General features: G+C 72.9%; 57 protein-coding genes (1 of these 57 cut by a window edge). 29 read left to right on the forward strand and 28 right to left on the reverse strand.

The genetic code is table 11. From position 1 onward, the window contains the following. Positions 1-113 precede the first annotated feature (113 nt). Entirely contained in the window at positions 114-773 is a 660-nt protein-coding gene (locus Psi01_RS37490) for a TetR/AcrR family transcriptional regulator (protein WP_203879360.1), read from the reverse strand. A 124-nt stretch (positions 774-897) separates the two neighbouring features. After that, entirely contained in the window at positions 898-1,875 is a 978-nt protein-coding gene (locus Psi01_RS37495) for an acetylxylan esterase (protein WP_204068927.1), read from the reverse strand. 169 nt (positions 1,876-2,044) lie between these two features. Here Psi01_RS37495 and Psi01_RS37500 point away from each other — a divergent pair, with 169 nt between their 5' ends. Further along, the gene (locus tag Psi01_RS37500; protein ID WP_204068928.1) at positions 2,045-2,437 is read left to right on the forward strand and encodes a RidA family protein; all 393 of its coding nucleotides are present in this window, start codon (positions 2,045-2,047) and stop codon (positions 2,435-2,437) included. A 32-nt stretch (positions 2,438-2,469) separates the two neighbouring features. Here the strand turns inward: Psi01_RS37500 and Psi01_RS37505 are convergent, their stop codons facing one another. The 3 genes from Psi01_RS37505 to Psi01_RS43810 all read right to left on the reverse strand — a co-directional run bounded on the left by Psi01_RS37505 (position 2,470) and on the right by Psi01_RS43810 (position 5,751). Further along, positions 2,470-3,918 carry an NADH-quinone oxidoreductase subunit NuoF family protein gene (locus Psi01_RS37505; protein ID WP_204068929.1) on the reverse strand — a complete coding sequence of 483 codons (1,449 nt, stop codon included), beginning with the start codon at positions 3,916-3,918 and terminating at the stop codon, positions 2,470-2,472. Beyond that, positions 3,915-4,913 carry a hypothetical protein gene (locus Psi01_RS37510; protein ID WP_204068930.1) on the reverse strand — a complete coding sequence of 333 codons (999 nt, stop codon included), beginning with the start codon at positions 4,911-4,913 and terminating at the stop codon, positions 3,915-3,917. The genes Psi01_RS37505 and Psi01_RS37510 overlap by 4 nt, the downstream gene beginning before the upstream one ends. Before the next feature lie 139 nt (positions 4,914-5,052). Beyond that, positions 5,053-5,751, reverse strand: a complete 699-nt coding sequence (locus Psi01_RS43810; RefSeq protein ID WP_239128317.1) for a DUF1996 domain-containing protein — start codon at positions 5,749-5,751, stop codon at positions 5,053-5,055. Here Psi01_RS43810 and Psi01_RS43815 point away from each other — a divergent pair. Beyond that, a complete protein-coding gene (locus tag Psi01_RS43815; RefSeq protein ID WP_239128318.1) occupies positions 5,725-6,618 on the forward strand; it encodes a hypothetical protein in 894 nt (297 codons plus the stop codon). The genes Psi01_RS43810 and Psi01_RS43815 overlap by 27 nt on opposite strands. On the opposite strand, the gene Psi01_RS37520 is transcribed toward Psi01_RS43815, so the two are convergent. Continuing rightward, a complete protein-coding gene (locus Psi01_RS37520) occupies positions 6,582-7,238 on the reverse strand; it encodes a DUF4142 domain-containing protein (RefSeq protein WP_239128319.1) in 657 nt (218 codons plus the stop codon). The two genes, Psi01_RS43815 and Psi01_RS37520, sit on opposite strands and share 37 nt — an antisense overlap. A 13-nt stretch (positions 7,239-7,251) precedes the next feature. After that, positions 7,252-7,770, reverse strand: a complete 519-nt coding sequence (locus Psi01_RS37525) for a hypothetical protein (RefSeq protein ID WP_204068932.1) — start codon at positions 7,768-7,770, stop codon at positions 7,252-7,254. Positions 7,771-7,923: 153 nt separating this feature from the next. On the opposite strand from Psi01_RS37525, the gene Psi01_RS37530 reads away from it, so the two are divergent. After that, positions 7,924-8,478, forward strand: coding sequence for a sigma-70 family RNA polymerase sigma factor (locus tag Psi01_RS37530; RefSeq protein ID WP_239128320.1), 555 nt, complete (start codon positions 7,924-7,926; stop codon positions 8,476-8,478). Then, positions 8,478-8,690: a zf-HC2 domain-containing protein gene (locus Psi01_RS37535; RefSeq protein WP_204068933.1), complete on the forward strand. Its 213-nt coding sequence runs from the start codon at positions 8,478-8,480 to the stop codon at positions 8,688-8,690. Before Psi01_RS37530 ends, Psi01_RS37535 begins: the two co-directional genes overlap by 1 nt. A 69-nt stretch (positions 8,691-8,759) precedes the next feature. Here the strand turns inward: Psi01_RS37535 and Psi01_RS37540 are convergent, their stop codons facing one another. From Psi01_RS37540 to Psi01_RS37570, 7 genes are all read right to left on the reverse strand, one after another. Further along, positions 8,760-9,578, reverse strand: a complete 819-nt coding sequence (locus tag Psi01_RS37540) for an SDR family oxidoreductase (RefSeq protein ID WP_204068934.1) — start codon at positions 9,576-9,578, stop codon at positions 8,760-8,762. A gap of 117 nt (positions 9,579-9,695) precedes the next feature. Further along, complete coding sequence (locus Psi01_RS37545) at positions 9,696-11,240, reverse strand: nitrilase-related carbon-nitrogen hydrolase (protein WP_204068935.1); 1,545 nt, start codon at positions 11,238-11,240, stop codon at positions 9,696-9,698. A 120-nt stretch (positions 11,241-11,360) separates the two neighbouring features. Continuing rightward, the gene (locus Psi01_RS37550) at positions 11,361-12,026 is read right to left on the reverse strand and encodes a response regulator (RefSeq protein ID WP_204068936.1); all 666 of its coding nucleotides are present in this window, start codon (positions 12,024-12,026) and stop codon (positions 11,361-11,363) included. Next, complete coding sequence (locus Psi01_RS37555) at positions 12,026-13,510, reverse strand: sensor histidine kinase (RefSeq protein ID WP_444980732.1); 1,485 nt, start codon at positions 13,508-13,510, stop codon at positions 12,026-12,028. Before Psi01_RS37555 ends, Psi01_RS37550 begins: the two co-directional genes overlap by 1 nt. Continuing rightward, positions 13,507-13,839 carry a helix-turn-helix domain-containing protein gene (locus tag Psi01_RS37560; protein WP_204068938.1) on the reverse strand — a complete coding sequence of 111 codons (333 nt, stop codon included), beginning with the start codon at positions 13,837-13,839 and terminating at the stop codon, positions 13,507-13,509. The genes Psi01_RS37555 and Psi01_RS37560 overlap by 4 nt, the downstream gene beginning before the upstream one ends. A gap of 334 nt (positions 13,840-14,173) precedes the next feature. Further along, positions 14,174-14,530, reverse strand: coding sequence for a hypothetical protein (locus Psi01_RS37565; protein ID WP_204068939.1), 357 nt, complete (start codon positions 14,528-14,530; stop codon positions 14,174-14,176). After that, positions 14,527-15,240 carry a hypothetical protein gene (locus Psi01_RS37570; protein ID WP_204068940.1) on the reverse strand — a complete coding sequence of 238 codons (714 nt, stop codon included), beginning with the start codon at positions 15,238-15,240 and terminating at the stop codon, positions 14,527-14,529. Before Psi01_RS37570 ends, Psi01_RS37565 begins: the two co-directional genes overlap by 4 nt. A gap of 29 nt (positions 15,241-15,269) precedes the next feature. On the opposite strand from Psi01_RS37570, the gene Psi01_RS37575 reads away from it, so the two are divergent. From Psi01_RS37575 to Psi01_RS37600, 6 genes are all read left to right on the forward strand, one after another. Further along, positions 15,270-15,902, forward strand: coding sequence for a TetR/AcrR family transcriptional regulator (locus tag Psi01_RS37575; RefSeq protein ID WP_239128321.1), 633 nt, complete (start codon positions 15,270-15,272; stop codon positions 15,900-15,902). Positions 15,903-15,907: 5 nt separating this feature from the next. Continuing rightward, complete coding sequence (locus Psi01_RS37580) at positions 15,908-17,167, forward strand: cytochrome P450 (protein WP_239128322.1); 1,260 nt, start codon at positions 15,908-15,910, stop codon at positions 17,165-17,167. 74 nt (positions 17,168-17,241) lie between these two features. Beyond that, positions 17,242-18,096, forward strand: a complete 855-nt coding sequence (locus Psi01_RS37585; protein ID WP_204068942.1) for an SDR family oxidoreductase — start codon at positions 17,242-17,244, stop codon at positions 18,094-18,096. Continuing rightward, positions 18,093-19,442, forward strand: a complete 1,350-nt coding sequence (gene cyp51, locus Psi01_RS37590) for a lanosterol 14-alpha demethylase (RefSeq protein ID WP_275424645.1) — start codon at positions 18,093-18,095, stop codon at positions 19,440-19,442. The genes Psi01_RS37585 and cyp51 overlap by 4 nt, the downstream gene beginning before the upstream one ends. A 19-nt stretch (positions 19,443-19,461) precedes the next feature. Further along, entirely contained in the window at positions 19,462-19,659 is a 198-nt protein-coding gene (locus Psi01_RS37595) for a ferredoxin (RefSeq protein ID WP_204068943.1), read from the forward strand. Between the two features lie 119 nt (positions 19,660-19,778). Beyond that, on the forward strand, positions 19,779-20,330 hold the full coding sequence (locus Psi01_RS37600) for a Cif family virulence factor (RefSeq protein ID WP_239128323.1): 552 nt from the start codon (positions 19,779-19,781) through the stop codon (positions 20,328-20,330). Here the strand turns inward: Psi01_RS37600 and Psi01_RS37605 are convergent. Continuing rightward, on the reverse strand, positions 20,294-21,325 hold the full coding sequence (locus Psi01_RS37605; protein WP_204068944.1) for a helix-turn-helix transcriptional regulator: 1,032 nt from the start codon (positions 21,323-21,325) through the stop codon (positions 20,294-20,296). The genes Psi01_RS37600 and Psi01_RS37605 overlap by 37 nt on opposite strands. A 173-nt stretch (positions 21,326-21,498) precedes the next feature. Between Psi01_RS37605 and Psi01_RS37610 the strand changes: the two genes are divergently transcribed. Then, entirely contained in the window at positions 21,499-21,960 is a 462-nt protein-coding gene (locus Psi01_RS37610; protein WP_204068945.1) for a VOC family protein, read from the forward strand. Between the two features lie 59 nt (positions 21,961-22,019). Here Psi01_RS37610 and Psi01_RS37615 read toward each other — a convergent pair whose 3' ends face one another. Continuing rightward, positions 22,020-22,691 carry a hypothetical protein gene (locus Psi01_RS37615; RefSeq protein ID WP_204068946.1) on the reverse strand — a complete coding sequence of 224 codons (672 nt, stop codon included), beginning with the start codon at positions 22,689-22,691 and terminating at the stop codon, positions 22,020-22,022. Between the two features lie 44 nt (positions 22,692-22,735). Here Psi01_RS37615 and Psi01_RS37620 point away from each other — a divergent pair, with 44 nt between their 5' ends. From Psi01_RS37620 to Psi01_RS37635, 4 genes are read left to right on the forward strand one after another with little or no spacing between them, the layout of a single operon-like run. Beyond that, positions 22,736-24,190 (forward strand): aldehyde dehydrogenase, encoded by a 1,455-nt coding sequence (locus Psi01_RS37620; protein WP_204068947.1) that lies wholly within the window; start codon positions 22,736-22,738, stop codon positions 24,188-24,190. A 19-nt stretch (positions 24,191-24,209) separates the two neighbouring features. Continuing rightward, positions 24,210-24,959, forward strand: coding sequence for an SDR family oxidoreductase (locus Psi01_RS37625; RefSeq protein WP_204068948.1), 750 nt, complete (start codon positions 24,210-24,212; stop codon positions 24,957-24,959). After that, positions 24,956-25,867 carry an NAD(P)-dependent oxidoreductase gene (locus tag Psi01_RS37630; protein ID WP_204068949.1) on the forward strand — a complete coding sequence of 304 codons (912 nt, stop codon included), beginning with the start codon at positions 24,956-24,958 and terminating at the stop codon, positions 25,865-25,867. Before Psi01_RS37625 ends, Psi01_RS37630 begins: the two co-directional genes overlap by 4 nt. Continuing rightward, the gene (locus Psi01_RS37635; RefSeq protein WP_239128324.1) at positions 25,860-26,240 is read left to right on the forward strand and encodes a carboxymuconolactone decarboxylase family protein; all 381 of its coding nucleotides are present in this window, start codon (positions 25,860-25,862) and stop codon (positions 26,238-26,240) included. The genes Psi01_RS37630 and Psi01_RS37635 overlap by 8 nt, the downstream gene beginning before the upstream one ends. A gap of 78 nt (positions 26,241-26,318) precedes the next feature. Here the strand turns inward: Psi01_RS37635 and Psi01_RS37640 are convergent, their stop codons facing one another. Further along, the gene (locus Psi01_RS37640; RefSeq protein WP_239128325.1) at positions 26,319-26,813 is read right to left on the reverse strand and encodes a winged helix-turn-helix transcriptional regulator; all 495 of its coding nucleotides are present in this window, start codon (positions 26,811-26,813) and stop codon (positions 26,319-26,321) included. Between the two features lie 100 nt (positions 26,814-26,913). Between Psi01_RS37640 and Psi01_RS37645 the strand changes: the two genes are divergently transcribed. Continuing rightward, a complete protein-coding gene (locus Psi01_RS37645; protein WP_204068951.1) occupies positions 26,914-28,422 on the forward strand; it encodes an MFS transporter in 1,509 nt (502 codons plus the stop codon). A gap of 16 nt (positions 28,423-28,438) precedes the next feature. Here the strand turns inward: Psi01_RS37645 and Psi01_RS37650 are convergent, their stop codons facing one another. After that, positions 28,439-29,197: a hypothetical protein gene (locus Psi01_RS37650; protein WP_204068952.1), complete on the reverse strand. Its 759-nt coding sequence runs from the start codon at positions 29,195-29,197 to the stop codon at positions 28,439-28,441. A gap of 95 nt (positions 29,198-29,292) precedes the next feature. Here Psi01_RS37650 and Psi01_RS37655 point away from each other — a divergent pair, with 95 nt between their 5' ends. Together Psi01_RS37655 and Psi01_RS37660 are read left to right on the forward strand one after the other, a co-directional pair. Next, entirely contained in the window at positions 29,293-29,814 is a 522-nt protein-coding gene (locus Psi01_RS37655) for an O-acetyl-ADP-ribose deacetylase (protein WP_204068953.1), read from the forward strand. A gap of 179 nt (positions 29,815-29,993) precedes the next feature. Further along, positions 29,994-31,412, forward strand: a complete 1,419-nt coding sequence (locus tag Psi01_RS37660) for a S28 family serine protease (RefSeq protein WP_204068954.1) — start codon at positions 29,994-29,996, stop codon at positions 31,410-31,412. A gap of 46 nt (positions 31,413-31,458) precedes the next feature. Here Psi01_RS37660 and Psi01_RS37665 read toward each other — a convergent pair whose 3' ends face one another. Both Psi01_RS37665 and Psi01_RS37670 read right to left on the reverse strand, forming a co-directional pair. Next, a complete protein-coding gene (locus Psi01_RS37665; RefSeq protein ID WP_204068955.1) occupies positions 31,459-33,834 on the reverse strand; it encodes a putative bifunctional diguanylate cyclase/phosphodiesterase in 2,376 nt (791 codons plus the stop codon). A gap of 110 nt (positions 33,835-33,944) precedes the next feature. Then, entirely contained in the window at positions 33,945-35,333 is a 1,389-nt protein-coding gene (locus tag Psi01_RS37670) for a type I glutamate--ammonia ligase (RefSeq protein WP_204068956.1), read from the reverse strand. A gap of 133 nt (positions 35,334-35,466) precedes the next feature. Here Psi01_RS37670 and Psi01_RS37675 point away from each other — a divergent pair, with 133 nt between their 5' ends. Together Psi01_RS37675 and Psi01_RS37680 are read left to right on the forward strand one after the other, a co-directional pair. Next, entirely contained in the window at positions 35,467-36,693 is a 1,227-nt protein-coding gene (locus tag Psi01_RS37675) for an amidohydrolase family protein (RefSeq protein ID WP_239128326.1), read from the forward strand. Positions 36,694-36,801: 108 nt separating this feature from the next. Next, positions 36,802-37,545, forward strand: a complete 744-nt coding sequence (locus Psi01_RS37680; protein WP_204068957.1) for an STAS domain-containing protein — start codon at positions 36,802-36,804, stop codon at positions 37,543-37,545. 58 nt (positions 37,546-37,603) lie between these two features. Here Psi01_RS37680 and Psi01_RS37685 read toward each other — a convergent pair whose 3' ends face one another. Then, positions 37,604-37,984, reverse strand: coding sequence for a response regulator transcription factor (locus Psi01_RS37685; protein WP_204068958.1), 381 nt, complete (start codon positions 37,982-37,984; stop codon positions 37,604-37,606). Positions 37,985-38,350: 366 nt separating this feature from the next. On the opposite strand from Psi01_RS37685, the gene Psi01_RS37690 reads away from it, so the two are divergent. The 7 genes from Psi01_RS37690 (at position 38,351) to Psi01_RS37720 (ending at position 46,997) form a co-directional block, all read left to right on the forward strand. After that, positions 38,351-39,694 (forward strand): extracellular catalytic domain type 1 short-chain-length polyhydroxyalkanoate depolymerase, encoded by a 1,344-nt coding sequence (locus tag Psi01_RS37690; protein WP_239128327.1) that lies wholly within the window; start codon positions 38,351-38,353, stop codon positions 39,692-39,694. Positions 39,695-39,869: 175 nt separating this feature from the next. Continuing rightward, positions 39,870-40,262: a hypothetical protein gene (locus Psi01_RS37695; RefSeq protein ID WP_204068960.1), complete on the forward strand. Its 393-nt coding sequence runs from the start codon at positions 39,870-39,872 to the stop codon at positions 40,260-40,262. A 1-nt stretch (position 40,263) separates the two neighbouring features. After that, entirely contained in the window at positions 40,264-42,720 is a 2,457-nt protein-coding gene (locus tag Psi01_RS37700) for a DUF4132 domain-containing protein (RefSeq protein ID WP_204068961.1), read from the forward strand. Positions 42,721-42,808: 88 nt separating this feature from the next. Then, entirely contained in the window at positions 42,809-44,569 is a 1,761-nt protein-coding gene (locus tag Psi01_RS37705; protein ID WP_204068962.1) for an HAD family hydrolase, read from the forward strand. Positions 44,570-44,704: 135 nt separating this feature from the next. After that, a complete protein-coding gene (locus Psi01_RS37710) occupies positions 44,705-45,220 on the forward strand; it encodes a sigma-70 family RNA polymerase sigma factor (RefSeq protein WP_239128328.1) in 516 nt (171 codons plus the stop codon). Then, positions 45,220-45,432 carry a zf-HC2 domain-containing protein gene (locus Psi01_RS37715; protein WP_204068963.1) on the forward strand — a complete coding sequence of 71 codons (213 nt, stop codon included), beginning with the start codon at positions 45,220-45,222 and terminating at the stop codon, positions 45,430-45,432. The genes Psi01_RS37710 and Psi01_RS37715 overlap by 1 nt, the downstream gene beginning before the upstream one ends. 137 nt (positions 45,433-45,569) lie before the next feature. Next, positions 45,570-46,997 carry an amidase gene (locus tag Psi01_RS37720; RefSeq protein WP_204068964.1) on the forward strand — a complete coding sequence of 476 codons (1,428 nt, stop codon included), beginning with the start codon at positions 45,570-45,572 and terminating at the stop codon, positions 46,995-46,997. A gap of 2 nt (positions 46,998-46,999) precedes the next feature. On the opposite strand, the gene Psi01_RS37725 is transcribed toward Psi01_RS37720, so the two are convergent. Continuing rightward, entirely contained in the window at positions 47,000-47,272 is a 273-nt protein-coding gene (locus tag Psi01_RS37725) for a hypothetical protein (RefSeq protein WP_204068965.1), read from the reverse strand. Positions 47,273-47,429: 157 nt separating this feature from the next. Between Psi01_RS37725 and Psi01_RS37730 the strand changes: the two genes are divergently transcribed. Together Psi01_RS37730 and Psi01_RS37735 are read left to right on the forward strand one after the other, a co-directional pair. Further along, complete coding sequence (locus Psi01_RS37730; protein ID WP_204068966.1) at positions 47,430-47,963, forward strand: hypothetical protein; 534 nt, start codon at positions 47,430-47,432, stop codon at positions 47,961-47,963. 187 nt (positions 47,964-48,150) lie between these two features. Next, entirely contained in the window at positions 48,151-49,500 is a 1,350-nt protein-coding gene (locus Psi01_RS37735; RefSeq protein ID WP_239128329.1) for a PepSY-associated TM helix domain-containing protein, read from the forward strand. A gap of 12 nt (positions 49,501-49,512) precedes the next feature. On the opposite strand, the gene Psi01_RS37740 is transcribed toward Psi01_RS37735, so the two are convergent. The 6 genes in view from Psi01_RS37740 to Psi01_RS37765 are tightly spaced (each overlapping or abutting the next) and all read right to left on the reverse strand, a layout consistent with a single transcriptional unit that may run on beyond the window. Continuing rightward, on the reverse strand, positions 49,513-50,796 hold the full coding sequence (locus tag Psi01_RS37740; protein WP_204068967.1) for a glycosyltransferase family 4 protein: 1,284 nt from the start codon (positions 50,794-50,796) through the stop codon (positions 49,513-49,515). Beyond that, the gene (locus tag Psi01_RS37745; RefSeq protein WP_239128330.1) at positions 50,793-52,109 is read right to left on the reverse strand and encodes an oligosaccharide flippase family protein; all 1,317 of its coding nucleotides are present in this window, start codon (positions 52,107-52,109) and stop codon (positions 50,793-50,795) included. Before Psi01_RS37745 ends, Psi01_RS37740 begins: the two co-directional genes overlap by 4 nt. Continuing rightward, entirely contained in the window at positions 52,106-53,395 is a 1,290-nt protein-coding gene (locus tag Psi01_RS37750) for a glycosyltransferase family 4 protein (RefSeq protein WP_204068968.1), read from the reverse strand. The genes Psi01_RS37745 and Psi01_RS37750 overlap by 4 nt, the downstream gene beginning before the upstream one ends. Further along, positions 53,383-54,165 (reverse strand): NTP transferase domain-containing protein, encoded by a 783-nt coding sequence (locus Psi01_RS37755; RefSeq protein ID WP_239128331.1) that lies wholly within the window; start codon positions 54,163-54,165, stop codon positions 53,383-53,385. The genes Psi01_RS37750 and Psi01_RS37755 overlap by 13 nt, the downstream gene beginning before the upstream one ends. Beyond that, positions 54,158-54,853, reverse strand: coding sequence for an HAD family hydrolase (locus tag Psi01_RS37760; protein ID WP_204068969.1), 696 nt, complete (start codon positions 54,851-54,853; stop codon positions 54,158-54,160). Before Psi01_RS37760 ends, Psi01_RS37755 begins: the two co-directional genes overlap by 8 nt. Next, positions 54,850-55,432: the end of a 2-phospho-L-lactate transferase CofD family protein gene (locus Psi01_RS37765; RefSeq protein ID WP_204068970.1), read on the reverse strand. 644 nt of this gene lie beyond the right edge of the window; only the last 583 of its 1,227 coding nucleotides appear in the window; its start codon lies beyond the right edge, outside the window — the gene reads right to left on this strand; the stop codon is at positions 54,850-54,852. The genes Psi01_RS37760 and Psi01_RS37765 overlap by 4 nt, the downstream gene beginning before the upstream one ends.

Raw genomic sequence — 55,432 nt, forward strand, 5'->3', positions numbered from 1 at the left:
CGGTACGGCGCGCGGGCCGGGACCGGGTTCGGGGTCCGGTACGGCGCGCGGGCCGGGACCGGGTTCGGGGTCCGGTACGGCGCGCGGGCCGGGACTCCGTACGGCGCCCCCGGTCAGGGCTCGGCGGTGACGCGGGTGCCGAAGGCGGCCTCGAAGACGTCCAGCAGCCGCATGGCCGCCGCCTCCACCTGGGCGGGGTCGCCGCTGCTCAGGCCCAGGACCGGATCGAGCCCCGGATAGGACGGCGCCAGCGCCAGGTGCGGCAGGACCATCAGCAGCAGCGCGAGGCAGGCGTCCAGGTCGGCGTCCGGGCGCAGGTCGCCGGCCTCGCGCGCCCGCTCCAGCAGGGGCCGCAGGTCCCGCAGATAGAAGCGGTTGACCACCTCGCGCACGGCCAGGCGCGCCGAGGGCTCCGGTTCGAGGTTCACCGCCGCCGTCAGCGCCAGCTCCACCGGATGGGTGCGGAAGTACTCCATCCACACCAGCACCAGCTGCCGGTAGGCGGCGAAGAACCCCCGTTCCCACGGCATCCGGGCGATGTGCCGGCCCATGTGCGCCGAGATGCGCGCGCAGGCCAGCTCCGACAGGTGGGTGTACAGGTCGATCTTGTCGGTGAAGTACTGGAACAGGCTGCCCTTGGCCACCCCGGCGTTGCGGGCGATGACGTTGAGGCTCCCGCCGGAGAACCCGTGCGCCGCGAACTCCTCCTCCGCCGCCCGCAGCACCGCCGCGCGCCGCGCTTCGGGAAGCCGTTCCCACGTGGCCGTCGGCACGGCCCACCTCCTCGGGTCCCGGATGACCGCCGATCATCATCATGACCCATGCGCGGCGCGGCCGTCGGCCGGCTTGCGCAGGTGCGGTCTCAGCGGCCGTCGGCCGGCTTGCGCAGGTGCGGTCTCAGCGGCCGTCGGCCAGCTTGCGCAGGTAGCGCAGTTCCTCCTCGCGCTGGAAACCGCCCCCGCCCTCGTGGCCGTTCCACGGCCACACGGTGATCTCCTTGGGCCCCTTCCAGTGGTTGTGGGCTGCGAAGACCGTCGAGGGCGGGCAGACCTCGTCCATCAGCGCCGCCGAGTAGAGCGCGGGGACCTGCCCGCGTGCGGCGAAGTTGAGCCCGTCGAAGTAGGACAGCGTGCGGAAGGCCCGCTCGGCGCCGTCGCGGTGGGTGGCCAGGAAGCGCACGATCTCCTGGTACGGGTCCCTGCCGGTGATCTCCACGGCCCTGCGGAAGTGGGTCAGGAACGGCACGTCGATCAGCGCCGCCCGCACGTCGGGCCGGAGCGCGGCGACCGCCTGGGCGATGCCCCCGCCCTGGCTGCCTCCCCCGACCGCGATCCAGCCCGCGTCCACCGCCGGATGCGTCGCCGCGACGTCCACCCCGCGCACCGCGTCGGTGAACACGCGCCGGTAGTAGTACTCCTCGGGGTCGAGGATGCCGCGCGTCATCACGCCGTGCGCCTCGGCGAAGCTCCCGCCGTGCGGGTCGCCCGTGACACCCGGCCGCTGGTCGTTCTGACCGCCCTGCCCGCGGGTCTCCACCACGAGTACGGCGAAGCCCGCCGCCGGCCACATGAGGTGGTCGTGCGGGAAGCCCCGGCCGCCGCTGTAGCCGATGTAGTGCACCAGGCACGGCACGGGAGCCTCCGCCTTCGGCGTCACCAGCCAGCCGCCGATCCGGTGACCGCCCCAGCCCGCGAAGGAGACGTCGTAGACCTCGACGGCCGTCAGAGCCGTGTCGTACGGCGTGAACACGGGGTCGAGGCCGAACGCGTCCGCCTCGGCGAGCGTCCCGGCCCAGAAGTCGTCGAAGTCGGCGGGCTCGTCACGCTGCGGGAGGTAGTCGCGGAGGCTCTCCAGGGACAGGTCGAACAGGGGCACGGTGTCTCCTCGTGGGTGGGGGCCACTCGCCGCGATGCGCTGCGATCAAGTTCGATACCTTACTTCCGTGGTCCCCAGTGATCACTTCCCGCTCCCGGTCCCACGGGCCCGCACCGGTTCCGGGCGGCGGGACCCGCCGTTCCCGATCCTGTGACCGGAAGGACCACTCGTGAGCACCGTCGACTTCCCCGTCCCCGCGACCAGCGGCTACAGCACCGTCGCGAGCGTCGCCCCCGGCAGCCGGCTCGTCTGGACCTCGGGCCAGGTCCCGATCGCCCCGGACGGCACGGTGGCGCCCGCGGGCGACTGGGAGGCCCAGACCCGCCAGGTCATGGAGAACGTCGGGGCCGCGCTCGAAGCCGCCGGCGCCACCTGGGACGACGTGTTCAAGCTGACCATCTTCGTCGTCGACACCTCGGCGCTGCCCGTGGTACGGGCCGTACGCGACGAGTTCGTCAACACCGGACGGCCCCCGACCAGCTCGCTCGTGCAGGTCGCCGGCCTCTTCCGGCCGGACATCCTGATCGAGGTGGAGGCGGTCGCCGCCGTCTCCCCCGCCTGACCGGCGCCACCAGGCCATCGCTCCCCCTCTCATCAGCCCATCCTCAACGCGAGCGCCGGGCACATCTCCACCGACCGGCGGGCCAGACGCAGCAGCTGCGGCGGTACGGCCTCGCGCGAGAAGACCGGGAACCCGTGCTCGTCGAGCCGGACGAGGTCGGGGGCGAGCTTGGCGCACAGGCCGTGCCCCTGGCAGCGGGTCCAGTCGATGGTCAGCCGGATCTCGGGTTCCTTCTCCTTCTCCGGGAGCGGGAGCACCCCGGTGATCGGGCGCCCGCAGGTCCCGCGCAGCAGGTGCTCCTGAACGTCGTCGGGGAAGGCGGTCAGGGCCGACAGCACGAACTTGGACGTGCCGTCGGGGTGGAAGCACGCGCCCCTGCCCCGGACGGCGGCCGCCCTGCGGCGCAGTTCCTCCAGTGCGGCGGCCGACCCGTCGACGAGGTCGCCCATGGTGCGGGCGAGGTCCGGCAGGCCGAGCCGGCAGGGCCCGCACTGCCCGGACGACTCCGCGGCCAGATAGCGCGCCACCCGGAGCGTCTCGCCCAGCGGGCAGGTCTCGTTCCCGAGCGGCACCATGATCCCCGCGCCGAGGCTCCCGCCCGCGTCGGCGATGCCCTGCCGGGACACCGTGGCCAGGGCCGCGGCGTCCGGATGGATCCACGCGCCGTGGTACCCGCCGATCAGCACGCCGTCGCCCGACGTCGCCCGGCAGGCGTCCATCACGGCGTACAGCGGAGTCCCCGTGGCCACCTCCATCACCGCAGGGTCGCCCGCCGCCCCGCCCACGGTGAGCAGGACCGTGCCGGGCTCGCGTGCGGTCCCGACGTCGGCGTAGCTCTCAGGTCCCAGGGTGGCGAGCACCGCGAGCTGGGCGAAGGTCTCGGCGTTGGACAGCAGGGTGGGGCGGCCGTCCACACCGCTGTCGCTGGTCCTGGTCTTGCGGCCCGAGGGCCCGCCGCCCTGCCCGTTCACCGCCCTGACCAGGGTGCTGCTCTCGCCGGAGATGAACCTCTCCTTGATCCCGACCACGCGGACCTGGTCGCCCGCGCCCCGCTCCTCGATCGCGGCGGCCACCGACGCCTCGCCGAGCCCGCCGGCGGCGGTGGCGACCACGACCTTGCGCGCGCCGAGCGCGCCGGCGGCGATCAGGGCGCCCTCGATGACCAGGTGCGGGGTCCGGGTGAGCAGCATCGCGTCCTTGCTGCTGGCCGGCTCGCCCTCGGCCCCGTTGACCAGGACGACCGGCTCCGTGCGGTTGGCGCTCACCGCGCGGACCTTGCGGGCGAAGGGGAAGGCCGCCCCGCCCCTGCCCCGCAGGTCCACCGAGTCGGCCAGCTCGGCGAGCTCCTGGGCGTCCATCCGCGGTCCCGTGCCGTGCATGGCCCGGTGGGCGGACAGGTTCATCCTCCTGGTCTCGTCCAGTCCCGCGGTGAGCCTGGCCGGTCCCAGCCGCTTGATCGGGGGAACTCTGTAGGGAATCATCCGATCCCTCCTATCCGGCGGACGTCCGCCAGGCTCTCTGTTCCGTTCTCTGTTACGTCGTCGGGCACGACCCGGATTTGCGGGATCTGCGCCGCGTCGTCGGGCACGACCCGGATCTGTGGCGCGTCGTCCGGCACGACCTGGATCTGCGCCTCGTCGTTGGGCACGATCCGGATGCCGCGCTCTCTGCGCGGGACGCGGCCGACGATGCTCGTGGGCATGTTCGCGGATCCGCCCGCGGCCGGGGCCAGGTCGTCGGTCCCGGTCCGCGCCGCCACGGCCTCGACGGGCCGCCTGAGGTCCTCGGGCCGCTCGGCCGCGACGATCCGCTCGGCCGCGGTCTCGGCGAAGGCCGGTGCCTGCCTGGGCCGCAGGGCGCTGGCCACCCTGATCAGCAGCGCCACGCCGACCGCGACCAGGCAGAGCACATAGCTCCAGGTCACCCACGAGGCGGGTGACCGGCCCGCGCCCAGGCCGTGCATGATCGCCGGAGGCCACGCCAGGTAGGCGGACCCGTGCAGGACCCGCCATACCCACGGCCTGCTGGTCTCGGCGAAGCCGGCGCGGGCGATCCCCGTGGCGAAGATCAGGATCATGACGTCGGAGGCGAAGGTGCCGAGCCCCAGAACCACGGTGGTTCCGGGCATCGGCACCACGGCGGCCATGGCCGGGGCACGCCCCTCCGAGATCTTCATCAGTATGTGGGTCGCCAGGAACGCCATGCCGACCATCGCCGTCGCCCGGTGCAGGAGCTGGGTCCTGACCCTGCCCATGGCGGGCAGCACGACCCGGTCCGCGGACAGCAGCCCGAGCGCGACGGTGGCCGTCAGCGAGACGAGCGCGAAAACGCCGGCGAAGAAGGAGAGGAATCCCCACAGTCTCCCGGTCATCTGCGCGCCCGCCTCGGTCCGGGTCAACATCAGCAGCCCGACCGTGACCACGGTGATCCCCGCTCCGACCGCGATCCGGGTGAGCCGCCGGTCGAGGTAGGACACGGGCTCCTGACGGGAGTGCCGCGCCTGGCTGCGTCCGGGTCTCTCCGTATCGCGCGGGGTGTTTTCCATGGTGTTGCGCACAATGCCTCCTCATCGTCCAAGCGGAGAGGGTGCCGCTCAGGGGATGGAGAAGACGCCGTCAGCAGCGACGGCCTCGGTTGATGCAGTCCACCGCGAACCGCATGAGCCTGTCGGGCATCACGTTCGCGAAGTCGGCGTGGTCGGTCACCGGGTTGTGGAGCTGCTCGGGGAAGGCGTCGAGTGCGAAGGACGGCGTGCGCGGCGTGGAGTAGGCCAGGGTCATCCGCAGCTGCGGGATGGGCCGCGTGCCGGCCGGGCAGGCCCCGTTGCCGTCGGGGAACAGCACGTGGGTGCGGTGGTTGGCGCTGTCGGTGTTCTGACCGTCCCAGCAGCTCGGGAAGTCCAGGATCCGCATGACCAGACTGCCCCGGGGGCAGAGCGGATACTTGTCGGTCAGCACCCGGTTGGTGAACCCGCTGCAGGTCCACTGGGCGCGGGCGTTGGCGCCGCCGTTGGTCGCGGCCTTGGCGTCGCCGGTGATCATCCGCAGGAACCGCGGCATCGCGGTCACCCTGGCCACCGGGTTGCCCCGGAACTGCATGGTCGCCACCCGGGGGGTCAGGATCCGCCCGACGTTGCCGTCCGCGTCATCGGTGTTGACGTCGACCGTACGGTCCCTCAGGACAGGCCAGAAGTAGGTCGAGCGGTCGCCGAAGGCGCACGTGGTCCCCGCCGCGGCCAGGCTGGCGTCGGTGGAGAAGGCGTCGGTGGACAGGTTGCCGACGTAGTCGTGCTGGTGGTGTGCGCCGTTTCGCACACCCGGCGCGACGATGAAGTTGTCGGGGTTGCGGTGGCCGTTCTCGTTCCTGCCGCACCGCGAGACGAAGGTGCCCCTGGAGCCGCCGCGCTGGAAGCGGGGCGCCTGGAGGTTCGGCTGCACCTGACGGATGTCGACGAAGTCCTGCGGGAACGGGCCGAGGTCGGCGCACGCCTCTTCCTCGCCCTGCTGGCCCTGGTCCTGGCCCTGACCCTGCTGGTCCGGGTTCTGGTTCTGGTCCTGCTCACCGGGATCCTGCGGCGCCGGGTCCTGCTGGTTCCGACCTTGCTGGTTCTGCTGGTTCTGATCCTGCTGGCCCTGGTTCTGCTCCTGGCCCTGCTGGTCCGGGTTCTGTCCCTGCTGGTCCTGGTCCTGCTGCCGGCCCTGTGCCTGCTGGTCCTGGTCCTGCTGCCGGCCCTGGTCCTGCTGGTTCTGACCCTGCTGATCCTGCTGGGCCTGCTGGTCAGAGTTCTGCTGACCCTGGTCCTGCTGCTGGTTCTGCTGACCTTGATCCTGCCCCTGCTGGTTCTGCCCCTGCTGGCCCTGTGCCTGCTGGTCCTGGTCCTGCTGCTGGCCTTGGTCCTGCTGCTGGCCTTGGTCTTGTTGCTGGCCCTGGCCCTGCTGATCCTGCTGGTTCTGGCCTTGCCGATTCTGCTGATCTTGTTGGTTCTGCTGGTTCTGGTTCTGCTGGTTCTGCTGCTGCCCCTGCTCGGCAGGGTCGCAGTGGTCGGCGGCAGCGGGACCCGCTCCGCTCAGGACTCCGGCGACCAAGGTGAAAGCGATCACCGGGGTGTACAGCCGTTTTATCCGTTTCATGGATCTGTCTCTCCTCACTGTGGCGCGGGTGGTTGGGGAAGGGCCGTGTAGTCGACGAGACCCGTGCTCTCCAGCAGGGTCATGTGCTTCATGACCACCTCCACCGCCCGCTGGGCGAAGGATCGGACGAGGTCGTTTCGCGTGCCGGCGCGTACGGCGGCGACCACGTTGAAGACCTTGCCGTGGGCCTGGCGGAGCCGGTCGGCGAAGGTCCGGTCGTAGTCGGCGCCGGACTTGGACGACAGTTCGGCCATCCAGCGCCGCTGGTCGGCGCTCGCCTGGTCGGGCAGCTTCACGTCCAGCTGGGCCGCGACCGAGCGGACCTGCACGTCGAGCTTCTGGTGGTCGGTCACCAGATGCATGCCGACCTCCTTGACCCGCTTGCTGCCGGCCCGCTGCTGGGCCTGCTGGCCGGTGGGGATCTCCCACAGGCCGGCCTGGCGGACCTTGACCAGGAAGTCCCGGTCGGCCGGGCTGAGCGGGCCGTACTGGGTCTGGGTCCAGCCCTGGGGGGTGGCCGCCTGCGAGGCGGGCAGCCCTCCGGACGGGGTGATCAACACGACCGCCAGACCGGCGACCGCCAGGAACGTCCCGAACAGCAGCAGCTCTCCGTTGCCGACACGGCCGGGCAGTGATCTGCGCATCACCCGTCCCGGCAGTGATCTGCGCATGGTCCGTCCCGGTTCAGTAACCGTCCGGAGCCTGCGGTTCCGCACCATCCGGCGCCTGCGCCTTTCTGCCGTCCGGGGCGCTCGCGAACCAGGTGCCTCCCGCACCGTGGCCCTTGGCGTCCCCGGGAATCTGATCTCCGGAGAATCGGTAGAGGGGCCAGCCACCCAGGGTGACCTGCATGGTGCCGTCCGGCCGTTCGGTCGTGCTGACGAGGCTCTCGTCGATGCCCTCGACCATGACCTGGTCGGGGGTGGTGACGGGCGGCCACTTGGCCGCGCACTTCCCGTCGCAGTTGGACACCGACGGCTTGTCCCTGTCGAAGCGGTAGAGCGTGCGGCCCTCGGCGTCGATGACGGTGCCGAGGTCCGAGGCCTGCAGGAAGGCGTGGCCCTCGTGCTCCTTCACCGCCTCGGAGGTGGCGTAGGCCTGGCCGGAGGAGTTCTGGGCGGAGGTGGCGTCCATGCCGCATCCGGTGAGGGTGACGAGGGCGAAAACGGTCCCGGCCAGCCAGGGGGCGTACCGTACTGCCATGATCGTTCCTTTTCCCAAGAGCCCGCAGGTGCGGGCGCACTTGGTGGGAGGTACGCGCCCATCTCAGAGGTGGTTCACTACAAGTTCGGAGATAGTTAGAAATAACTGGAGTTGCGAGAGTTGCACACGGGACCATAACGATGGTGTAAAGATGTGCTCGTGCCTCGTCATCTCGACAGCCGGTACGAGAGCGCGGAAACCGACGATGATGATGTCCTGATAGAGGTTCTCTACCAGGAGTTCGGTGCTCCTCTGCTCCGGCATGTACGCAAGGCCACCGGCAACGATCTGCAGTGGGCCGAGGACGTCGTCCAGGAGACGATCGTCCGGGCCTGGCGAAACGCGGGGAGATTGCACCGGGAACCAGGCCTTTTGTGGGCCTGGTTGCTCACAGTCGCCCGCCGCATCGTCATCGACGGCCGCCGCCGTAGGGGGGCTCGACCTCAGGAGGTCGAACCCGCCGACGCGGACGCCATATCCGTCCCCGACGGATCGGAACAGGCTCTGGAGGCGATGCTCGTCGCTGAGGCTCTTCGCGATCTGTCCCAAGAACATCGTGAAGTCATCGAGCACACTTACCTACGGGACCGTACGATTAGTGAAGCGGCGGAGATCCTCGGGATCCCGCCGGGCACGGTCAAGTCCCGGCTCTACTACGGGATCCGTGCTCTCCGGAGGATCCTGAAGGAGAGAGGTGTGGCGAGCTGATGTCCCCCTCCTCACGCGACGTGCATGAAGACGTGGCGGCATACGCCCTCGGCGTGCTCGACGAAGAGGACCACGAGGCGTTCGAACGCCATCTCATGTCGTGTGAGGCGTGCCAGGTCGAGCTCCGGGAACTGAGCGAGGTTCCCGGCCTGCTCGACGCGGTGCGGCGGGACCGATCCAACTCCCTCGACGACGACCGGACGTCGCGCTGACGTCCGGGTCCGCACCCGGCGCCACTGCGGAGCCGCCTGGACGGCGGCCCGCCGCGCCCCGGTCCCCGCTCAGCCCTCGCGCCACTCCCCCGAGTCGAGGGCGCCGGCCGCCTGCGGGCCCATGAGGACCAGCCCCCCGTCCACGAACAGGGAGGCCCCGGTGACATACGACGAGGTCGGGCCCACCAGGAACGCCACGGCGGCGGCGACCTCGCGGGCGTCGCCGGGCCGGGCGATCGGATAGCCGGGACGGCTGCCGGGCTTCGGCGGCTGGTCCTCCTGCCCCGTCATCGGGGTGGCGATCTCGCCCGGGGCGACGGTGTTCACCGTGATCCCGTGCGGGGCCAGCTCCAGCGCCAGCACCCGGCTGAGCATCCGCAGGCCCCCCTTGGCCGCGCAGTACGGCCCGGCGCCGACGCGCGGATACTGCTCGTGGACGCTCGTCACGTTGACGATGCGGCCTCCCCGGCCCGCGTCGACCATGCGCCGCGCGGCCCGCTGGGCGCACAGGAAGGCGCCGTCGAGGTCCACCGACACCACCGAGCGCCACTCCGCGAAGTCCATCTCCAGCAGCGGGCGGCTGCTGCCGGTCCCGGCGTTGTTGACCAGGACCCCGAGCCCGCCCAGTTCCTCGGCCAGCTCGTCCACCACCCGACTGGCCCGCTCGGGGTCGGTCAGGTCATGGCGGCGTACGGCCGCGGCCCGGCCGCGGCCGCGCACCAGCTTGGCGGTCTCCTCGGCGCCGGACTCGTCGGAGTGGAAGGTGATCCCCACGTCGAAGCCCTGCTCGGCCAGGGTCACCGCGGTCGCCTTGCCGATGCCGGAGTCCGCCCCGGTGATGATCGCGATCCGGTCGTATCCGGACTCGGAGATCGGTGCCTCGCTCATGCTCGTCCTCTCCCGAAGGATCCCTCGCCCGGCGGGGACTCCCCCGTGGCCTCGTCCTGCCCGGGCCCCTGCCCGTCCCGGCCCGCGACGAGCGGGTATTACCCGCGCCCGCGGCCGTCATGCGGTCTCCGGGGACGCGCCGCGGAGCGCCGGTCCCGTCCGGGGGCGGTCCCGCCCTCCCCGGAGCGCCCATCCGGCGAGGGCCGCGGCCCCGGCCAGGCAGGACCAGGCGAACCAGTCGCCCCAGCCGGTGTAGGGGGTGCCGGCTCCGCCGACCGGTACAGCCGCCGTGACGCTCACGACGGCGCGGCCCCCGGCCGCCCGCTCGGCCAGGACGCGCCCGTACGGGTCGCTGACCGTCAGGTTCCCGTCCGCCGCGCCGCGCACGACCGCGAAGCCGTTCTCCACGCCGCGCGTCACCGCGATCCGGGAGTGCTGCCAGGCGTCGAGCCCGAAGTCCCAGGAGGGCACGAGCATGACCGTGGCGCCGCTCTGCCGGTTCTCCCTGGCCAGGGCGGGGAAGTCCAGGTCCTTGCAGATCGCCACTCCCGTGTCGCCGAGGACGAGGGCCCGCTCGCCCGGCTCGTACGGCTCGACGCCGGGCACCATGTGCCGCTTGCGGTAGACCTGCGGCCCTCCCCCTCCGGCGGGGAAGAGCATGGCCGTGTTGTGTCCGGTGTCGGTGACGATCACTCCGGCGACGATGTCCGTCCGGCGCTCGCGGGCCAGCGCGCCCAGCGGCCCGGTGATCTTCGGCAGGTCCGCCGCCTCGGTGACGAAGACACCCTCCGCCAGCACGGCCACGTCCGTCTCCGGAGGCAGGGCGCGCAGGCGCGCCAGCATGTCCCGGAGCTTCCCGGCTCCCTTGGGCGTGTCCACCGGGGCCCAGTCCCCGTGCTGCCCGGCGGCCAGCAGCGCCACGTTCCGGTTCGGGCCCGCGGGGGCGGCGAGCCGTACGGTCCCGTATGCCACCACCGCGGCGAGCAGGACCAGCGTCGTGAGGCCCACGCCCAGGCGCGCGCGTCCGCCCGTCCCCGGCGCGAGGATCGCGGCGACGGCCGCCGGGACCGCCGTCAGTGTGAACGTGATGCCCCACACACCGGTGAGCGAGGCGAGCTGGAGCACCGGCAGCACGTCGGCCTGGGTGTAGGCCAGGCTCCACAGCGCCCCGTCCGGCCCGAGGACCGAGACCAGGTACTCCCCGCTCACCCACACCGCGGGCACCGACACCGCGGCCGCGACCGGCCTGCCCCGCCCCAGCAGAACCCGGAAGAGGAGCACGGCCGCGACCGCCAGCAGGGCCGGGAGCACCACGCTGAGCAGCGCCACCGGCAGCGGGACCGCCAGCCGGTCCCGCTGCAGGCTCCACAGGTTCAGCCCACCGGCGCCCCAGGCTCCGAACGCCGCGACGGCCGCGACGGGCGCGGAGACCCGGGGCGCGAGCAGCAGCACCGGCAGGGGCGCCAGCCAGGTGAGCCACGGCAGCGGGGTCAGGCCGGTGCCGTAGAACAACAGGACGGCGGTGGTGACGGCGGCGGCGAGAACGACCGGCAGCCGCATGCCGGCGGGAGGGGGCGGTACGGCGGGCGGCGCGGGAACGGGAGAGGGCGGGGAGGGCACGGAGCGAAGGGGGGACTCGGCGGGACCGGGCGGCGGGTGCATCGGAGCGCTCTCCTCACAGAGTGGCCTTCGGGCCCCTCGGAGGGGCCCCGGGCCGGGACGGGCTTCGAATGCTGCCCGTGAGTAGCGCTCAGGGGATCGCCGCGAGGAGTGAACCCGTCCTCATTCCCAGGAGTGAGCCCCCGCCACGACGAGTCCCGACTCGTAGGCGAAGACCACCGCCTGCGCCCGGTCGCGCAGCCCGAGCTTGGCCAGCAGGTTGCTGACGTGGGTCTTGACGGTGTGCTCGCTCACGTACAGCGCCGCCGCGATCTCGGCGTTGGACATCCCCCGCGCCACCCGCTCCAGCGTCTCCCGCTCCCGGGCGGTCAGCTCGCCGAGCCGGGCCTTCAGGCGCGGTACGGCGCCGCCCCGCCGTACCAGATCGGAGATCAGCCTCCGTGTCACCGTCGGGGCCAGGAGCGCCTCCCCCGCGGCGACCACGCGGACGGCGGCTACCAGCTCGTCCCGGTGGGCGTCCTTCAGCAGGAAGCCGCTGGCCCCGGCCCGCAGCACGGCGTAGACGTACTCGTCGAGATCGAACATGGTCAGCGCCAGAACCCTGGCGTCGGTGCTCTCACAGATCCGGGTCGTCGCCTCGATCCCGTCCATGCCCGGCATCCGGATGTCCATCAACACCACATCCGGCCGGAGCTCCACCGCCCTGCGAACGCCCTCGGCCCCGTCGGCGGCCTCCCCGACGACGGTGATGCCGGGCTGGGCGCCGAGGATCAGGGAGAACCCGCCACGGAACAGATCCTGGTCATCCACGACGAGTACGCGCACCATCAACGATCCCCTCCCCTCCACCCCGCGGCATCACGACGACCGCGGCCCGCTTCCCTTCGAACGGCCTCAACCGGCAGCTCATCCGGCGGAGACCCAACCATCGGCGTCCCATCCGGCACCATCCCGACCCGCGCGGATTCACCCGGCATCCTCCCGACCGGCACGGGCCCGATCGGCAGTGTCGCGGCGACGGTGAACCCGCCGCCCGTCTCCTCGCCCCGCCCGGAGTTGTCCCGCCCGGAGTCGCTCCGCCCGGAGTTGTCCCGCCCGGAGTCGCTCCGCCCGGAGTTGTCCCGCCCGGAGTTGTCCCGCCCGGAGTTGTCCCGCCCGGAGTTGTCCTGCCCGGAGTCGCTCCGCCCCGGACCCGTCCAGAGTGTGCCTCCGCATGCCGTCACCCGCTCCCGCATGCCGATCAGGCCGTGGCCCGCCGCACTCCCCTCCGGGGCCGGGCCGCGGCCGTCGTCGGTCACCTCGATCCGCAGGCTCTCCGGCGACCAGCGCAGCCGTACCCACGCCGTGGTGGCCCCCGCGTGCCGGAGCGTGTTCGTCAGCGACTCCTGGACGAGCCGGTAGGCCGCCATGTCGACGTCGGCGGGCACCGGCCCGGCCTCGCCCGAGGACTCGACGACCACCTTCAGCCCGGTGTCCCTGACCCGCTCGGCCAGGCGTCCCAGCTCACCGAGCCCCGGCGGCGGCGCGAGCCCACCGGGAGCACCGGCGCCGCCCCCGTCGCCGTCGCCGTCGCCGTCGCCCGACCGCAGCGCGCCCAGGACTCGGCGGAGCTGGCCGACCGCCTCACGGCCGGTCCGCCCGATCGCCTCGAAGGCGGCCTCGGCCCGGTCCGGGTCGGCCCGCACCATCAGGGAGCCCGCGTCCGCCTGGACGACCATGATGCCGACCGAGTGGGTCAGGACGTCGTGCATGTCGCGGGCGATGCGTGTGCGCTCGTGCGCGGCGGCGGCCGCCCGCTCCTCCTCCAGCCGGCGGGCGCGCTCCTCCAGCGTGGCGATCTCCGCTCTGCGCGCCCGCGCGCCGGTCCCCAGCGCCCAGGCTGCGGCGAAGGCCATGCCGACGTATCCGAAGGACTCCGGCGGCTCACCCGGCAGCACGAGGGACACCACCAGCAGCCCCGCGCCCGCGACCCCGCTCAGCAGGCGCACCCACCGCGTGCTGAGCGCCGCCACCGTGTACGCCCCCACCAGCGCGCCGTACGGCAGCGGCGGCAGCGCCTGGACCATCGCGAGCCCGGTCGTGGCGGCGCACACCGCCGAGGCGGTCAGGACGGGCGCCATCCTCCGCCACAGCAGCGGAACCGACGCCCCCAGGGCCAGCAGCACCACCCCCGGCCCCCCACCGGCCCAGCGCAGCCCGGACCAGAGCGTGGCGACGGCCACCGCACCGGTGATCACGACATCGACGACGACCGGCGAAACCCCCCGGAACCCGGCGATCCACCGTGCCCAGGCGTCACTCCGCCTGATCAGGCCACCTTCACCGAGTGGTCGCCGAAGTCGGCCACCACGTCCAACGTCCCGCCCAGGGCGACGACATAGGAGCGCAGTGTCTCCAGACCGCCGATCTGGCCGTGTTCGATCTGGGACACACGTGCCTGGGAGACGCCCATGCGTTCGGCCAGCAGCTTCTGGGAGACGCCCAGACGCTTACGCATCTCGGCGAGCTGGGTGCCGCGCAGTTCCGCTCGCAGCTGTTCGCGGCTGGCCTCCCGAGCCGCGACGCGCTCCGGGGAGTCCCATTCGGAGTCGATCTCGCGGATCTCGGCCTTGGTATCGGACCACTTCACGAACTGACTCATCGGCGTTCCTCCTTGTCCTTCTCTGCGAGATATGCGGCATAGCGCTCCTCCGCCAAGGAGATCGCCGTGCGGTACCACCGGTTCCATTCTCCCGCTTCGTCACCGGCGACCAGCACGATCGCCTCTCGCGCGGGGTCGGACACGAAAAGCAGAGGGCGAGCTCGTCCAGCGCTTCTTCGATCTTCTCTGCTGCGGCCGGGTCGTTCTCGCAGATGTCGAGAAACCAGGCATTCACATCACTGTGCGGCGTGATTTCCCAAGCCGTGCCGCCAATATAACAAATCCTTATATAAAGGCGAAGCCCACACGATCGGCCGTACCGCCGAGTCCTGCCTCAGTGTTCCCCCACTGAGCCGGGACCGGCCGGGGAGGTGCCGTTCGGCAGGGGGGTCGTCGTGCGTCGTTCGGCGCGGAGTCCCCGGATCGTCCCGCCCGCGTAGCGGAGCAGGCCGTACCGGTCGGCGCCGGGCCGCAGCAGGGCGCGTACGGTCCAGTGGAAGGTCTCCAGGCACTCGCGGTCACGGCGGCGCTGCCACGCGGGGTCGACCGCGATCACCTTCCGGCCCGCGCCGGCCAGGGCGGCGGCCGCGGCCGACCCCGCGCACCTCGCGCACCTCGCGCACCTCGCGCACCTCGCGCACCTCGCGCACCTCGCGCCCACGATCACCGCGTCGGCGCGCTCCCCGTTCACGGCCACCGGGTGTCGAGGACGTCGAACTCGTTGGGCAGCCCGAGCCGGGGTGCTGGATGAACAGCGGCTCGTCGTTGGTCACGTCCGCGGTCCCGGAGGCGACGATGGCCGGGGCGAGGAACCGGCAGTGCAGCATGTCGTCGGTGAGGACGGTCCTGCCGCCGTCGCTGAGGTGGGCCTTGATCTGCGCCCACGTCTCGGCGGCCACCTCCTGGGGCGTGCAGTCCCTGGCCTTCTTGCCGTTGAAGTTCCCGGCCGTGGACCAGTCCGAGGTGATCGTGGACAGGCAGTCGCGGACCGTGCCGTCGCCGTACGCGGTGAAGTCTGAAGTCCCGATCCCAGAACTGCGCCTGGCCGATGGAGGTGACCGCCCGGCCCGAGTCCATGCAGTTCACGTGGCCGGGGGTGAGCGGCAGCCCCTTCTTGAGGAAGGACATCAGGCCGTTCATCCAGTCCTGGCGGAGCTTGGCGATGTCCGCCGGCTTCGGGTCGGCCGCCACGACGGCGGGGCTCGTCAGCTTCGCCGCCTGTTCCGACGGCATGGAGACGATGAACCAGTCGGCCTCGATCGCCCGGCTCGCGCCGCCCGGACCGCGCGCCGTGGCGCCGGTGATCCGCCCGCCGGAGACGTTCAGCGCGTCGACCGTCCAGCGCTCAGCACCGCGACCCGCCTGCCCTCCGTCACGCGAACCGAGCAATCGCTTGTGCATAGAGGGTGTCCGAACTAATGTCTGGACATGTGTCCGGAAAGTTGGTTGCAGAGCCCACCCGCCGCCGGCTGACCGAGCGTCAGGCGGACACCGTGCGGCGGCTGACCGAGGCGGCCGTCGAGGAGGTCCGGGAGACCGGCTTCGACGGGCTGACCGTGCGCAACGTCGCCCGCCGGGCCGGGGTCGCGCCGGCGACGGCGTACACCTACTTCGCCTCCAAGAACCACCTCGTCACCGAGGTGTTCTGGCGGCGGCTGAGCGCCCTGCCCCCGGTGGACGCGGCCGACGCGACGGGTACGGCCGACGCCGTGGACGCGGCCGACGCGGCCGACGCGGCCGACACCGTGGCCGGCGCGCGCGAGCGCGTGGTCGCCGTGCTCCGCGAGATCACCCTGCTGGTCTCGGACGAGCCCCGGCTCGCCGCGGCCTGCACGACCGCGATGCTCGGCACCGACCCCGACGTCCAGGAGCTGCGTGCCCGCATCGGCCTGGCCATCCGCCGCCGCCTGCGGGCCGCGCTCGGTTCGCGGGCCGAGCACCGGACGCTGAACGCGCTGGAGTTCGCCTACGCGGGCGCGCTCCTCCATGCCGGGATGGGCTACACCTCCTACGGAGAGATGGCCGACCGCCTCGCCGACATCGCCGACCTCATCGTGAGGTGACCACCGTGGACTCCCCCCGAAGCACGCACGACTCCCCGCAGAGCACGCACGACTCCCCTCTGGGCACGCACGGGCAGGTCGCGTACAACCCCTACGACTACGCGATGCACGAGGACCCCTATCCGACGTACGCGCGCCTGCGGGAGGAGGCTCCGCTCTACCGCAACGACGAGCTCGGGTTCTGGGCGCTGTCCCGGCACGCCGACGTGGCGGGCGCCTTCAGGGACCACGAGCGCCTCTCCAACGCCAACGGCGTCTCGATCGACCCGAGCGCCTGGGGCCCGCACGCCCGTCGCACGATGTCCTTCCTCGGCATGGACCCGCCCGGGCACACCCGGATGCGGTCCCTGGTCTCCAAGGGCTTCACCCCCCGCAGGGTCCGCGAGATGGAGGACGAGATCCTGCGCCTGACCCGCCGCCATCTCGATCCCGCCCTGGAGAAGGGCGAGTTCGACTTCGTCGCCGACGTCGCGGGCAGGCTTCCGATGGACGTCGTCTGCGAGCTGATGGGCGTGCCCGAGGCCGACAGGGACGAGCTGCGGCGCCTGGCCGACCTGGTCGTCCACCGCGAGGAGGGCCTCAACGACGTCCCGCCCGCCGGGATGGAGGCCTCCCTGACCCTCGTCGGCTACTACCAGGACCTCGTCGCCGAGCGCCGCCGCAGGCCCGGCGCCGACCTCCCCTCCGCGCTGCTGACCGCCCGGGAGGGCCGTGACCGGCTGAGCGAGGAGGAGGTCATCGCCTTCCTCTTCCTCATGGTGGTGGCGGGCAACGAGACCACCACCAAGCTGCTGGCCAACGCGCTCCACTGGGCCCGGCGCAACCCCGACCAGCTCGCCGGGCCCATGCGGGACCCGGCCCGGGTCGGCGACTGGGTGGAGGAGACGCTCCGCTACGACGCCTCCAGCCAGATGATCGCCCGCACCGTCACCGAGGACATCGAGCTGTACGGCCGGCCGGTCCCCGCCGGCGACCGGCTGCTGCTGCTGATCGGCGCGGCCAACCGCGACCCCCGGGTCTTCCCCGATCCGGACGCCTACGACCTCGATCGCGACACCTCCCAGATGGTCAGCTTCGGCGGCGGGCGGCACTTCTGCCTGGGCGCCAACCTGGCCCGGCTGGAGGCGCGCGTGGCGCTGACCGAGTTCGTCCGGCGGGTCGGGGACTACGAGGTGGACGAGGACAACGCCGTGCGCGTGCACTCGGTCAACGTCCGCGGCTTCGCCTCCCTGCCCGTCTCCGTCACCCTCCGCACCCCGTCATGAGTCACCCCCGCCCCCTGTCATGAGTCACCCCCGGACCGCGCCGTGAATCACATCAGTGTCTGGAGAGCGCGCACATGCCCCGATTCGAACCCCATCCGCACCGCCGCCCCGCGCTGATCGCCGGGGCCTCCTCCGGGATCGGCGCCGCCACCGCCGCCCTGCTGGCCGCCGCGGGCCACCCGGTCGCCCTCGGCGCGCGGCGGGCGGACCGGTGCGAGGAGATCGCCGGGACCATCCGCAAGGACGGCGGCGAGGCCTTCGCCTACCCCCTGGACGTCTCCGACTCCGGCTCGGTCGCGCGCTTCGTCTCGGCCGCCGCCGCCGCGCTCGGCGACCCCGAGATCGTCGTCTCCGGAGCCGGGGACCTGGGCGCCGAGCGCGTCCACGACCTGGACTCCGAGGACTTCGCCGCCCAGCTCCAGGTCCATCTCGTGGGCGCGCACCGCCTGGTCTCCCACGTCGTGCCCGGCATGGTCGCGCGCGCCCGGGGCGACATCGTGCTCGTCTCCTCCGACGTCGTACGGGCCCCGCGCACCCGCATGGGGGCGTACGTCGCGGCCAAGAACGGCGTGGAGGGCATGGCCAGGGCTCTGCAGATGGAGCTGGAGGGCACCGGGGTCCGGGCCTCGGTCGTCCGTCCCGGCCCGACCATGACCGGCATGGGCATGGGCTGGGACGCCGAGACGACCGGGGAGGTCCTGGAGGAGTGGGTGCGGTGGGGGCTCGCCCGGCATCCGTACTTCCTGCGGCCCGAGGACGTCGCCGCCGTGATCGCCGCCGTCGTCGCCACGCCGCGCGGCACGCACCTGACGCTCGTCGAGGTGCAGCCGGAGGCGGCCGTCGTGAAGCCCGCGGCGGCTCCGGCTCCCACCGGGCCGGGAACGGCCGACGCCCCTGCCCCCGCCGGAGCCGGAGAGGAGCGGGCGTGACGAAGGCGATGAGACAGCCCGCCGTCGTCTCCGGAGGCCCCGACCACCTCGAGGAGCTCCGTACCGACCCCATCGCCCTGATGCGGCGGGTCCGCGAGGAGTGCGGCGACGTCGGGGAGTTCCGGCTGGCCGGCCGTCCCGTGGTGCTGCTGTCGGGGGCGGAGGCCAACGAGTTCTTCTTCCGCGCCCCCGACGAGGACCTCGACCAGGCCGAGGCCTACCCCTTCATGACGCCGATCTTCGGCGAGGGGGTCGTCTTCGACGCCACCCCCGAGCAGCGCCGCGAGGCCCTGCACAACCAGGCGCTCAAGGGCTCCTTCCTCAAAGGCCACGCCGCCACGATCGCCGCCGAGGTGGGTCGGATGGTCGCCGGATGGGGGGACGAGGGCGAGATCGACCTGCTCGACTGGTTCGCCGAGCTGACCATCTACACCTCCTCGGCGTGCCTGATCGGCAAGCGGTTCCGCGAGCGGCTCGACCGCCGTTTCGCCGAGCTGTACCACGACCTGGAGCGGGGCACCGACGCGCTGGCCTACGTCGATCCGTACGCCGACATCGAGAGCTTCCGCCGCCGCGACGCCGCGCGCGTGCAGCTCGTCGCGCTGGTGCAGGAGATCATGGACGAGCGGGCCGCCGCGCCGCGCCCGCCGCGGGAGGAGCGCGACCTCCTCGACGTCCTGATGTCGATCCGCGAGGAGGACGGCTCGGAGCGGTTCCCGGCGGACCAGGTCACCGGGATGTTCATCTCGATGATGTTCGCCGGACATCACACCAGCTCCGGTACGGCGGCCTGGACCCTGATCGAGCTGCTGCGCCACCCAGGCGTGCTGCGCGGGGTCGTCGGGGAGCTCGACGAGCTCTACGCCGACGGCTCGGAGATCAGTTTCCAGGCCCTCCGCGAGATCCCCCGGCTCGAATCGGCGATCAAGGAGGCGCTGCGCCTGCACCCGCCGCTCATCCTGCTGCTGCGCGTGGCCAAGTCCGACCAGGAGGTGCTGGGGTACCGGATCCCGGCCGGGACGATGGTCGGCTGCAGCCTGGCGGTCTCCAACCGGATCGCCGGGGACTTCCCCGACCCGGACGCCTTCGACCCGGCGCGCTACGCCGTACCCCGCGAGGAGGACGTGCTCAACCGGTGGACCTGGGTGCCGTTCGGCGCCGGGCGGCACCGCTGCGTGGGCGCGAACTTCGCGATGATCCAGCTCAAGGCGATCTTCTCGGTGCTCCTGCGGGACTGGGAGTTCTCCCTCGCCCAGGACCCGGACTCCTACCGCAACGACCACTCGAAGATGGTCGTGCAGCTGGCCCGCCCGTGCGCGGTGCGCTATCGCAGGAGGCGGCCGTGACGGATCCCCGGAGGCTGCCGTGAGGGTGGAGGCCGATCTCGACCTGTGCCAGGGACACGCGATGTGCGAGCTGGAGGCGCCCGACGTCTTCGAGGTCCCCCGGAAGGGGAAGGTCCGGATCCTGGACCCCGGGCCTCCCGAGTCGCTGCGCCGCGAGGTCGAGGCGGCCGTCCGCTACTGCCCGACCCGGGCGCTGCGGCTGGTTCCGGACCCCTGATCCGAAGCGCCGACCCCTGAACCCCGCCCCCCGAACCCCCGCCCCCGAACCCTCGAACCCCCCAAGCCCTCGAACCCCCCAAGCCCTCGAACCCCCCGAGCCCGTGGAGAGGAGACCCCGTGCCCGCCTTCGACCGTGACGAGCTGGACGAGATGGTGAACCGGTGGCTGGAGGCCAACCGGCGCTGCGAGGAGGCGGGCGACTGGCGCCCGCTGGCCGATCTCTACACCGAGGACGCCACCTACGGCTGGAACGTCGGCCCCGGCCAGGACTTCATGGCGGTGGGCCGGGAGCAGATCCGCGACCTGGCGCTCGGCTCGGAGATGGGCGGCCTGGACGGCTGGTCCTACCCGTACCAGAGCATCCTCGTCGACGACCGCAACGGCGAGGTGGTCGGCTTCTGGAAGCAGGTCGCCGACGCCAGGCGCCCGGACGGCGGCGCCTACGAGGTGGCGGGCATCGGGGGCAGCTGGTTCCGGTACGGCGGCGGCTTCCGGTGGTCCTGGCAGCGCGACTGGTTCGACATGGGGAACGTCACCTCGCTGTTCGTGGAGATGATGAAGGCCGGTGTCCTGTCGGAGGGCATGAAGCGCCGCCTCGACCGGGCGGCCTCGGGGGAGCCGGTCCCCGGTTACTACCGGCGCGGCGAGACCCCGGTCCCGCTCTGGTGATCCTCGCCGGCGGTCCCCTCCGGCGGGATCGCCGCACCGGCCGCCAGCAGCCTCTCCGCCAGTACGCGGCAGCGGCCGCCGAGCTCCGGAGGGTCGAGCACCTCGAAGTCGTGCCCCAGCAGGACCACGTGCATGAGCACGAAGTCGAGGCTGCCGGCGCCGCTTAGCACCTCGCAGCGCCCGCTCCCGCGTTCCCGTACGACGGCCGCCGACGCCGGGACCTGCGCGCGCACCGTGTCGGCCGGCGCGTGCACCAGGAAGCGCGCCCGGTGCGGGTAGACCCGGCTCGCCACGCTCTCCTGTACGTACGCCGCCGCGTCGGGCGTCGCACGCGGGCGGAAGCGCCAGGTCCGCGCGGAGACGCCGGTCATCCGGTCGACGCGGAAGTTGCGCCAGTCGTCGCGGTCGAGGTCGTAGGCGAGCAGGTACCAGCGCCGGTCGGAGGCGACCAGGCGGTGGGGCTCGGCCCGCCGCTGCCGTACCTCGTCCCCGGACGGATAGCCGAAGCCGATCTCGACCTCGTCACGGCAGGCTCTGGCCAGCGTCATGAGCGCCTCGGGGTCGACCGGCGTACGGCCTCCGCCGAAGGACTCCACCGAGCCGGAGAGCGCGCGCACCTCGTGCCGCAGCCGGGTGGGCAGCACCCGGTCGAGCTTGGTCAGCGCCCGCAGCGCGGCGTCACCGGCTCCGGCGACCGCGCCGCCCGCGCCGGCGAGCAGCGAGACCGCGGTGGCGATCGCCTCCTCGTCGTCGAGGAGCAGCGGCGGCAGGTCCTTGCCCGGGCCGAGCCGGTAGCCGCCGCCGACGCCCTGGCCGGCGTGCACCGGATAGCCGAGCGCGCGCAGCCGCTCGACGTCACGCCGTACCGTGCGAGGCGTGATCCCGAGCCGGTCGGCGAGTTCGGGGCCGGTCCAGACCCGGCGCTGCTGCAACAGCCCGAGCAGGGTGAGCACCCGCTCCGTCGTACCCAGCTCGTCACCGCTCGCCGCGTCCACATCACCAACTCTGCCAGAAATAGCGGACCGTTCCTGTCCGCCTGGAGTGTCAGGGTGGTTCCGCGGGCACGGAGGGGCTCCACTGGAACCAGGCGCCCGGAAGCGGACGCTTGGAACCGGGCGCCGCGCGCCCCCTGCCCGCACACGGAACCCGATACGAACGGAGCAACCCGATGAGCCGTCACATCCAGGTCACCTTCGACGCCCACGACCCGCGGGCGCTGTCGGCCTTCTGGCGCGACGTACTGGGCTACGTCCACCCCGGCCCGCCCGGAGTCGACCTGCCCGAGGGGGCCGACCCGCTGGCCGCGTGGGACGACTTCCTCGCGCGGGCCGGCGTACCGGAGGATCAGCGCAACGCGGCGTCGGCCATCGAGGACCCGGAGGGGCGGGGCCCGCGGCTGTTCTTCCAGCGGGTCCCGAAGGGCAAGGTCGCCAAGAACCGCGTCCACCTCGACGTCCGCGCGGCTCCCGGGCTGCAGGGAGAGGAGAGAATGGCTGCGCTGGAGGCCGAGTGCGACCGGCTCGTCGGGCTGGGGGCCAAGCGGGTGCGCCGCCACGAGCCCGAGCCCCCGATGAGCGCCGGCTTCATCGTGATGACCGACCCCGAGGACAACGAGTTCTGCCTGGACTGACACGGCCCGGCCGAGGCGACTGACGCGACCCGGCCGAGCTGGTCGTACGGCGGGCGCGGTCAGGCGGGGACGTGCGGGGTGCCGTCGCGCATCGGCGGGAAGCGGAAGAGTGCCGCCGTGGTGCCCCGGGTCATCCGGGTGATCTCGGCCTCCCCGACCGGCTCGGTCTCCTCGTCGATGACGACCTCCCAGCGGCAGTGCGGGACCCGCCCGGCCGGGTCCCGGGGCGGGCGGTGCACCGGGCGGATGCGGGCGCGCGGGTTGACCGCCTGGGCGGTCCAGTCGAAGGTGCCGTCCTCGATGTGGTGGCACATCCCGCGGATGGCGCGCTCCCCGAACGGCTCGACGTCCAGCAGCGCCCCGCACGTGCGGAGCTGGAAGAAGCCGTGGGTCTCGGAGACGAGCTCGTACTCCACGTCCATGTAGTGCTGGGCGAAGCCGGGGTCGAGCTGGAGGCACTTGAAGATCGCCGAGACCCCGTTCCCCTCGATCTTCATGATCTCGCGGATCCGGTCCGTGTAGATCGGGCTGGCGCCGCGCCACTCCTCGATGGCGATCTCCTCGACCGCCTTCTGCCCGTACCGCAGGCCCACCGCGGTCAGGGCCGCCCGGTCGAGCAGGTGGACGATCAGCCCGTACTCCCGGACGAGACGGACCAGGGCCTCCTTCGACAGATCCTCGAAGCGGAAGCCTGGATCGAATTCTCCGGAATAGTCCTTGCGTTCCGTCATGGACCGAACTGTAGTCTGGACATGTGTCCAGAACAACCGATCGCTTGCTTGGCAATCCCTCGCCGCTGCTGATCGACGGGGAGCTCCTCCCCGCCTCCCGGCGCTTCGCGACGGTCGATCCGGCGACCGAGGAGGTCCTGGGCGAGGCCGCCGACGCCGCCCCCGCCGACATGGACCGGGCGATCGGCGCCGCCCGCCGCGCCTTCGACGACTCCGGCTGGACCACCGACCCCGGCCTGCGGGTGCGCTGCCTGCGCCAGCTCGGCGAGGCGCTCACCCGCCACTCCGACGAGCTGCGCGAACTCACCGTCTCCGAGGCGGGCGCCCCGCGGTTCCTGACGTACGGCGCGCAGCTCGACGCCCCCGTGGCCGACCTGGCCTGGTTCGCCGATCTGGCCGAGCGCTACGAGTGGGAGCACGACCTCGGGCGGGCCGCGCCCATGGGCATGACCAGCGACCGCCGCGTCGTGCGCGAGCCGGTGGGCGTGGTCGGGGCGATCACCCCCTGGAACTTCCCGCACCAGATCAACCTGGCCAAGCTCGGCCCGGCGCTCGCCGCGGGCAACACGGTCGTGCTCAAGCCCGCTCCCGACACGCCCTGGTGCGCGGCGGTGCTCGGCGTCCTCATCGCCGAGGAGACCGACATCCCGCCCGGCGTCGTCAACGTCGTCACCGGCGCCGACCACACCCTCGGCGCGATGCTGTCCGCCGACCCCCGGGTGGACCTGGTCTCCTTCACCGGCTCCACCGCGACCGGGCGGGCCGTCATGCGCGACGCCGCCGAGACGGTCAAGAAGGTCTTCCTGGAGCTGGGCGGCAAGTCGGCCTTCATCGTGCTCGACGACGCCGACCTGCGCGCCGCGTGTTCGTACGCCGCGTTCGCCGGGATCACCCACGCCGGGCAGGGCTGCGCGATCACCACCCGGCTGCTGGTCCCCCGCGCCCGGTACGGCGAGGCCGTGGAGATGACCGCCGCCACGATGGCCAAGCTCGGCGCCGGGGACCCGCGCGACGACCGCACGGTCTGCGGGCCGGTCATCTCCGCCCGGCAGCGGGAGCGGATCGAGGGCTACCTGGAGCTCGCGCGCGCCGAGGGCGGCGCGTTCGCGACCGGGGGCGGGCGGCCGGCGGACCGGGACAAGGGCTTCTGGATCGAGCCGACCCTGATCACCGGGCTGGACAACACCGCCCGCACCGCCAGGGAGGAGATCTTCGGCCCGGTGCTGGTGATCATGCCGCACGACGGCGACGACGACGCCGTGCGCATCGCGAACGACTCGCCGTACGGGCTCTCGGGCGCGGTGCACGGCGGCGACCCGGAGCGGGCGCGGGCGGTGGCCCGGCGGCTGCGGGCCGGGACCGTCAGCGTCAACGGCGGGGTCTGGTACGGCGCGGACGTGCCGTTCGGCGGCTACCGGCAGTCGGGGATCGGCCGGGAGATGGGCGTGGCCGGGTTCGAGGAGTACCTGGAGACCAAGGCGATCGCGGAGGGTGCATGAGCCGGGAAGGGGAAGCCGGATGAGCCGGTTCGAGGGCCGCTTCGAGAACAAGGTCGCGATCGTCACCGGCGCCGCGCAGGGCATCGGCGAGGCGTACGCGCGGGCGCTGGCGGCCGAGGGCGCGAGCGTCGTGGTCGCCGACGTCAGCGAGAAGGGCGCGGCGGTCGCCGAGGAGACCAAGGGGCTGTACGTCCGCACCGACGTGTCCGACCCCGAGTCGGTCCGGGCCATGGCCGCCGCGGCGGCGGAGCGCTTCGGCGGCGTCGACTGCCTCGTCAACAACGCGGCGATCTTCGGCACCATGCGGCTGGACTTCCTGTTCACCGTGGACTGGGACTACTACAAGCGGTTCATGGCGGTGAACATGGACGGCGCGCTGCTGTGCGCCCGCGCCGTCCTGCCGTACATGCAGGAGCGCGGCGGCGGGGTGATCGTCAACCAGTCCTCCACCGCGGCCTGGCAGTACTCCGGCTTCTACGGCCTGGCCAAGGCCGGGGTCAACGGGATCACCCAGCAGCTCGCCCACGAGCTGGGCGGGATGAACATCCGGGTCAACGCCATCGCGCCCGGCCCGATCGACACCGAGGCCAACCGCGCGGTCGTGCCGGAGGGCATGGTGCGCAAGATCGTGCGCGACAAACTGGCGCTCAAGCGGATGGGCACCCCGCAGGACCTGGTCGGCATGTGCCTGTTCCTGCTCTCGGAGGAGGCGTCCTGGATCACCGGGCAGATCTTCAACGTCGACGGCGGCGAGGTGTTCCGCTCATGACCGCCGCACCCGCGCCGCACGGGGCGGCGGAACCTCACCAGCCGCCGGAGCCCCGCGAGCCGTCGGGACCGTACGGCTTCATCGGGCTGGGCCAGATGGGCGCCCCCATGGCGGCGCACCTGGCCGGGCGCGGCCTCGTCGTGTACGACACCCGCCCGCAGGCCGTGGCCCCGCTGGCGGACAAGGGCGCCCGGGCCGCGGCGGGCCCCGCCGAGGTGGCCGCCGCCTGCCCGATCATCTCGATCATGGTCCGGGACGACGCCCAGGTGGAGGAGGTGGCGGCCGAGATCCTCCCCGCGGCGGCTCCCGGCACGATCGTCGCGATCCACTCCACCATCCACGCCGGCACCGCGGTACGGCTCGCCGAGCGGGCGCTGCCGTACCGGATCGACGTCGTGGACGCGCCGGTCAGCGGCGGCTTCATGGGAGCCGAGGCGGGCACCCTCGCGGTGATGGTCGGGGGCGCCGAGGAGGCCTTCGCCCGCTGCCGGGAGCCCTTCGGGGCCTGGGCCGACCTCGTCCTGCACATGGGGCCGGTCGGCGCGGGCACCCGGGCCAAACTCGCCCGCAACCTGCTGCACTTCACCGCGTTCGCCGCCGCGGCCGAGGCGCAGCGGCTGGCGGAGGCGGCCGGGGTCCCGCTGCGCCGGCTCGCCCGGGTGGTCAGGCACTCCGACGCCGTCACCGGCGGCCCCGGCTCGATCATGCTCCGCTCCACCACAGCGCCCCTCGATCCCGGTGACCCGCTCCACGCGGTCATGGAGAATGTGCTCGCACTCGGCGAGAAGGACCTGTCCCTCGCCCTCGACCTGGCCGCCGAGCAGGGCGTCGACACGCCCCTGGCCCGGCTCGCGCTCGACCGCCTGGCCGAGGGCCTCGGACTTCCCCCAAGGAGGCACGGTGAGTGACGAGCGGCGGCGGCGCGGGCTGGAGATGATGCGCCAGGTGTACGGCTGGGAGATCGGCGACGCCCCCGGCGACTTCTTCGGCATCACCGTGGACCACCTGTTCGCCGAGATCTGGACCCGTCCGGGCCTGTCCATGCGCGACAGGCGGCTGCTGCTCATCGGGGTGCTCGCCGGTCAGGGGCTCAACGACGTCCTCGACATCCAGATCCCGGCGGCCCTGGCCAACGGCGAGCTCTCCCCCGCCGAACTCCGGGAGATCGCCGTCTTCCTCACCCACTACGTCGGCTGGCCCCTGGGCGCGCGGCTGAGCGTGCAGATCGACACCCTCATCGCCAAGTACGAGAAGCAGCGCTCGCTCGACCCGGACGACTGAGGCCCGGACGACTGAGGCCCGGACGACTGAGGCCCGGACGACTGAGGCCCGGACGAGATCGGCGCCGGGGGTACCGGGTCAGCGCCCGCCCGCCAGGACGTCCCTGGCCAGGGCGTCCCGGGCGGCGCTCTCCCGCTCGGCCGCCTCCTGCTCGGCAAGCGCGCGGGCGTCGTAGGCCGCCCGGGCCGCCGCGATCTCGTTCTGGTGCTCCTCGGTCCAGGTGACCAGGGTGCGGATGGTGTCGTGCAGGGTCGCCCCCAGGGGCGTGAGCTCGTAGTCCACGCGCGGCGGCACGGTCGGGTGCACCGTACGGCTGACGAGGCCGTCGCGCTCCAGATGCCGCAGCGTGCGGGTGAGCATCCGCTGGCTGACCCCGTCGATCTGGCGGCGCAACTCGGTGAAGCGCAGGCTGCGCCGGTCGAGCAGGGCGATCACCAGCAGCGACCACTTGTCGGCGATGCGGTCGAGGATCTGCCTGACCTCGCAGTCCTCGCGGGTGTCCCACTGCAGGACGTCGTAGTCGTCGCCGGTATCCCCGCAGTGACCGAGGAACTTTGAAGTGCCGTCTTCCACGCTCACCGATGGTGCCTGACGATGCTGCTGGTTACAAGAGGGAACCGGCGCACATTTGAGAACCGAGCCGGTCCCGCGTTCTCCCGAGAGGAGTCGGCTCATGTCCACATCGAGCGTCCGCATGGACGGGCGCGCACGGGGCGTGCTGGCGGTGCTGTGCGGGGCGATCTTCCTGGAGGGGATCGACGTGGCGATGCTGAACGTGGCGCTGCCGTCGATCCGGGCCGATATGGGCCTGTCCACCGGGATGCTCAGCGGCGTGGTCAGCGCCTACGTGCTCGGCTACGGCGGGTTCATGCTGCTGGGCGGGCGCGCCGCCGACCTGCTGGGCCGCCGCCGGATGTTCCTGTTCTGGCTGGGCGTCTTCCTGGTCTTCTCCGGTCTGGGGGGCTTCGCCACCGAGGGGTGGATGCTGCTGGCCGCCCGGTTCGTCACCGGGGTGGCGGCCGCGTTCATGGCCCCGGCCGGGCTGGCGCTGGTCACCGCCAACTTCCCCGAGGGCCCGCAGCGCGTCAGGGCGCTCGGGTTCTACGCCGGGACGGCGGCGGGCGGCTTCTCACTCGGCCTGGTCGCCGGCGGCCTGCTGGCCTCGTTCGGCTGGCGGTGGGTGTTCTTCGCCCCGGTCATCCTGTCGGCGGTGATCCTGGTGGCGGCCGTCGCCCTGGTCCGGGACGACCGCCCGCAGCGTCGTCCGGCGGGCGGCTTCGACCTGCCCGGCGCGTTCACCGTCACCGGGGCGATGCTGCTGCTGGCCTACGGAGTGGTCCGCCTGGAGCACCCCGGCGACGGCCGGGGCGGCACGGTCGCGGCGTTCGCCGGCGGGCTGGCGCTGCTGGCCGCCTTCGTCGCGATCGAGCGGCGCTCGGCCGCCCCGCTGGTGCGGCTCGGCATCCTGCGCACGGGAGCCCTGGCGCGCACCAGCCTGGCCGCGCTTCTGTTCATCGGCGCCTTCGCCGGGTTCCAGTTCCTGGTCACGCTGTACCTGCAGGAACTGCGCGGCTGGAGCACCCTGGAGACCGGCCTGGCCATGCTGATCGTCGGCGTCGACACCGTCCTGGCCCCCACTCTGACGCCGCGGCTGGTCGGCCGCTTCGGCAACGGCAGGGTGCTGTTCGGCGGGCTGGCGCTGGCGGCCGTGGCCTACGCGCTGTTCCTGCCGATGGCCCCGGACTGGACCTACGCCGCCATGCTCCCGACCATGGCCCTGCTGGGACTGGCCTTCTCGCTGGCCTACGGCCCGCTGACCATGGCGGCCACCGACGGCGTCGCCGAGCACGAGCACGGCCTGGCCGGCGGCGTGCTGTACACCGCCATCCAGTTCGGCACCGCCCTCGGTCTGTCGGCGGTGACCGCCGTCAGCGTGGCGGCGCTCGGCGGCGACGGCTCACCGGAGGCCCGGCTCGACGCGCTCCGCGCGGCCCTGGCCGTACCGGTGACCGCGGCGGTCCTCAGCGCGATCGTGGCCGCGTACGGCCTGCGCGCCCGCGGCAGGAGCGCCGCGCCCACCGGAACCGAGGAGCCCACCGGAACCGAGGAGCCCACCGAAGCCGGAGCGACCGCCGGAACCCCGGGGGCCGCCGGACCGGAGTCCGTCCCCACCTCCCGCTGACCCGCAGGCGGGCGGGTCAGCAGACCCCGCGCAGGCTGCAGACCTTGGCCGCCATCTTCCTGGCGTCCTTCGTCTGGACGCGGAAGTCGGAGCTGCGCACCTTGCCGTACTCGCCGGCGCGCACGTAGATCGCCAGGGCGCGGCCCTTGCGCACCACGACGGTCCGCTCGCCGCCGATGGCCGGAGCGCCGTCCGGGCCGTAGGCCTGGACGGTCACCCGGGCGGCCTCGTCGCCCGCGTCGACGGCCTGCGCCCTGACCTTGAAGATCGGCGGGCCGTCGACGCGGTCGCACCTGGCGACCTGCGCGAGGAGCCCGGCGAAGGCCTTGTGCGCGGCGCCCGCGGAACGGAAGACGACCAGTTGCTCGGACTTGTAGAACTCCGGGGCGGAGTAGGTGAGCGTCCGCGCGCTCACCCGGCCCGATCCCACGGAACTGCGCAGCCCACAGGGGTTGAGCACGAAGTTCTCCGTCCGCCGGTCACTGATCGTCCACTTTTCCTCCTCCGGGTACTTCACCGGCTTGCGAGCCTGCGCCTCGTACAGCAGGAAGCCGCGCGGCAGCTTCCCCGCGGCGCCGCTCGCGCCCTGCTCCGCCTGTCCCGCCCGGTCCGCCTGTCCCGCCCGGTCCGCCTGTCCCGCCTGGCCCGTCCCGGCGTGCGCGGTGCCGCCCGCGAACGTCCCGGCCACCAGCGCCCCCGCCACGGCCATCCCCGCCAGGCGCACCGCCCGCCCGGTCCCCGTCGTACCGCCGCCGCTCAGCTTCTTCAGTGACATCCCCATGCATCATGAGACACACGCCGGGGGCGGAAGGTTCGCCTCCGGCGGGATTTCCGGCGGGTCGCCCGCTCCCCCGCTGGCAGACTCTCCCCATGGAGATCAAGCTGATCCAGGGCGACATCACCGAGCAGGAGATCGACGTCATCGTCAACGCCGCCAACTCCTCCCTCATGGGGGGCGGCGGGGTCGACGGGGCGATCCACCGGCGCGGCGGCCCGGCGATCCTCGAGGACTGCCGCAGGCTGCGCGCCTCGCACTACGGCCGGGGCCTGCCCACCGGCCAGGCCGTGGCCACCACGGCCGGCGATCTCCCGGCCCGCTGGGTCGTCCACACCGTCGGCCCGGTCTTCTCCCCCGCCGAGGACCGCTCGGAGCTGTTGGCCTCCTGCTACCGGGAGTCGCTGCGGGTGGCCGACGAGCTGGGCGCGAGCGGCGCGGCCTTCCCCGCGGTCTCCACCGGGATCTACGGATGGCCGATGGACGACGCCGCACGCATCGCCGTCGGCGCCGTGCGCGCCACCGCGACGCGGGTGGCCGAGGTCAGGTTCGTGCTCTTCTCGGCGCACGCGTACGCCGCCTTCGAACGCGCGCTCGGCGAAGCGGGATCCCCATGATCGGGGCGACCCGGAGATCTCCTCAAGCGATCTCCTCAAACGCGACAGAGGTCACTAAGGTGGCGGCGAGGCACTCGCTTCCCCGTCGTCGCCGGAACGCCGGACCCCGTCCGCGCCGGAGCCCGCTTCTCCCGGCGTGACCCGCGAGCCCGCGGCGACGCGACCACCCCTCAGGAGGCATGATCGTGCGAACCCGGGTGATCCCCGCCCTCGTCCTGTCCCTGCTCACCGCCGGCTCCCTCGCCCTGCCCGCAGAGGCGCAGGTCCAGCCGGCCCCGCCGTCCTCCGCGGCGGCCGAGGACACCCTGCTGGCCAAGCTCAAGGCGATACCCGGCCTGAGCGTGGTCTCCGAGACCCAGCCGACCGGCTACCGCTTCTTCGTCCTCACCTTCACCCAGCCCGTCGACCACCGCGACCCCGGCAAGGGCACCTACCAGCAGCGGCTCACCCTGCTGCACCGGTCGGAGACCGCTCCGACGGTGCTCTTCACCGGCGGGTACGGCCTGGCCGTGAACCCGGCCCCCTCCCGGACCGAGCCGACGCGCCTGCTCGACGGCAACCAGGTCTCCGTCGAGCACCGGTTCTTCCGCTCGTCCCGGCCGGACCCGGCGGACTGGCGCGACCTGACCATCTGGCAGGAGGCCAGTGACGAGCACCGCATCGTGCGGGCGCTCAAGACGATCTACTCCGGCAAGTGGATCCAGACGGGCGCCAGCAAGGGCGGCATGACCTCCGTCTACCACCGGCGTTTCTACCCCGGCGACGTGGACGGCGTGGTGGCCTACGTCGCGCCCAACGACCGGATCAACCCCCTCGACGGCGCCTACGACGCGTTCTTCGCCCGCGTCGGCGACGCCGCCTGCCGTACCGCGCTGGACGACGTGCAGCAGGAGGCGCTCAAGCGCCGCGACCGCCTGGTGCCCAAGCTGGAGGCGTACGCCGCGCAGAACGGCTACACCTTCACCCGGACGCTGGGCACCGCCGACCGGTCGTTCGAGATGACGGTGCTGGACACGGTGTGGGCCTTCTGGCAGTACTCCACCGCGGCCGACTGCGCGAACGTGCCGCCGGCCACCGCCACCGACGACGAGCTGTACGCCTGGATCGACTCGGTCGCGGGCTGGTCGTTCTACACCGACCAGGGCATCGAGTACTACACACCGTACTACTACCAGGCCGCCAACCAGCTCGGCTGGCCCGAGCTGCGCTTCAGGCACCTGCGCGGCCTGACCCGTTACCCCGGCCTCTACCAGCCCAACTCGGTCCTGCCGGCCGAGCTGCGCTCCCGGCACGACGCGCTGCCGATGCTGGACGTGGACCACTGGGTGCGCTGGCGTTCCAGCCGGATGATGTTCGTCTACGGCGAGAACGACCCCTGGGGCGCCGAGCGGTTCACCCCCAGCAGGAACGACTCCCACCTGTACGTCGCGCCGGGCGCCAACCACGGGGCGAACATCGCCGCGCTGACCGAGGCCGACCGCCAGGCGGCGACGGCGACCCTGCGCCGCTGGGCCGGGGTGACAGACGCGCCGCCGGCCATGCGCAGCGCGCCTTCGATCCCCGACGACGACATGCTCCCCGACCGCCGGACGTTCTGAGTCCCGGTACGGACGCCTCCCGGCCCGCCGGACCTTCCCGGCCCGGTCAGGCGACCTGCTGCCACGGCGTGACCGCCAGCAGGCCGTCGACCTGCCGGGCGGCGACCGGCGGCGAGAACAGGTAGCCCTGCGCCTGCGGACAGCCCATCTGCTGGAGCAGGGCCGCCTGCTCGGGGGTCTCCACGCCCTCGACGATGACGTTCAGGCCGAGGCTGGCCGACAGCTCCACGATGGCCTTGGTGAAGGCGCGCATCTGGTGGTGGTCGGCGTGCCCGGAGGGCGGGAGGAACGACTTGTCGATCTTGAGGATGTCCACCGGAAGCGTGCGCAGGTACGACAGCGACGAGTAGCCGGTGCCGAAGTCGTCCAGGGCGACCCGCACCCCGTGCTCGCGCAACGTGGTCAGGGCGGCGATGATGCGGACGGTCTCGGCCGGCGTGGTGGCCAGCAGCATGCTCTCGGTGATCTCCAGCACCAGCGCGTGCTCCGGCAGCCGGTGACGGGCCAGGATGTCCAGCACCGTCTCGGCGAAGTCGGGCTCGCGCAGCTGGCGGCCGGAGATGTTGACGGTCACGGAGACACCGTGCTGCTCGTACCAGCGACCGGCGTCGGCGCAGGCCTGCTCCAGCACCCAGGTGCCGATCGGCACGATCAGCCCGCTCTCCTCGGCGATCGGGATGAACACATCCGGCGGCACCGGCCGTGAGCCCGGCGGGCTCCAGCGCAGCAGCGCCTCGACCTTGCGGATGTCCCCGCTGGCCAGGTCGACGACCGGCTGGTAGTTCAGGACGAGCTCCCCGGCGGCCAGCGCCCGGCGCAGGCCGATGGTCAGCCGGGTGCGCTCCAGGCGGTCCTCGCGCAGGTCGGAGGTGAACAGCGCGTACTGGTTCTTGCCGGCGTTCTTGGCCGCGTACAACGCCAGGTCGGCATCGCGCAGCGCCTCCGACGGGGTGGCCACCGCCAACCCGGCCAGCACGCCGATGCTGGTGGTCAGGTGCAGCTCGTGACCGTCGAGGAGGTACGGCGCCCGCAGCGCGGTCAGGATGCGCTCGGCCACGGCGACCGCGTCCTCGACGGCGGCGTCGGGCAGCACCAGCGCGAACTCGTCGCCGCCCAGGCGGGCCAGCGTGTGGCCGGCGCCGCCGGCGACGTCCTGCAGACGCGCGGCCACGTGGGTGAGCAGTTCGTCGCCGACCGGGTGGCCGAAGCTGTCGTTGACGTCCTTGAAGCCGTCCAGGTCCAGCAGCAGCAGCGCCGGGGGCCGCAGGCCGGGCAGGGCCATGCTGGGGATGATGGCGTGCTGCAGGGACTGGCCCAGCAGCGTGCGGTTGGCCAGCCCGGTCAGCGGGTCGTGCAGGGCGTTGTGCGACAGGCTGCGCTGCAGGACCTCCTGGCGGCGCAGGGCGGTGCCCAGCTCCTCGGCGCGCTCCTCGGCCAGGCGGGCCACGATGCTCAACCTGGCCACCAGCAGGACGGCCAGCACCACGGTCAGCCCGATGATCCCGAACGCGTCGCGGGGCCGGAAGGTCATATCGAAGAAGAACCACTGGCCGAGGATCGAGGTCAGCGGGCTGAGCAGCGCGAGCCCCAGGAAGACGGTCACCCTGGCCCTGCTGGAGACGGCGCCGGCCCGCAGCCGTCGCGCGTGGGCCATGGACGGGTGCATGACCGCGACGGCCACCAGGACCGACCAGCCCAGCCAGCCGATCATGGAGACGGCGCCGTAGTCGCGGCCCTCCGCCTGGTCGAGCAGATAGAGGCTGTCGGCCATGAACACGCTGAGGTAGGCGAGGTTCAGCAGGGCCAGCCAGGGCGCGCGGCCGTTGTCGAGGGTCAGCCTCATCATCAGCCCGATGATGAACAGGTCGATGACGGGCAGGATCAGCGCGAAGGGCAGGTCGACGCCGGTGTACACGCTGCGGTCCAGGGCCGGCTCGATGATCAGGCTCCAGATCGGCATGGCCACGCCGACGGTGATGATGCCGGCGTCCAGCAGCGCCGTACCGCGCGCCCCCTCACCCCGCAGGCTCAGGGCGACCAGCGCGGCCAGCGACACGAGATAGGAGATCAGCGTGCCGACGTTGTAGAGGGTCAGCAGCAGGGGGACCTTCAGCCATACCCAGCCGACGCCCCAGCCCACGGCGGTCGACACCCACGCGAGCATGAGGGCCAGGCGGATCAGCCGCCAGGGCCGCAGATCGGCCAGGCCGTACCGGCTGACGGCGTTCAGGACGGCCAGCGCGCAGACGCCCTGGAGCGTGATCCACGACAGGATCTCCAGCACCGGCGACAGGCCGGCCAGCACCGGCGTCAGGACGGCCAGCAGGCCCCCGAGCAGCAGATAGACCAGCCAGCCGCGGGGATGCCCGGCGAACCGGGGGCAGGCGGAGACGACGGCCGTCATCGGCCGGGCTCGGCTCATCTTCCCCCCGTTTCACTCATGCTGCGCCGATGAGTGGTACGCGCGTCCTATCGACGCGCGACGGGAGGTCATGAGCCTTTTCCGGATTCCCTTTTCCGCGCCCCGGCCCGTCAGTAGCGCCAGCGGCTGCGCTCGACGATGTCGCCGGGCTCCGCGCCGTCGAACAGCGCGATCTCGCCCCGGCGCACCGTCACCACGGTGTCCGCCATCTCCGGCCCGAGCGCCTCGCCGAGGACCCGGTCGTTCTCGAAGGCGGCGACGGCCTCGGCCAGCGTGGCCGGCAGGGCGGCGATCCCCCGCTTGCGCCGGGTCTCCTCGTCCATGGCGGCCGGGTCCGTCTCGACCGGGTCGGGCAGGCGCGATCCGGCCGCGACGCCGGTACGGCCGGCGGCCAGCAGGGCGGCGACCAGGAGGTACGGGTTGGCCGCCAGGTCGACGCACTTGACCTCGATGTTGGCCGCCCGGTCGCGCTCGCCCTCCGAGCCGGTGACCAGGCGCAGCGCCGCCTCCCGGTTCTCCCGGCCCCAGCAGGCGAAGGCGCCGGCCCAGTGCGAGGGCACCAGCCGCAGGTAGCTCGCGACCGCCGGGGCGCCGACGGCGAGCAGGGCGGGCAGCCGCTCCAGGATCCCCGCCGCGAAGCCCTCGCCGTCGCCGGTCAGGCCGTACGGGCCCGGACCGCCGGACATCAGGCTCACCCCGTCGCGCCACAGGCTGAGGTGGACGTGACCGCCGTTGCCGACCCCGCCGGCCAGCACCTTCGGCGCGAACGTGGCCCGCATCCCGTGCCGTGCGGTGACCGCGCGGACGGTCTCGCGCACCAGCACCGCGAGGTCCGCCGCGCCGACCGGGTCGGCCGCGGCGACGGAGACCTCGTACTGGCCGGCGGCGTACTCGGGATGCAGCTGGTCGACGGCGACCCCCTGGGCGGCCAGGGCCGTGAGCACCTCGCGCAGGTAGCCCGCCAGCTCGGTGAGCCGGGTCATGCCGTAGGCCGGACCCCGGGACGCGGGCACGAAGTCGTCGCCGGTGCCCAGGGAGACGCACCACTCGATCTCGAACGCCGCGCGCACCGCGTAGCCGTCCCCGGCCAGCCGGTCGGCCTCGCGCCGGGCCAGGCCGCGCGCGTCCAGCGGGTGCGGCCGGCCCTCCTGGTCGTAGCGGTCGGCCGGGGCCCAGGCCCAGCCGGGGGAGGCGGCCAGGCGGATGAGCCGGCCCAGGTCCGGGTACAACCGCAGATCCCCGACCGGCCCGCCGGCGTACCGGCCGGACACGATCGAGTCGTCGAGCAGGAAGGCGTCGAACACCGGCGAGGCCCCGACGCCCCAGGCGGCGGCCTGCTCCAGCCGGGCGGTCGGCACCGCCTTGACCCGGGTGACGCCGCCGGTGTCCACCCAGGTCACCGCGACGCCGTCGATGCCGTCGGCGGACAGGCCGGCGGCGGCCGTACGGGCGTGCTCCGCCCGGCGGGCCCGCTCGGGGGCGGTCAGCGGCTCTGGCATCGGCACGGCCTCCTCGGTTCAAGATTAGACGCCACCGCTCTCGCCGGCCCGGTGCTCCGGACCGGCCGTGATAAGTCTTGTCGGGTGGCCGGTGCCCGACGAGCCCGTGACCGGCCCGCCGATCGGAGCAACCATGCCGATGCCCGAACTCCTGCCCGCGGTCGCCGGGCTCCGCCTGGTCGATCACCACTGCCACGGGGTCGTGCCCGAGGACCTGTCGCGTCCCGCGTTCGAGGCGCTGCTGACCGAGGCCGAGGGCGCCTCGCCGCTGGGCGGGAGCCTGTTCGACACGCAGGCGGGGTTCGCGGTGCGCCGCTGGTGCGCTCCCCTGCTGGACCTGCCCCGGCACGCCGAGCCCGAGGAGTACCTGGCCCGCCGGGCGGAACTCGGCCACGCGGAGGTGACCCGGCGGCTGCTGGGCGCGGCGGGGCTGGGCGGGTTGTGCGTGGACACCGGCTACACCCCCCGGCCGCTGCTGTCCCCGGCCGGACTGGCCCGGGCCGCCGGGGCGCCCGCGTACGAGATCGTCCGCCTGGAGCGGCTGGCCGAGGAGGTGGCCGGGTCTGGAGTCTCGGCCGGGGACTTCGCCGGCCGCGTCCGCGAGCGCCTGGCCGAGCTGGCGTACGCCGGGAGCGCCCATGAGCGGCGCGCCGGGGCGCAGCACGCCCAGAGCGGGCACCCCGCGGGACTGGCGCGCGGCGGGGACGGCCGGGTGGTCGGGGCCAAGTCCGTGGCCGCCTACCGGGCGGGACTGGCGCTGGCCCCGGAGCGGCCGGGGCACCGGGACCTCACCGCCGCGGTGGACCGGTGGTTCACCGGCATGCGGCCGGGTGTCCCGCCCCGGCTGGCGCAGGAGGCGCTGCACCGGTTCCTGGTGTACGCGGCCCTCGACCTCGGCCTGCCGGTGCAGTTCCACGTCGGGTACGGCGACGCGGACGTGCACCTGTCCCGGGCGAACCCGGTGCTGCTGACCGACCTGCTGCGGGCGACCGCGCCGGCCGGGGTGCCGATCATCCTGCTGCACAACTATCCGTACCACCGGGAGGCCGGCTACCTCGCCCAGGTGTTCCCGCACGTGTTCGCCGACGTCAGCCTGGCCACGCACAACCTGGGCCGGCGGGCCGGTGCGCTGCTGGCCGAGGTGCTCGAACTGGCTCCGTTCGGCAAGCTGCTCTACGCCTCCGACGCGTTCGGGCTGCCCGAGCTGTACCACCTCGGCGCGGTGCTGTTCCGCCACGCGCTGTCCGACCTGCTGCGCGCCGGTCTGGACGAGGAGTCCTGGACGGAGCGGGACGCCGTCCGGATCGCCGGGATGGTCGGCTCCGGCAACGCCCGGCGGGTCTACCGCCTGCCCGGGTGAGCGTGGTGTCGCGCCGCGGGAGGCTGATCGGCGCAGTGAAATGAGGTTAGATGGGTTCGACGGGCCGGCGTTTTCCCGGACCGAAGCACCTGCGCAAAGGTCAGGTAGATGCCTCTGTCGCTTGAGCTCACGCCGGTGACCGACACCGCCATGGTGATCACCATGGCGGGTGAGCTGGACGCCGTAACCGCTCCGACGCTGGCCGCCATGCTGCGGCCGCTGCACGCCTCGCCCGTCACCCGGGTGGTGGCCCAGATCACGGCGTTGCGTTTCTGCGACGTGGCCGGGGTGCGGCAGCTCAGCGTCACCAATCGGGCCCTGCACGACAAGGGCGGCGCGCTGGCCGTCGCAGGAGCCGGTCCCGCGCTGCAACGCCTGATCACCTTGATGAACGGGTGCTCGACGCCGCGGCTGCGGACGTACGCCGACCTGCCCCGGGCCCTGACCGCGCTCGGCCTCGACCTCCGCGACACACCGCCGCGGCAGGCCGTCGGGCGACGGCACCTGCCGACCCTGCGGCGCCTGGCCTCACCCGGCGGCTCGAACGCCGCCCCCGGCCGGCGTCCCGTACGGCCGTCGCCGGAGCGGCAGTCCACCGTCCCGCTCCGGACCGCTCCCGGCAAGGTCACCACCCCGTCCCCGGCCGCTTTCGACCTCACCTTCCTGGCGGCGGCCATGGTCCGCTCCCGTCAGCTGCGCAACCAGGCGGTGCACCAGGTGCTGACGCTGCAGCGGCGGCGCGGCGAGAACGGCGAGGCGCGCATCGTGATGCACCACAACCGCGAGCAGTGCCTCAGCAGCCTGGCCGTCATGCAGAGCCACCGCGCCAGCCCGGTCACGGTCCGGGACTGATCCGCCGGGGCGTGCGGCGTGACCTCCCGCGCGTACGGCGGCGCGCGGCGGGGTCGGCTCAGCTGCGCATGGCGGCCTGCGCCAGCAGGGCCTGGGTGCGCGTCGACAGCTCGTGGAGGCTGAACGGCTTGGTCATGTAGTCGCTCACTCCGGCGCCGAACCCCCGTCGCATGTCGGCGGCCTCCCCCCTGACTGTCAGCATCAGCACCGGCACCTGCTCCATGCCGGGCAGTGTGCGCAGATAGCGGCACAGCTCCACCCCGGAGATGTGCGGCAGTATCCAGTCGAGCACCACCAGATCGGGCCGCAGGCTCTGCAGCAGCGTCATGGCGACGGCTCCGTCGTCGGCGGCGTGGATGGTGTGCCCGTCCTGCCGCAGTCGAAAGGCGATCACCTCTCGGATGTCAGCGTCGTCCTCGACGACCAGCACTTCGGCCATAGCTCCCCCGAACTCCCCGCTCATAGATGCAAATACCCGGGTCAAGGAAGTTCATCCAGATATTTCGGCAATGCGCGCCGGATCGGGAGACCGGCGGGCCGCCGGGGCCGGACGCCCGACCGGGGAGCCGGAACGGCGCGAAAGTTTCATCCGATCAAGGGTCCGCCGTACCGATAGATCCAGCTCAGAGCGGCCCCGGAGGGAAGGCTCGGAGATCCGTCTTGCCCGTTGAAAGTTTCGCTGATATTCCGAATGTTTCAAGAGCCGGTTTTCGGGAGCCGGTTCTCAAGAGGCAGTGCGGAGCCGCGTCGCCGGACGCGGCCGGGACGGAGAAGCGGGCAGCGGATGGGAATCAGAAGCACAGTCATGGCGGCCGCGGCCGCCGCCGTGGGGCTGGTGGCGGCGCTGGTCACGGCACTGGCCGCGGCCTCCCCGGCCTCGTCGGCGGCCCTCACCGAGGTCACCGGCTTCGGGACCAACCCCACCAATCTGCGGATGCACCTGTACGTCCCCGACCGCGTCGCGGCCAGGCCGGCGGTCCTGGTGGCCGTGCACTACTGCACCGGGTCCGGCCCCGCCTTCCACTCCGGGACGGAGTTCGCCTCCCTGGCGGACCGGTACGGGTTCATCGTCATCTACCCGTCCGCGACGCGCAGCGGTGCCTGCTTCGACGTCTCCTCACCCCAGGCGCTCAGGCGCGACGGCGGCAGCGACCCGGTGGGGATCATGTCCATGGTCAGGTACGTCCAGCAGCGCTACGACCCCGATCCCGGCCGGATCTACGTCACCGGCGCCTCCTCCGGCGCCATGATGACCAACGTCCTGCTGGGCGACTATCCCGACGTCTTCGCGGCGGGGGCGGCGTTCATGGGCGTGCCGTTCGGCTGCTTCGCCACCACCGACGGCTCCTCCTGGAACAGCGCCTGCGCCAACGGTCAGGTCGTCAGGACCCCGCGGCAGTGGGGCGACCTGGTGCGGGGAGCCTATCCCGGCTACAGCGGCCCGCGCCCCCGCATGCAGGTGTGGCACGGCACCGAGGACACCATCCTGCGCTATCCGAACCTCCAGGAGGAGATCAAGCAGTGGACCGACGTCCACGGGCTGGGGCAGACGCCCTCGTTCACCGACCGGCCGCGCTCGAACTGGACCCGGACCCGCTACGGAAGCACCGGTGAGACCGCTCCGGTGGAGGCGATCAGCATCCAGGGAGGCGGGCACGACCTGCCCATGGGCGGGATGGCCGAGGCGGCGCTCCGCTTCTTCGGCCTGATCGGCGGAGCCACGCCCACGGTGACCCCCACCGCCACACCCACGGTGACCCCCACGGTGACCCCCACCGCCACGCCCACCGTGACGCCCAGTTCCACCCCCACGGTGACCCCGACCGGGAGCGGGGCCTGCCGGGTCTCCTACACCATGAACGCCTGGAACACCGGCTTCACCGCGGCGGTCAAGGTCACCAACACCGGGACCACCGCGCTCAACGGCTGGTCCCTGGCCTTCACCCTCCCCTCCGGCCAGACGGTCACCTCCGCCTGGAACGCCACCGTCTCACCGTCCGGCGGCCAGGTGACCGCCAGGAACGTCTCCTACAACGGCGCCCTCGCCCCGGGCGCGTCGGCCGACTTCGGGTTCCAGGCCACCCACACCGGCAACACCGCCAAGCCCTCCGCCTTCACCCTCAACGGCGCCGCCTGCGCCGCCGGTTGACCCGGGCAGGCCGGGGTGGGCGTCCCGGCCCGTCCGCCGTGATCCCGCCGTGGTCCCGTGGGGAGACCGTGGCGGGATCACGGGCATCGTCGCCCGCGCGATTCTGTCGCCCGTCGCTGTTATAGATGTCGCCATCGCTTTCCCGGTGAGCATTCCAGTGGACAGGGGTTTTCCGATGGCGTCGGTGATATTCCGCGATGAGACCATGACCGGCCGGGCGGTGGAGGAGTTCGAGCTGCCCGGCCTGCCCGAGCGGATCTCCGCCCGGGAGCTGGTACGGCTGCGCGTCCGCGAGGAGGTGGCCCGGCACAACGCCGCCCCCTCCCACCGCTTCCGCGGCCTGGTCAGGCCGACGGACGCCGAGGCCGAGCTGAACGGCTACCGGATGCGCACCGCCCGCAGACTCGACTGGGAGAGGCAGGCCGACGCCGCCGAGGCGGCCTTCGCCCGCAACGGCTTCCTGCTGCTGGCCGGCGACCGGCAGATCGAGGACCTGGACACCGAGATCGACCTCACGGTCGACCCGGTCGTGTCGTTCGTCAAGCTGATCCCCCTGGTCGGAGGCTGAGATGAGCGTCCTCGACGAGCTCCCCGCCGAGCTCCGGGAGTGCCTGGACCGTGTGGACCAGACGGCCTTCGGCGTGTTCGCGCAGCTGGACGAGGTTCACCGGCGCCGCCACGTGAACGGGCGGTCGACCTCGATCAGCGCACTCGTGAACGAGCTGGCCGCGGAGTGGGGCGACGCGCAGTGGCGGGCCGCCGGGCTGTGGGCGCAGCTGCGGATGCGCACCCTGTGGAACCGGAACTGGCCGGACCTGCTGTGGGTCGCGGCGGCCGTCCCGACCGCGGTCGCCGGCCGCAAGCTGCGCTGGACCCCCGCGGAGATGGACCTGCTCTGGCGCACGGCCGCCACCCCGCCGGACGGCCCTCCGGGAGAGGACCTGCTGAGGATCCCGGTCTCCGCCCTCAAGCGGCTGCCCCTCACCGAGCGCAAGCCGTACCTCGACTGGGTGCGGCAGGCGCGGGCGGGCCTGGAAGAGGACCCGTGGAGTGCGCACTCCCGGGAGAAGCGCGTGCTCGACGACCTGCTGGCGGAGAGCACGGTGGACGATCCGGAGGCCGCGGCGCGCAGTCTCCTGCCCGGCTATGACCGCTTCGCGGTTCTCCTGTGCGAGGAGTACGCCCCCCGGCTGGGCGCCCCCGCCGTGCTCCCCCTGCTGCGGCACTGCGCCGCCGCCGCCTCCGCCAATCCGAGCGACACCTGGCTCAGGCGGGCCGCCGCCCTGCTGACGCCGGAGGCCGTCGCGCTGGCCGGAGAGGTGCTCGGCCGCCTCCCCGCCCACCGTGAGTACACCATCCGGCACCGGCGCGACGGTCACGAGTGGACCCAGATCGTCTATCTGCACGAGCGCACCGCCCAGCTGCTGCGCGGCATGGTCTGGGCCTGCGAGCTGATCGGCGAGCCCCGGGTGACCGGGCTGCTGGGCGAGGTCGCCGTGGCCACCGGCACCGGGCTCGGCGGATCGGGCGCCAACTCCCGCAGCGAGATGCTGGCCAACGCCGCGATCGGCGTGCTGGCCCGGCGCGGCGGGCCGGAGGTCATCCCCCAGCTGGCCCGGGTGCAGGCCAAGGTGCGCAAGAAGAGCATCCTGTCCAAGGTCGCCCGCACCCTGGAGGCGGTGGCCGTGCAGACCGGGCTCTCCCCCGAGCGGCTGATGGACCGCACCGTCCCGGCCTTCGGCCTGGACCCCGACGGCACCCGCACCGAGCACGGCCTGCGGCTGGGCTCCGACGGCTCCGTGACCTTCGTCGACCCCGCGGGCAAGGTCCGAAGGACGATCCCCAAGGCCGTCCGCGAGGAGCACGCAGGGCTGCTGGCCGAGCTCAAGGCCACCGCCAAGGAGCTGCGCAAGACCCTGCCCGCCGAGAGGTTCCGGGTCGAGCGGGCGCTGGCCGCCGAGCGGATCTGGCGCTGGAGCGAGGTGTGCGAGTACTACCTCGACCACCCCGTCACCGGTTCCTTCGGCCGCTCCCTGATCTGGGAGATCCTCCAGGGCCCGGCCGGGCTGCCGGTGCGCGTGGAGGGCCGGTGGGAGCTGACCGACCCGGCCGGACGCCGGATCCAGCCCTGCCCGGACACCCCCGTCCTGCTGTGGCACCCCATCTCCCACACCGCCGACGAGGTCCGCGCCTGGCGCGACCACCTGGTCGGGACCGGTCTGCGCCAGCCGTTCAAGCAGGCCTTCCGCGAGGTCTACCTGCTCACCCCCGCCGAGGAGCGGACCCGCGACCACTCCCGCCGCTTCGCCGGCCACCTGCTCCGCTACGGCCAGGCCAAGGCCCTGCTGACCGAGCGCGGCTGGACCGGCATGTCGCTGGGCCACTGGGGCCGGGAGTACGGCTCCGGCCAGGCCGAGGCCGTCAAGGAGCTGCCCGGCGGGCTCACCGCCTCCTGGGACTTCCATCTGGACGAGGGCTCCTACGAGCGGGACGGCTACGGCGCCACCGCCTCCGTCTGCGTCAGCGGGTCTATCCGCTTCACCGACGAGCACGGCGACATCGTCCCGCTGGCAGAGGTCGACCCGCTGATCCTGTCGGAGGCGCTGCGCGACGCCGACCTGGCCGTCGGCGTCACCTCCACCGGCCTGGACCCGCACGGGCAGGGCGACTACTGGACCTCCTACGGCTTCGGCGATCTGAGCGAGAGCGCCCAGGTGCGCCGCGACGCCCTGACCCGGCTGCTGCCCCGCCTGGCCATCGCCGAGCGCTGCACCCTCACCGACCGCTTCCTGCACGTCCGCGGCGACCTGCGCACCTACAAGATCCACCTGGGCTCGGGCAACATCCTGATGGAACCCAACGACGCCTACCTGTGCATCGTCCCCGGCCTCGGCGCCTCCGACAGACTCTTCCTGCCCTTCGAAGAAGACGGCGGCCTGCTGTCGGTCGTCATCTCCAAGGCCTTCCTCCTGGCCGCCGACACCGAGATCACCGACCCCTCCATCACCCACCAGATCCGGGGGTGAACGGAAAACGGCGAGCCGGGGTTAAGTGTTCTCCAGGAATCCATCTCCCCGTACGGAGACCCGCGGCCGGGTGGGTAAGCGATCCTGCATGCGCTATCACGTTCTGGCCTGTGACTATGACGGCACGCTCTCGACCGAGGGCAAGGTCGACGACGACACCGTGGCCGCTCTGGAGCGCCTCGTGCGGTCCGGGCGGCGGCTGGTCATGGTCACCGGACGGGAGCTGGACGACCTCGCCTCCGTCTTCGATCGCTTCGACCTGTTCGAGCGGATCGTCGCCGAGAACGGGGCTCTGCTGCACGACCCGGCCAGGCAGGAGACCACCGCGCTGGCCGAGCCGCCGCCCCCGGAGTTCGCCGAGCGCCTGCGGGAGGCCGGCGTGCAGCCGCTCAGCGTCGGCTCGGTGATCGTGGCCACCTGGGAGCCGCACGGCGAGACCGTCCTGCGGACGATCCGCGAGCTCGGCCTCGAGCTTCAGGTGATCTTCAACAAGGGGGCGGTGATGGTCCTGCCGTCCGGCGTGAACAAGGCCACCGGCCTGACCGCCGCCCTCGGCGCGCTCGGCCTGTCGCCGCACAACACCGTCGGCGTCGGCGACGCCGAGAACGACCACGCCTTCCTGTCCGCGTGCGAGTGCTCGGTGGCCGTGGCCAACGCCCTGCCCGCGGTCAAGGAGCGCTGCGACGTGGTGACCGGCCAGCCGCGCGGGGCCGGCGTCACCGAGCTCGTCGACCGGATCCTCGACGACGACCTCGCCGGCGTCGACCCCGGACGCCACCACCTGCCGCTCGGCACCGCCGAGGACGAGGAGCAGGTACGGCTGCCGCCGTACGGCACGCGCGCGATGATCGCCGGCCCCTCCGGCAGCGGCAAGTCCACGACCACCGCAGCCCTGCTCGAACGCGTCTCCCAGGCCGGTTACCAGTTCTGCCTGATCGATCCCGAGGGGGACTACACCGACGGCATCGAGGACGCCGTCGTGCTGGGCGACGCCCGTCGCGCCCCCACCGAGGAGGAGATCGTCCAGGTACTCGACGACCCGGAGCGGAACGTCGTGGTCAACCTGCTGGGGGTGCCGCTGGACGACCGGCCGGGCTTCTTCGAGACGCTCCTGCCGCGCCTGGCGGCGATCCAGGCCAAGTGCGGGCGTCCCTCCTGGCTCATCGTCGACGAGGCCCACCACATGATGCCCGAGGGGTTCAGGGCGGAGTCGGTGGAGCTGCTGCGTCAGTTCGGGGGCCTGCTGCTGATCACCGTCCACCCCTCCCTGGTCGGCGAACCGGTGCTGGGGGCGCTGAACACCGTCGTCGCGGTGGGGGAACGGCCCGGCGAGGTCCTGACCACCTTCGCCTCCGCGGCCGGGCAGGCCGACGAGCAGGGCGACGGGCAGACCGACGAACAGACCGGCACCCCGCTCGACGGGCTGCCCGACGACCTGCCCACGGGAGAGTTCCTTCTGCTGCGGCTGTCCGGTGAACCGGTCCGGGCACGCCTGATACCGCCGGAGGGCGAGCGGCAGCGGCACCGCCGCAAGTACGCGGCCGGCGACCTGGGAGAGGAGAACAGCTTCTACTTCCGCGGCCCGCAGGAGGCGCTGAATCTGCGGGCGGGCAACCTGACGGCGTTCTGCCAGCTGGCGGAGGGCGTCGACGACGGCACCTGGGAGTACCACCTGGGCCGGGGCGACTACTCCCGCTGGATGGCCGGAAGCGTCAAGGACGAGGAGCTGGCGGCCGAGGTGGCCGAGGTCGAGAAGGCGGGCGGATCCGCCGACGAGACCAGGCGCCGGGTGGGCGAGCTCATCGAGAACCGCTACACCGCCCCCGCCGAGCCGGGCGGCGGTTTGTGAGCCCTGGTGGGACATCTGGGCCATTTTCCGTAATGATCACAAAAAGGACGATCCTAACTCTCCGATAGGTGGTGCCCAACTCAGCGTTGGTGTAAAGATGTGCCCTGCCGCATCCCCGAGAGCCGGCTGGAGAGCGTGAAAACCAACAATGATCAGATCCTGGCCGAGGAGCTGTACCAGGAGTTCGGAGCCCCCCTCCTCCGGCACGCGCTGAGGAGCACCGGCGGCGACCTGCAGTGGGCCGAGGACGTCGTTCAGGAGACGCTCCTGCGGGCCTGGCGCAACGCCGGCAATCTGCGCCGCGAGCGCGGCCTGCTGTGGGCCTGGCTCCTGACCGTCGCCCGCCGCGTCATCATCGACGACCGCCGCAGGCGCGGCGTCCGGCCGCAGGAGACCGAGCCGCCCGACGCCGACGCCGTCCCCTCCCCCGACGGAGCCGATCGGGCACTGGAGGCGATGATCGTTTCCGAGGCGCTCCGGCAGCTGTCCCCGGAACACCGGGAGGCGATAGAGCAGACTTACCTACGGGACCGTACGATTGGTGAAGCGGCGGAGATCCTCGGGGTCCCGCCCGGCACGGTCAAGTCCCGGCTCTACTACGGGATCCGGGCTCTGCGCGGGATCCTGAAAGAGAAAGGTGTCGCGAGCTGATGTCCGCCCCCTCGCACGACGTGCATGAAGACGTGGCGGCATACGCCCTCGGCGTCCTCGACGAAGCCGACCACCGGGCCTTCGAGCGCCACCTGATGTCGTGTGAGGGCTGCCAGGCCGAACTGCGGGAGATGAGCGAGATCCCCGGCCTGCTCGACGCACTGCGGGACGACCGCTCCGACACCCTCAGCGGTGACCACACCCCGCGCTGATCCCCGGGCGGACAGACGGCGCCCTCCGCGGGACACACCGGCCGCGATCCTCTGCGGCTGAGGCGCCCGGGAAAGACAAGACTGCTCTTTTCGCGCGTGCCCTCCTAGATTCCCGGCAGGGTCTCGAGGAGGGCACTATGACACGGTTGTGGGCACTGGGCGCGCAGGATCTGGCGGAGATGATCCGGAGCGGGGAGATCTCCTGCCGGGAGGTCGTCGAAGCGCATCTCCGGCGGATCGACGAGGTCAACCCGCTGGTGAACGCCGTCACGGTCACGCTGGGGGAGGACTCCCTCGCGGCGGCGGACGCGGCCGACCGGGCGCGGGCGCGCGGCGGGGCGACCGGCCCGCTGTGCGGTGTGCCGATGACGGTCAAGGAGAACGTCGACGTCGCGGGATCGGCCACGACCCTGGGGATCGCCGCCCTGCGGGAGGCGACCGCGTCCGCCGACGCGCCCTTCGTCGCAGAACTGCGCGCGGCGGGGGCGATCCCGATCGGTCGGACGAACATGCCCGAGTTCGGCATGCGCTGGCACACCGACAACGCGCTGTACGGCGCGACGGTCAACCCCTGGTCCGCCGACCATACGCCGGGCGCCTCCAGTGGCGGGGAGGCGGCCGCGGTGGCGACGGGGATGTCCCCGCTGGGGATCGGGAACGACGGCGCGGGTTCACTGCGCTGGCCCGCCCAGTGCTGCGGTGTCAGCGCGTTGAAGCCCTCGCTGGGCAGGGTCGCCCAGACAGGGGAACGGGCGGGGCCGACTCCCTTCGCCTTCCAGTTGCTCGCCGTCCACGGCCCCCTCGCCCGGCGCGTGCGGGACCTGCGCCTGGCCTTCCACCACATGTGCGACCGGTCCGGCGGCGATCCGTGGCACGCCCCGGTGCCCCTGTACGGCCCGCCGGTGCCGGCCCCGGTGCGGGTGCGCGTCGTGACCGACGTCGGCGGCGCCCGCCTGGCCCCGGAGGTGGCGGACGCCCTGAAGCGCGCGGCGGCGGCCCTGGCCGACGCGGGCTATCTCGTGGAGGAGGGCGAGGCCCCGGCCCTCACCCGCGCGAGCGAGGTCTACACGCAGATCATGTCGGAGTACGGCCGCGTGCACCGCGACCAGCCGCCCGTCGAGACGATCGCCTCGCCCGGGTTCGTGCGTTTCTGGCAGCTCTACGAGCCGATCTGGGCGCGAGCCGCCGGAGAGCGGGCGTTCGACCCGATGATGGAGCGGGCGTCCATCGCCCGGCTGTGGAGCACGTGGATGAGCCACGCCCCGCTGGTACTCGCGCCGATCCGCACCCGCCCGGCCTTCCGCGTCGGGTCGGACCTCGACCCCGGCTGGCTGGCCGACTGGCCGGAGACCATGCGCATGGTCGTGGCGGTCAATCTTCTCGGCCTGCCCGCGGTCGCCGTACCCGTCGGACAGGCCGGCGGTCTGCCGCAGGCCGTACAGCTCATCGCCCCGAGATTCCGCGAGGACCTGTGCCTGGACGCCGCCGAGGCACTGGAGTCGGCCCTCGGCCCCCTCACCCCGATCGACCCGCCCCGGCAGCCGGACGCCGGGGCGCGTGGGTGAGGTCAGGCGGTGGGGAACGGGCCCTGGTACTCGGTGTAGTCGGAGACGCCGTCGCCGTTGAGGTCGACGCGGACCTCGTCGACGTAGCCGTCGCCGTTGTGGTCGAGGTAGACCACGTCGGTCACACCGTCGTGGTTGACGTCGTAGCGCTCCTCGTTGGCGACGTAGTCACCGTCGGTGTCGATCAGCTGGGCGTCGGTGCCGCCGTCGCCGTCGTAGTCGACGTAGTCGGTGGTGGTGACGTTGAACTCGCCGCTCGCGAAGTCGCCGCTCATTTTCAGGGTCTCCGTTCTGTTTGTGTGGGTTCGTCAGATAAGAGGAGGGATCCGCAGGGTTTGTTACAGCGACTTCCAAGATTTTTCCGGGGCGCCCCGATGGGCGGGTCGGCCCCTTCCCCCTGGCATCCGTGATCTTTTCTGTCACTATGAGGGCGTGCCTGTCCTTCGCCTGATGCGCGCCGCGGTGTTCGCGGTCGTGTGCGTGACGGCGTCGCTGGGCATGCACCTGCTGGCCGGTGGGGCCGCCGTCGACCCGGTGGCGCCGGCCGCGGCCGTACCGCCGGTCATGGGCGGGGCGTTCGTCCTGGCCCGCCGCCGGCGCGGGCTGGGCACCCTGCTGGGCGCCAGTTTCGTCACCCAGTACGGCCTGCACCACCTGCTGTCGGCGTCCGCGGTGGAGCGGTCGCTCATCACCGACCACCAGCACGGCGGCCTTGCGGCCATGGTCGCGGCCCACGCGGCCACGGCGTTGCTGTCGGCCTACTGGCTGGAGCGCGGCGAGAGCGCTCTGGCGATGCTGGTGCACCTGCTGCTCGCCTCGGTCCTGATCCTGCTGGCCTGGTGCCCGCCCGTCCTGCGACCCGTCCCCCGGCAGGTCTCCCGGGACGGCGTGCCGTCACTCGTCACCCGGCTGCTGGCCGCGGTCGTCTCCCGGCGCGGGCCGCCGGTGGGGTTCTCCGTCATCTGATTCCCGGTTCCCGGCCTCCGGATCCGTGGCCGGCCGTACCGCGCGTGAGCGTACGGCCCGCCGCCGCGTACCCGTCTGAGCGCACGGCCCGCCGCCTACCGCGGCCCTTTCACCGACCCTGTGAACCCCGCGCCGGGGCGGTGCGTACCTGAGCGTGCGCGCGCCCCCCGCGAACGGAGAACCTGTCATGACCTCTGACGTGCAAGAGCTCCAGTCCGCTCCCGAGAGAACCCCCCGCCCCGCCACCTGGCCGGCGCTGCGCGCACTGGTGCTGCGCCTGCACTTCTACGCCGGCGTCCTCGTCGCCCCCTTCCTGCTGGTGGCCGCCACCACGGGCCTGCTGTACGCCGCCTCCTTCCAGATCGAGAAGATCGTCTACACGCACGAGCTGAACGCTCCGGCCGGGCGGGACATGCTCCCGCTGAGCCGGCAGATCGCCGCCGCCCGGGCCGTCCATCCGCAGGGCACCATCGGCGCGGTACGGCCCGCGGCCGAGCCGGGCACGACCACCCGGGTCCTGCTGGACGCGCCGGACCTGCCCGAGTCCACCCGGCTGGCGGTCTTCGTCGATCCGCACACCGGCCAGGTGCGCGGGGCGCTGGAGAGCTACGGCAGCTCGGGTGCGCTGCCCGTGCGGGCCTGGATCTCCACCTTCCACCGGCACCTGCACCTGGGCGAGCCCGGCCGCCTGTACAGCGAGCTGGCCGCCAGCTGGCTGTGGGTGGTCGCGCTCGGCGGGGCGGTGCTGTGGCTGAGCCACCGCCGCCGCGCGCTGCGGCCCGACCGCAGGGCGCGGGGCCTGCGCCGGACCCTGTCCTGGCACGGCTCGGTCGGCCTGTGGATCACCGTGGGCCTGCTGTTCCTGTCGGCGACCGGACTGACCTGGTCGAACTACGCCGGGGCGAACGTCGACAAGATCCAGACCGCGCTCGGCTGGACCACCCCGTCCCTGTCGTCCGGGGGCGGGGACCACTCCGGCCACACCGGGCACGGCGGCGGCACCGCGACCACGGCCGACGCCGACCGGATCGTGCGGGCGGCGCAGGGCGCCGGGCTGTCCGGCCCGCTGGAGATCGTCTGGCCTGCCGAGCCCGGCGCCGCCTTCACGGTCAAGGAGATGGACCGCGAGTGGCCCCAGCGCAACGACCAGGTCGCCGTCGACGAGGCCACCGGGGAAGTGGTCGGGGAGCTGCGCTTCGCGGACTTCCCGCTGGCGGCCAAGCTGATCCGCTGGGGCATCGACGGGCACATGGGCGTGCTGTTCGGCGTGGTGAACCAGATCCTGCTGATGGCGCTCGCGGTCGGCCTGATCTCGCTGATCGTGTGGGGCTACCGGATGTGGTGGCTGCGCCGCCCGACCCGGGGGTTCGCCGCTCCCCCCGCCCGCGGCGGCGGGCGGGCGGTGCCGCTGACCGTGCTGGCGCCCGTGGGCGCGGTCGCGATCGCGGTGGGGGTGTTCATCCCGCTGCTGGGGATCTCCCTGCTGGCGTTCCTGGCCGTCGACATGGTGCTGGGCCGGGTCAGGGCCGGGCGCTGACCGCCCGGCTTTCTATCCCCGGCTCGCCGCGGCACGCCGTACGGCCCCGCCGCGCTCCTCGTCCAGGACGCCCTGATAGACGGCGAGCGTCTCCTCGGCGGTGCGGGCCCAGCTCAGCCGCTCGCGGACGAACCGTCCCCCCTCGGCCGCGAGCGACTCCCGCGCCGCCGGGTCCGCCATGATCTCGATCACGGCCCTGGCGATGTCGCCCGGATCGTCCCCGCGCACGAAACGCGCCGCGGGGCGGTCCGGGTCGCCGAGGAAGACCCGGGAGAACCCGTGGCCGAGGATCACCGGCTTCCCCATGGCCATGGCCTCGGTCGCCACCAGGCCGAACGGCTCGAACAGCGACGGGAAGACGCACAGGTCGGCCATCTCGTAGTACTCCGGCAGGTCCTCGCCGCCGACCCACCCGCCCGAGGTGCGCACGTGCCCGGTCAGCCCCGCCTCGGTGACGATCCGCCGCACGCCCTCCTCGTCGCCCTCGCCGACGATCACCAGGCGCAGGCCGGGCACCGCGGCGGTGATCCTCGGCATGGCCTCCAGCAGCTGGTAGATCCCCTTCTGCCGCTCGATCCTGCCGACGAACAGCAGGACCGGGTCGCCGGGGCCGAGGCCGAGCCGGACGCGCAGGTCGCGGGCGCGCGCCGACAGGTCGTGCCCGCCCGGCGGGCCTTCGGCGAGCAGCCGTTCGAAGGTCCCGCCCAGGCAGACGACCTCCAGCGACGAGCGGTCCCAGCCGGCGGCGGCCAGCCGGTCGCGCACCTCCGGGGTGGGGACCACGATCCTGCGGGCGACCCGGGCCAGCCACCGCTCCACGGCGGCGAACAGCCCCCGCGTCCCCGGGGCTCCCGGCCGGCGGTCGACGCCGTACTCGGTGGTGTGCACGTGGAAGACGACCGGCAGCCGCAGCAGATAGTGGCACAGGAGACCGGACAGGAAGTTGGTGGAGTCGTGCACCGCCACCACGTCGGGCCGCCCGTCCCGCCCGGCCGCGCGCAGGCGCAGGAAGTAGCGCCAGTTGCCGGCCACGACGTTCAGCGTGAGCAGGGCGAAGTCGAGCCTGCGGGTGCGGTTGAGCCGCCGGCGGCGGCTGATCGCGCCGTGGACCCGGCCCATGGGGCGGTGCACGGTCATGCCCGCGACGTGCTCGAAGACCGGCAGGCGGCCGTCGTTGAGCGTGAAGACGCTTATCCGGTGGCCGTCGGCCATGCGGGGGGCGACCTCCGCGATGTAGCGGCCGAGCCCCGCGGTGATGTTCGGCGGGAACTGGGTGATGATGTGCGCGATCTTCATCGTGGGACCTCCGGATGGCGGACGCTCGGCGCCGCCGCCCGCGACCGGTACACACGGGCGGAGACGATGACCACGGCCGCGGTGAGAACGAGATTGGACAGGATGAACGCCACCAGGCCGCCGGCCAGGCCCTGCCAGGCGATGAGCGCGGCCTGACCGGCGAGCACGATCGGGGCCGCCGCGCACTGGGCGGCGATGAGGGCCCTGGCGCCCCGCACCCCGTCCATCGACAGGGCCGCCGAGTAGAGGTTGAAGACCGTGTGGGTGCCGATGCCCAGGGCCGACAGGGCCATCAGGCCGAAGGAGTACGGATACTCGCCGCGGAGCAGGAGGAAGAACACCGCGCTCGCCGCGAACGACAGCAGGGCCGCCGCAGCGAAGACGGCCGGGGACAGCCGCCCGATGCGGCCCAGCGCCCTGGAGGTGTCCGTGACGGCCAGCGCGGGCAGCAGCACCAGGCCGATGCCGTCGGCGAAGACCACGCCCAGGAGCCGCTTGGGGAAGTTGTTGTAGATCGAGTACACCCCGACCTCGGACGCCTCCGCCCAGTGGTTGAGGAAGATCACGTCCACTCCGAAGAGCACGGCGCTGAGACCGCCGAGGGCGGTGAGGTAGGCGCCGTGCCGGTACAGCGAGCGGGCGAGCGCGCGCGACCAGGAGCGCGGGTCGATCCGGAAGCCGACCGCCGACACCAGGGCGAAGAGCAGGTTCGTGCCGATCAGCGCCAGCAGGTACCAGTCGACGTCCCTGACGTCGAGCACGAACAGGAACCAGGCCGAGACGCCCAGGTAGACGAAGGCGACGATGATCTTCAGCGCGGAGGTGAGGCCGTACTTCCGCAGACCCCGCAGGAAGCTCTCGGTGAGATAGTTCACCGCCATCGCCAGGGCGAGGGCCAGCGCGAAGCAGAGGGTGCGCAGGTCCACGCCCAGGACGGCGGTCAGGACGGGGGCGGCCAGCACCCCGGCCAGGGCCAGGGCCGTGCCCAGCACGAGGGTGGACAGCAGCGCCGTGCTGATCAGGGCCCGGTGTTCCTCGGGCCGGGACCTCGGCAGCTCCTGGTACATGACGAAGTGCAGGCTCATCACCATGCCGACCGTGACGATCAGCGCGATCGACAGGACCAGGGTGAAGCGCCCGAACTCGGCGGCGCTGACCCCCCAGGCCACCAGCAGCGTGGTCGAGGCCGAGACGCCGCTGGCGACCGCGTTGACGAGCATGGGGGTCGCGACGGCCCGGCGACGCTCACCGGACCGCCGACCGGTCCCGAACCATCCGGTGATCCCGGACCGTCCGCCGGGGCGAAGACTCACCGCGCCACCGCGGCGTAGGCGGCCAGGGTCTGCTCGGCCGTACGGGACCAGCTGTAGTTCTCCCGTACGTAGGCGGCGCCGCGGGCGCCGAGCCGCGCGGCCTCCTGCGGGTCGTCCAGGCAGCGCGACAGCTCGGCGGCCAGCTCCTCGGGGCAGTCGCGCGCGGACCGCAGCGCCCCGTCCCCCACGACCTCGGGAGAGTAGCCGGGCCCGACGATCACCGGCCTGGCCAGCGCCATGGCCTCCACCGCGACCAGCCCGAACGGCTCGTACACCGACGGGAAGACGCACACGTCGGCGGCGAGGAAGTGCGCGAACAGCTCGGCCGAGTCGAGGAACCGGTAGTCGGCCACCACGTGCTCACCGGCGCCGGTCTCCTCGATCAGCCGCGCGACGACCGCGTTGTCGTCGGTCTGCGGCAGCTGCGCACCGATGATCACGACCCGCAGGTCGTCTCCGTACTGCTTCGCCAGCAGCGGCACCGCCCGGATCAGGGTGTGCACGCCCTTGTGCGCCGACAGGCGCCCGGCGAAGACCACCAGCCGGCCCCGGCCCCGCGGCAGATAGCGCTCGCGCACCCGCGAGGCGATGCGCTCACGCTCGCCGGCGGGCAATGCGGCCAGCCGCAGCAGTTCCGCGTCCTCGAAGCCGTGCGGCAGCACGCGCAGCCGCTCCCGCGGCCAGCCGCGGGCCGCGAGGTCGTCGCGGACGCTCACGCTCGGCACGATGATCAGGTCCGCCAGGCGGGCCTGCGCCGTCTCCACCGCGTCCAGGCAGGCCGCGTGCAGGGACCGGCCGCCGGCCGGGTCGGCGTTGAGCTCGCGGGTGTGCACGTGGAAGACCACCGGCAACCGGCCGAGCAGGCGGCACACGATGCCGGCCGGGCTCCCCATCCAGTCGTGCACGGCGACGACCGTCCCGCGCCGGTCCGCCCGGGACCGCCCCGCCTCGGCGCGCAGGATGCGCCCGGCGACGCGCACGTTGAAGGCGAGCAGCCCGGCGATCTTGGCCACCCGCCTGAGTATCTGCGGCGTGCGCGAGTCCCTGGCGTGGTCGCTGCTCGCCGTCGCCAGCCGGTGCAGCGTGACGTCCCCCTGCCGTTCGGTCCGGGGTGAGCGGCCCCGGCGGGCGGTGCCGTACACCGTGACGGGGGTCCCGCCCCGGCGCAGGGCGCCCATCATGCGCTCGGCGTAGCGGCCGAGCCCGCCCACGACGTCAGGGGGGATCTCCGAGCAGACGACGTGAACGCGGCGGAGCGGGACGGAGCCGGGGGTCAGCTCGTGCATCGCAGGTAGGTCCTTCGGGTGAACTCGAGATCGGCGGGGGTGTTGATGCCACGGGCCTCGGCGGGGTCGGCGACCGGCACCACCGTGGTCCGCCGCCCATGCTCTCGCGACAGGTACGGCAGGAAGGGCAGAAAGTTGATCTCTCCGGTGACCGTTCCCGGGCGGGCCCCGGCCAGATAGCCCGCCCAGGCCCGCGCCAGCCCGTCCACGCCGAGGCAGAAGAGGCCGACGTCGCCGAGTCCGCCGGGCCTGCACTCCTCCCCCTCCCGGGACATCCGCACCCCCAGCAGGGTCGAGGAGGCCGCGTCGTAGTCGTACTCGACGTAGGGATCGGGCAGCGCGACCAGGGGAAGGGTGAGTCCGGGCCCTCCCCCGGCGGTGTTCTCGCGGTGGGCCCGCACCACCTCGCCGACCGTGCGCGAGGACAGGTTCGCCTGGTCGCCCCAGACGACCAGGATCGCGTCATGGTCCGCCCAGTACGGCGCGGCGGCCCCGAAGACGGCCTCACCCATGCCCGTGGGCGCCTCCTGGACGCTGACGGAGACCTCGCCCCGCTCGATCGCCCCGGCGGCCAGCCGCCGGAAGGGACCCTCCCCCCGCGGGGAGAGCACCACGTGGATGTGCTCCACCCACGGCGACAGGCGGCGGTGCAGCAGGTCCCACACGGTGACGCCGCCGGCGATCTCGACCATGATCTTCGGGATGTCCGCGCCGAGCCGGGAGCCCTGTCCCGCCGCGGGGACCACCGCGCAGAAGCGTTCCTCACCCAACGGGATCCACTCCCGTGCCGGGAGTCTCCGACTCCAGAAGGGACACGATCTCCTCCAGGTCCCGTACCGGCACCGCCCCGTCCGCCGGCGCTCCCCCGTGCACCTGGAGCGTGAGCAGGCCCGCGCCGACGGCGGAGGCCACCCCGTGGGCGGAGTCCTCCAGCACGACGGCGGAGGCGGGGTCGACGGCCCAGGCCTGGCACGCCCGCCGGTAGAAGCGCGGGTCGGGTTTGCCGTACGGCACGTCGTCGGCGGTCAGCACGCCGCGGAAGTATCCGCTCAGCGCGCAGGCCCGCAGGACGCCGGCGGCCGATTCCCGGCTGGCGGAGGTGACGAGGTAGGCCGCGTGCCCCCGGCCGGTCAGGAGCGTCAGCAGCCGGCGCGCCCCCGGCAGCACGGCGACGGCGCCGTCACGGACGTAGGCCCGGTAGAGCCGTTGCTTGCGGCCGACCACCCGCTCGGCCAGCGCCGGGTCCACGCCCAGCTCCCGCACCACCTGCCGGGTGCTCGCCCCCGCGTGCGCGCCGTACTCGAAGGAGCCGAGCAGCCCCGGGGAGATCTCGGCGAGCGCGGTGCGGAAGGCGGCCTCGTGGGCGGGGGCGGAGTCCACGAGCGTGCCGTCCAGGTCGCACAGCCAGACGCGCCGCCCGGCGAGCGCCGCGGCCGTGCGGTGCGTGGGCGCGCTCATCCGGCCCCCAGCAGGGAGGTCTCGCCGACGATGCGGGCCAGCGCCGCCACCGTGCGGGTCCCGGAGTGCACGCCGGGCCGCCGCGGGTCCTCCAGGTCGGCCGTGACCCATCGGGCGCCCGCCGCGGCGCCCCCGCCGGGCTCCTCCGTCACGGCGGATCCCGCGCGGTGGCACAGGACGTGGGTGATCGTGCGCCGCTCGTTGCGGGGGTCGCCGAGATAGCGCAGGGTACGGCCGACCAGGGCGTGGGCGTCCAGTCCCCGGACGTCGTGGTCGTCCCTGAGGTTGACGACGAACACCTTGGCGGCGGCGCGGCCCGCGGCGATCGCGTCGGCGATCCCGGGGGTCAGATAGCTCGGCAGCAGCGAAGAGTGCGGCGTGCCGGGGCCGTACACGATGAGGTCGGCGTGGGTGACGGCGTCCCCGGCCTCCGGGTTGAGGGAGATCCGGGCGCCGCCGCCGGCCAGGGCGCGCCGCCGGTGCTCGTCGGGCAGCGCCTCCAGTACGGCCCGCCGCGACGGGGTGAGGGGGCTGCCCAGGAGGAACAGGTCGGAGATGGCGACCGGGTCCTGCGGGGCG

It is taken from the genome of Paraplanobispora siamensis, assembly GCF_016863175.1.
Classification (GTDB): Bacteria; Actinomycetota; Actinomycetes; order Streptosporangiales; family Streptosporangiaceae; genus Planobispora; species Planobispora siamensis.

Excerpts from the sequence above, each read along its gene's own strand:
- Psi01_RS37505 (WP_204068929.1), bottom strand. The coding sequence starts at position 3,918 with ATGATTCCCTACAGAGTTCCCCCGATCAAGCGGCTGGGACCGGCCAGG.
- Psi01_RS37520 (WP_239128319.1), bottom strand. The coding sequence starts at position 7,238 with ATGCGCAGATCACTGCCGGGACGGGTGATGCGCAGATCACTGCCCGGC.
- Psi01_RS37525 (WP_204068932.1), bottom strand. The coding sequence starts at position 7,770 with ATGGCAGTACGGTACGCCCCCTGGCTGGCCGGGACCGTTTTCGCCCTC.
- Psi01_RS37535 (WP_204068933.1), top strand. The coding sequence starts at position 8,478 with ATGTCCCCCTCCTCACGCGACGTGCATGAAGACGTGGCGGCATACGCC.
- Psi01_RS37540 (WP_204068934.1), bottom strand. The coding sequence starts at position 9,578 with ATGAGCGAGGCACCGATCTCCGAGTCCGGATACGACCGGATCGCGATC.
- Psi01_RS37545 (WP_204068935.1), bottom strand. The coding sequence starts at position 11,240 with ATGCACCCGCCGCCCGGTCCCGCCGAGTCCCCCCTTCGCTCCGTGCCC.
- Psi01_RS37550 (WP_204068936.1), bottom strand. The coding sequence starts at position 12,026 with ATGGTGCGCGTACTCGTCGTGGATGACCAGGATCTGTTCCGTGGCGGG.
- Psi01_RS37560 (WP_204068938.1), bottom strand. The coding sequence starts at position 13,839 with ATGAGTCAGTTCGTGAAGTGGTCCGATACCAAGGCCGAGATCCGCGAG.
- Psi01_RS37570 (WP_204068940.1), bottom strand. The coding sequence starts at position 15,240 with ATGCACAAGCGATTGCTCGGTTCGCGTGACGGAGGGCAGGCGGGTCGC.
- Psi01_RS37585 (WP_204068942.1), top strand. The coding sequence starts at position 17,242 with ATGCCCCGATTCGAACCCCATCCGCACCGCCGCCCCGCGCTGATCGCC.
- Psi01_RS37610 (WP_204068945.1), top strand. The coding sequence starts at position 21,499 with ATGAGCCGTCACATCCAGGTCACCTTCGACGCCCACGACCCGCGGGCG.
- Psi01_RS37615 (WP_204068946.1), bottom strand. The coding sequence starts at position 22,691 with ATGACGGAACGCAAGGACTATTCCGGAGAATTCGATCCAGGCTTCCGC.
- Psi01_RS37625 (WP_204068948.1), top strand. The coding sequence starts at position 24,210 with ATGAGCCGGTTCGAGGGCCGCTTCGAGAACAAGGTCGCGATCGTCACC.
- Psi01_RS37630 (WP_204068949.1), top strand. The coding sequence starts at position 24,956 with ATGACCGCCGCACCCGCGCCGCACGGGGCGGCGGAACCTCACCAGCCG.
- Psi01_RS37645 (WP_204068951.1), top strand. The coding sequence starts at position 26,914 with ATGTCCACATCGAGCGTCCGCATGGACGGGCGCGCACGGGGCGTGCTG.
- Psi01_RS37650 (WP_204068952.1), bottom strand. The coding sequence starts at position 29,197 with ATGTCACTGAAGAAGCTGAGCGGCGGCGGTACGACGGGGACCGGGCGG.
- Psi01_RS37655 (WP_204068953.1), top strand. The coding sequence starts at position 29,293 with ATGGAGATCAAGCTGATCCAGGGCGACATCACCGAGCAGGAGATCGAC.
- Psi01_RS37660 (WP_204068954.1), top strand. The coding sequence starts at position 29,994 with ATGATCGTGCGAACCCGGGTGATCCCCGCCCTCGTCCTGTCCCTGCTC.
- Psi01_RS37665 (WP_204068955.1), bottom strand. The coding sequence starts at position 33,834 with ATGAGCCGAGCCCGGCCGATGACGGCCGTCGTCTCCGCCTGCCCCCGG.
- Psi01_RS37670 (WP_204068956.1), bottom strand. The coding sequence starts at position 35,333 with ATGCCAGAGCCGCTGACCGCCCCCGAGCGGGCCCGCCGGGCGGAGCAC.
- Psi01_RS37675 (WP_239128326.1), top strand. The coding sequence starts at position 35,467 with ATGCCGATGCCCGAACTCCTGCCCGCGGTCGCCGGGCTCCGCCTGGTC.
- Psi01_RS37680 (WP_204068957.1), top strand. The coding sequence starts at position 36,802 with ATGCCTCTGTCGCTTGAGCTCACGCCGGTGACCGACACCGCCATGGTG.
- Psi01_RS37685 (WP_204068958.1), bottom strand. The coding sequence starts at position 37,984 with ATGGCCGAAGTGCTGGTCGTCGAGGACGACGCTGACATCCGAGAGGTG.
- Psi01_RS37690 (WP_239128327.1), top strand. The coding sequence starts at position 38,351 with ATGGCGGCCGCGGCCGCCGCCGTGGGGCTGGTGGCGGCGCTGGTCACG.
- Psi01_RS37695 (WP_204068960.1), top strand. The coding sequence starts at position 39,870 with ATGGCGTCGGTGATATTCCGCGATGAGACCATGACCGGCCGGGCGGTG.
- Psi01_RS37700 (WP_204068961.1), top strand. The coding sequence starts at position 40,264 with ATGAGCGTCCTCGACGAGCTCCCCGCCGAGCTCCGGGAGTGCCTGGAC.
- Psi01_RS37705 (WP_204068962.1), top strand. The coding sequence starts at position 42,809 with ATGCGCTATCACGTTCTGGCCTGTGACTATGACGGCACGCTCTCGACC.
- Psi01_RS37715 (WP_204068963.1), top strand. The coding sequence starts at position 45,220 with ATGTCCGCCCCCTCGCACGACGTGCATGAAGACGTGGCGGCATACGCC.
- Psi01_RS37720 (WP_204068964.1), top strand. The coding sequence starts at position 45,570 with ATGACACGGTTGTGGGCACTGGGCGCGCAGGATCTGGCGGAGATGATC.
- Psi01_RS37725 (WP_204068965.1), bottom strand. The coding sequence starts at position 47,272 with ATGAGCGGCGACTTCGCGAGCGGCGAGTTCAACGTCACCACCACCGAC.
- Psi01_RS37735 (WP_239128329.1), top strand. The coding sequence starts at position 48,151 with ATGACCTCTGACGTGCAAGAGCTCCAGTCCGCTCCCGAGAGAACCCCC.
- Psi01_RS37740 (WP_204068967.1), bottom strand. The coding sequence starts at position 50,796 with ATGAAGATCGCGCACATCATCACCCAGTTCCCGCCGAACATCACCGCG.
- Psi01_RS37750 (WP_204068968.1), bottom strand. The coding sequence starts at position 53,395 with ATGCACGAGCTGACCCCCGGCTCCGTCCCGCTCCGCCGCGTTCACGTC.
- Psi01_RS37760 (WP_204068969.1), bottom strand. The coding sequence starts at position 54,853 with ATGAGCGCGCCCACGCACCGCACGGCCGCGGCGCTCGCCGGGCGGCGC.